This is a genomic window from Pseudoalteromonas sp. OANN1 (assembly GCF_024124685.1).
Taxonomy (GTDB): Bacteria; Pseudomonadota; Gammaproteobacteria; order Enterobacterales; family Alteromonadaceae; genus Pseudoalteromonas; species Pseudoalteromonas piscicida.
In genome coordinates, this window is the sequence record NZ_JAMXSE010000021.1 from 1 (window position 1) to 57671 (window position 57671).

Below are 57671 nucleotides of genomic sequence, written 5' to 3' on the forward strand. Positions count from 1 at the left end.
GCCCCTCGATTTCCATGATACCGATTATCGACCAAGTCATGGATTTACGAGATATCACCGCCAATGTCATGTTACTAACCGACGATGATGAAGCCAACGACACCGACGCTTGGCTTGCCTTTACCCTAACAGGTATTGGTTTAGTGCCAGTTGTGGGCTCAGCAGTCAAAGGCGTGGGTAAGGTTATCTTGAAAAATACTGGAGAGTCTCTCTGTGCTGCGCTTGCCGTACTGCGGCTTTTTACCCAAAGAAAAGTCAGTAAAGGCGACCCAGTTAAATACCTAAGAGACATCAACTGGCAAGACCTAGGAAAACAATCCGCCACGGAAGTTAAAAACATCGTCAAAGGCCTGCGCGATTCACTCGACGACATGTCTACCAGTTGGCACTACGACCTACTACTTCCAGACGCCGCCATCGAAGGCATGCAAGCCACGGTAAAACGCCTAGACGACGTCACCCCCAAAATCGACCAGCATATGCAACAAGCCGCCCAAGAAATCGGACAGCGAGTTAATAAAGCACTGGATGAATATCAAGGCCAATCACCAATTCGAGGCGTCACCGACAAGCCCACCAAAGCCAAAGCCGATGAATTGGAGCCGCCAAAAGGGAATGAGTTGCTGGGGGCTGGAAACAAGCCCAAAACACTAGTATCTCGTCTACCAAGAAAAAATGGTAAGTGGGCTACAGGTGTGCCCGGTGATGGTACGTGGCAATCAACACTCAAAGAAGTAAATGAAATTACTGGTGGTCAGCCAATCACATTTAAAAATGGTAGGCCTGACTTTACACCATGGTCTAAGGGCCAAATTGCGTTCGCACCAAATGAATTAAATGGTACACGGCAAGACTTTGGTCAAGTATACAAATATATAGCTGATCAAAAAGGCCTGAAAAGTAAAAATGCCGCTAGGCAATTGCTGAGTAAGCTAGATTTAACTCCACACCACGCTAGTGCTACAATAATCCAGCTTATACCTACGAAATTGCATGGTAATATACCTCATATAGGATCAGCTTCTGATTTAAGAAAAGGAAAGTAAGTTATGATTAAGAATGTTCTTGACTCTCTTGGAGCCATGCCTTTGCATGAATGCAGCGATGAAGTTATTGATATCAATGAGCTTGAAAATAGATTTAAGTTCGAAATACCAGATGAACTAAAGGAACTTTATTCACTATTTAATTCATCAGTTATTTTTGATTCAGGTGCAAAAATTAAGCCTAATCAAGCTACCCCACTGACTGATCATGATGGCTATCAGTCGGTGGAAATTCTTTATGGTATTGATAATCAAGATAACAATATACTCCAGAAAAATGCCATGTACGAAGAACTTGAGCAAAAAGGCTATTTTATTTTTGGCTCCTCTTGTGGTGGCGATCAACTTTGTTTGGGAAAAAGAGATCTCAAAGTCTACTGCTGGGATCATGAAAGTGGTGAAAGCGAACAGGAATTTTATGAGGTTTCTACGAACCTATCTTCATTTTTTCAAGCGCTACAGCCGGATGAAGATGAAGCAACTGATCATGCCTCGAAAATAGACGAAGATAAGTCTTTCCTTTCCTTTTAAATGACTAAGAATAGAATATTGTAGTCAGATCAGTCCTTTTTAAACTGGCTACATTTGGAGTAAATGATCGGGCAAATAATCGATTATCAATAATGACGATGTACTAGCACCATAATTCACTTAAAAGCTGGAGATTGCCGATGACGTCGTAGTCATTGCTGCGTTATCCAAAGTGATATAAAACTAAAAGCGACACTATCATAAACAAAATCCTTCAGATGGTTTGACATAGCATCATCAGACACTGGCAGAATGCAGCTTATTGACAGAACTACACATGATACCTTTAGACATACAGGTGGTATGTCTATTTGGGGAGGAGGATATTAATTATGTTTAAATGTGAACCATATTTGTGGAAAGAAAATAAGCCGACTTATAATCCAAGCTACCTAAAGGAGTTTGAGTTAGAACTTCAGATTAAATTTCCGATAGAGTTTTTGAACTTCATGGAATTATACTTTGGAGATAAGCCTGTTTATTCATCTTTTGAAGTAGGAAAAGGACTTTGTTCAATCGCACATTTCCTTCACTGCCAAAATTTAGTAAATGATGATTTCGAAATTTATAGTATTTCAGATCAAAGAGAAGAAATAGGTGAGTTTCTATCGGATAAAATAGTACCTTTTGCTATAACTTTTGACTCAAATCTAATCGCTTTTGACTTTCGCCATAAAATAACTGAGCCTGAAGTTATATTTATTATCTCTTCGCAACTTGAAGATGGAGATAAAGCAATAAGGCATATTAGCTCAAATTTCCATGAGTTCTTAGCTATCCTAGAAGAAAATGAAGACGAACTTTGACCTAGCAAAGTAAAAGCCACGGGACGCGGCTTTCTTAACAGACTTTGGAGAGAAGCGTGTTATGGTTGATATCGTTACGCTATTTAACCAATTACCCCATAACCAATAGCACCTTTTTAAGTCTTTTAAATTGAACACAGGTTTGATTGTTAAGGCTTAATCAAATCTGACAGTTCGCAACTGATTAATGGCCTACAAGAGCGAATAGCGGACAAACTCGTATTTGGACAGAAATGAGTTTGAGCCGAAAGGACGGCTCAGTGCCAGAAGCAGATCTTTAATGCTACTTTTTAAACTACGTTGGTCGGGTAAGTAGCGGAAACACGCCTCCCGACAATGATGATAAGAAAGCCCAACTTACCGCGTTAATGTGTGACCCCATGATTACCTATTGGTTTTTTAGGGACTAAAAACTGCTTGTTTTAGTCAACACACCAACTATATAATTCAATGACTTAAATAAACCTAACTACCGTATATTGAGGCAGCGTATTTTGCGCGTTTAACGCTTTTTCCAATGTATCAGTAGTCGGACAAGGATGCTCGTTTTGCGCTATCTAATTTTATTTTTGACGTTCTCTATCGGATTGCTTAGCCCTTCAACATGTTTTGCTTCTGATGCAGCTAATCAAGCCGCTGTAAAATCTCAAGCAGTAGTAGATCAAACTTGGCTGATTGGTCAGCTTATTGAGCTGCAAGCGAAAAGCGCAAAACTTGAAGCGACGTTACAGTTACAGAATGTAAGCAGGAGCGATTTAAAAAATGTCGAGGCAGAGCTAAATAGGCTGCAAGTTCAGCTTGTTGAAATGAAAGAAAAGCTAACCGCACAGACTGAAAACCAAGCTAAAGAACTGGCATCTTATGACCGTAGGATTGGCGACGTTAGTTGGAATACCAATATGTGGGGTCTCATTCTGACTGTTTTTGGCGCTATCATTACAGTTGCGGCTATCTTGTTAGGCTTTACGGCTAAAAAACGTGCGGTTGCAGAAGCACAAAAAGAAGCGCAGAAATACATCAAATCAGAAAGTCAGTGTCTTCTTGAAGCACAAGAACAAAATTTCAAAGACGAGCTAAAAAAGTATTCGACTAAGTTTGACGAGCTCCACGGGCAACAAGAAATCCAAGGAAAGCTTATTCATGTGCAAACTATTTTTGATAAAGCACGAGAAGATTTTAATGACAAAAACTACGGATCTGCACTTTTAGCTTTTGAAAAGGTGGTGGGTTATATCGGATCTAATACTGATCCAAGCTTGAAAGATTTCGCCAGCAGAGCGTTATTTGCTAAAGGCCTAGCCCAAGGCAAGCAAAATCAGTCTGAGCAAGCCATCCAAACCTACGATGACTTAATCGCTTACGTTGGTGACGACCAAACGCCGGCTTTGCAAGAGTCGGTTGTGAAGGCCATGCTCAACAAAGGCGTTACGCAAGGCCAGCTAAATCAGTCTGAGCAAGCAATCCAAACCTATAATGACTTAATTGCTTACGTTGGTGACGACCAAACGCCGGCTTTGCGAGAGCAGGTTGTGAAGGCTATGGTCAACAAAGGTGTTACGCAAGACCAGCTAAATCAGTCCGAACAAGCAATCCAAACCTACAATGACTTAATCGCTTACGTTGGTGACGACCAAACGCCGGCTTTGCGAGAGCAGGTTGCGATGGCTCTTAATCAAGTTGGGTTTACCTTGCTATGCCAGAGTAAGCCACTGATTCAGAAAAGTGAGTTTGACGGTGCTAACATACTCCTCAATCAAGCCTTAGAAAAATTTGAATTGGCGATTCGCGAACATGCCTCTGGTATCTGTATTGGCAACAAGGCATACGCCTTAGCGTTATTAGGTCAACTTGAAGGATCCGAGCAGGTGTTAGCGAAGGCTTTACGCGCAGAAGTGGATGGTGGTGAAACCTTGTACCAAGGAACGCTTGAGGATTTAGATATCCATCCTATAGAACAAGACAAAGTCTTCCGTGAAATCATTGAACAGCAGTGGGTCTTTTATCAGCAAGCGCTTAAAGTTAGCGGCGAATAGATTACCTGAAAGTGAAAGTGGGGTCGTCTCTTGCAGCTTATCGGAAAAATGGAGTCGTCTCTTGCAACATTGAAAAAAACCTAACAGGCGACACCCTTTCACCCTTTTATCACGCCTGAAAATAAACATAATTTTAGGGGCGCTGGGAGAGTCCAGAGAAGGGTAAGCGGCAGCCCCTCTTTGGTTGCCGTCGCCAATGCGACAAAAAGCTGAGCAATGGAATCATAGTAAATGTTCAATTGCAGTGCTTCTCAATATAAAGACCAGAGATCTTCTATTCGCTCATTTGCGACACTCGACTAGACTCATTTTGGGGCAGAAACGAGTTGACTGAACGCCCACTTTGTAGGATGAAGGTAACATTGACGACCGTCTTTTGTTCGCTCAAGGCCACATAGCCATAATGATATGCAAGCTCCAGCAGTAGCAGAAGAAATACTTAATTCACTGTCTGGAATTAGTTGACCACTACAACATACAACAACAGCAAAAAATTGGATACTTTCCAATTACCGGGAGCTCGTCACCACCAGTTTTCAAATTTAAAAATGAGAATGAATGGGCAAAATATATCAATCAATTAAAAAGGATAAACGTCTATAATGGTAAGTAGTAAAGCAGAGCACCTAATTAAATTATGTGATACCTATTGCTCATATTTAGAATCAAACGGCCTAAAAATGAAAAGGGAATTATGTGACGCACTTAATGCATACGGAATGGTTCATCACCAAAAGGCACTTAAAGCCTACTTCGAAGCAGGAACAAATATTTCTCTTGAAGTAGATCTGCTTGGAGGAGGGGTTTGCTATGTAAGCGAGATACCACCTAGTAGTGCAGAAGCTGGAGAGTTATGGTTTGATCCTTATGAGTTAGTCTTTATGGTCAAAACTACTAACCCGTTAGGTTTTGGAAAAGGAGTTATAGGTTGGCTGTCAATACACCCAGTATTCTACTGGCAATACCATGTGTTCCAGCGTTTAGTAAAGTACACAGTTAGAGATGACTCGTTTTTACAAGTTGATGATATACTTACATCTCGCCCTTTTGGTATAGATAAGTCTGATTATGCAACGGATATCTATAGTGAAGAGGCAAAAGCCTATGCTAAATGGCATGGTAAATGGCTCGCCTCAAACATTCGCATTGAGGCACTGCTACAATCTTGGAATTATCAAAGTAACCCTGAAATTTTTGATACTGGTATTTATTACTGGGATAACTCGTTTGGTGGAGATGAATCAGAAAGGTTAGTCTTTGGCTTCAGTGATAAAAATTCTTTGAACCAAGGTCAAGTTGCTGAATGGTTTAGAGGAGATAATATTGGTATTGTCACCGCTATCGTAGACCAAGTCGGGTTGACAAATATTGAGCATCTTCCAAAAGATTCTGGTGAGTGTTTAACTCTTATTAATTGCGCTAAAAAGGTTAACCTTTAAATGCATATTAGTTCCGCGGGTACTTGCTTAGTCAACCAAACTTCATTTTCAGAGAGATAAAATTTAAAACCTGATTCGTACATAGCTCGGGCTTTTATTTTGAGAATTATAGGTTTTCCGTATCGTTGTCCTGCTGCTTTTGCGGTATCAATATTCGACGAAAGGTGAACATACAGGCGTTCTTGGGGGATCAAGCCCTGAGCCAATATGTTATCCAAAAAACGTGTAGCTGAGCCGTGGTACAAAAATTCAGGAGGTTCCATCTGCCTTAGCTGCAAATCAACATCAACAGAGTGACCTTGATTTGCTCGTATGCGTAAATAATCGTCAGAAATTATGAATCGTTTTTTTCGTTAGTTTCTACAACTTGTTGGATTAGATCAAATGATAAATTACTTAAACCATTTGAGGTATACGCCTTACTTATTAACTCATTAATGTTAGCCCAACCATATTGATCTAATTCCAATCCAATGGCATCGGGCTTGTGACGAAGTACAAAACTTAGAAATTTACTTACTTTATTTAGCTGATTAGATGTCATTAAGGTACTCTTTTAGCCGTTGCTGGTTCAGCTCAATAGTGTTTGACTTCAGTATTATGTTATAAACATTAACTTTACCCCAGTGGTCTCTATGTTTCTAGAGTTTTGGCTGGAGTTGAATACATAAGTTTATGTAATCTATTTTTTCAATTCGCATTTGTATTTAGCGAGCGCATTTTTGCAAAAAATGAACTCGATACGCATAAATGCGTTTTCAGATATATTGTGATAGGGGTCTAGTCGGGGTTTTATATAACCTGCGCTCATTCTCGGGGCTATTGCCATGCGCCATGTTGAATTTGGCGAGGTGTGTTACGCCATCCCTCAAATTGTGATTCGACATTTTCATTAAAATTACGAAAGAGCTGCTCGATGTTTTGTGCAGGTACAATATTGCACGGGTTGCTGCTTTCTTGTCGTAAATACTCGAAAAAAGCGTTGCTGTTGTGCTCGACCATAAATCCGGTAAACAGATAACTATTGGCATATAAGGTGGCACTTTGCATGGTTTGCCACTGATTTTCGCTATTGAATAGGGTGTTAATATCAAGCTTAGTAAAGCGCGATTTTAAAATCCCTTCTTTCGTTAACCAATCTTCGTCAGAGAGGTAAACTGAAAATTGAGCTGTTTCGGTAATTCTTAGGTGCTCAAAATACTCGGCTAAGCCTTCCGTTACCCATCGAGGGGTTACGCCGAAATAGTAAAAAACGAGGGCGTGCACGGACTCGTGAATGAGCGTTCTTAGCGTTTCTTCTTCCGTGCGACCGCCATTGATAAAGCCTTGGTTTTGAAACAAAAAGTACATGCCCAAGGTGCCAGCGGGCTCTGCATCGCGAGAGAGGATTAACTCATTGTAGTCAGTGTCATTGGCGGCAATATGCATGTTCAATTGGATGGGGGATAAGGCTTCTTTGTGTGCTAACTGGTTAAAAAAGTGCTTAAACATCATATACACCACGTTGAGGGTTTGCTGCGCCTGATACTCAACATAAGGGCTCACGGGTTCACCCGTTAGATTAAGTTGAAAATTTTCAATGTCGCTGAATTGTGTTTGCAAGGAAGATACTTCGCGCTTTAGTGCTCCGCAGGTAGGTGTTGAGATGCCGCTGAACATATTAACAATATCACTGTGCCCGTTTAGGTTATAAAAGGCTTTTTCTGGTACTTCAGGTAGCTGTTGTTTTGTTACTTTTGGTGGTGCAACCGTTAGGTGAGGAGTGGTGTCTGGCTGACTTAAACGTTTTTCTGTATGGGTGTCTAGCTGTATGCCTAATTCAGTCAATAAAGGTTTGATAGACCTCATCGAGTTTGCTGCTGCACTTGGATAGATAAAATAAAGCGCAAACAATATCATTGTGATGATAAGTAGTAGGACAAAGACCCGCCAAACCAAAGTAATATCCTTGTGTAATACATGCCCAGAGACTCTGGTTATACTCGATTATCGGTAAACTTGGCAATGGGTAATTTGATTATCGGCCTACTCCCATGGCATCAAATAACATCTACTTTAGTGTGTCATAGCGCATCGTTTGCATTATTTGCCATTCTTTTTTCTACAACAATGTACCCATAATCTAATTCGTTGCCTATACTTTTTGAAAAAATAACAGAGCATACAGATGAAAGTAGTTTGGCCGTTGATTTTACTGTGTTGTGTGGGTGGGAGTGCGAGCGCGCTTGATACTCAGGTGAATATTACGACGGGGCAATGGCCGCCGTACTTAGATCAAGCGAAACAAGATCAAGGCTGTGTGGCTGCTGTGATCCGAGATGTCTTTGCGCTCTCTGATATAAAAGTCCGATTTTTATTTATGCCTTGGGAGCGCGCCTATCAAGAGGGAATGAAGGCGGCTTATATTGGTAGTGCTTATTGGTATTACAGTGAGCAAAGGAGCAAAGACTATATTTACACTCAATACCCACTCACTGAAGAAACGGCACGCTTTTATCACCATCGAGATTTAGCGTTTACCTATACGAGTTACGCAGATCTTAAGCCATTTAGATTGTTGCTCAATCAAGGGTTAACTTATCCGACTTCTCTGCTAGAAGCGGTAGAGACGCTTGGAATCAAAACCTCATATGCCACGTATACCAGTAAAAATGTGGCACTGATCCTACGAAACCGTGCGGATATTATGATTATGGACGAAAAATCGGCGAAGTCCTATCAGCAGGAACTGCCAGCTGAAGAGGCGGAGTTATTAGTGGCGCAAGCGATCCCAGCTTTTATTCAAAAAGGCTATTTGCTAATCAATAAACATCATAGTGAATATGTCGAGTTGTATAACGAAGGGCTTAAAAAACTATGGGCGGATGAAGACTATGTTGCTCAGTATCGTGCTCGCTGCTCTCGTGTGTTTACCGATTGATTGCTTTTTGGTTTTGCTAAAACCAAATAATGTCCTGATCCGTTGCGAAATCATTCATAAGTTAGAATCTAAATTTGTTTTTAATGTTTTGCATAGCCTGTTGGCTATTTTGACGGTTATAAAGCATAAAGAATGTTATTACACGTAAAGCCTAATAGTGTATTCAGTGGGATTTTAGAGCATGCTTTACAGCCAACAATCGTAAAGACTATCTTGAATCGTCATTGGCTGCTTTAGATTAAGACTTGCCTTATCCAAACCGCCTTTCCGGCAGCTTGATTTAGCGTTTAATGGTATATGTCTACCTGGTCTGACCATTTAAATCGCCTTTTAAATTTGCCCGATTCTTGGTTAAAGTTTATGCACGCCAACTGTTGTTTTTACACTCAGCTAATTATTGAATTGGGCTGAATTTTGACAGTTGTCATGGATTTTGATAACGTATTGTGCAAATTTGGTATGACCAATTTACCTATGAAGTTAATTCTTACCAAATTGATTAAAATAAGTCAGCGGTCTGGCTAGGTCACATCATAAAAAATTGGCGTTATTTCAATGTCTTTAAAGATTAAAGCAGCAAAATTATCCGACGTAATACTAGAACAGCTTGAGAATATGATCCTCGAGGGCTCGTTATTACCCGGTGCAAAGTTGCCGCCTGAGCGTGAACTAGCTAAGCAGTTTGAAGTGTCGCGTCCATCACTTCGTGAGGCTATCCAGAAATTGGAAGCTAAGGGGCTTGTTACCCGTCGGCAAGGTGGTGGCACGTATGTTAAGAATCAGCTAGAAGAAGGGCTGACTGATCCGTTATTCGACTTGATCAGTAAGCATCCAGAATCTCAGTTCGATTTACTTGAGTTTCGTCATGCATTAGAAGGCATCGCCGCCTACTATGCGGCACTCAGGGGCACAGAGAATGACTTTGCAAAGGTACAACAAAGCTTTGACAATATTGCAGAGATAGGTGATGACCTGATGCAAAAGGCAAGGGCAATTAATGCTTTTCACTTTGCCGTTGCAGAAGCGTCACATAACGTCGTCCTGCTTCATCTTGTAAAAGGGATGCAGTCACTGCTTGAGCAAAACGTGTTGCAAAACTTAACGGTCTTGGTGCAAAAATCAGATGTGAGTGAGCAGCTCGGTGAGCACAGAAAGTTGTTATTAGATGCGGTGATCAATGGTAACCCTGAACAAGCAAGACTTGCTAGTAACGCCCACTTAGCCTTTATCGAAGAAGCGTTATTAGAAGCCGGTAAAGAGCGTTCGCGAATAGAACGTTCACTGCGTAGAACAAAACAGCAGTAATCGGACTTGATTCAGTAAGAATTGGCACAAATAGAATAAATTCGTATTTTAAACATAAGGAACACTCCATATGTCTGAAGTCAATAAAATTGACGTAGACGCGCTAGAAACCCAAGAATGGTTACAGGCGCTTGAGTCGGTAGTAAAAGAAGAAGGCGTAGAGCGCGCTCAGTTCTTGTTAGAGCAAGTATTAGAGCAAGCGCGTCTTGATGGCGTAGATATGCCAACAGGCACTACGACTAACTATGTCAACACAATCCCAGCAGATCAAGAACCTGCGTATCCAGGGGATGTGAACCTTGAGCGTCGTATTCGCTCTATCATCCGTTGGAATGCGATCATGATCGTACTTCGTGCTTCGAAGAAAGATCTTGAGCTGGGCGGGCATATGGCCTCTTACCAGTCGTCAGCTGCATTCTATGAAATGTGTTTCAACCACTTCTTCCGTGCACCAAACGAGAAAGACGGTGGTGACTTAGTGTATTACCAAGGTCACATCTCTCCGGGCATTTATGCTCGTGCATTTGTTGAAGGCCGCCTAAGCGCTGAGCAGCTAGATAACTTCCGTCAGGAAGTAGACGGTAACGGTATTTCTTCATACCCACACCCTAAGTTAATGCCTGAATTCTGGCAGTTCCCAACGGTTTCTATGGGTCTAGGTCCAATTGCGTCTATCTACCAAGCGCGTTTCCTTAAGTACCTAGATGGCCGTGGTCTAAAAGATACGTCTGAGCAACGCGTTTACGCCTTCCTTGGTGATGGTGAAATGGATGAGCCAGAATCACGTGGTGCGATTTCATTTGCTGCCCGTGAAAAGCTAGACAACCTATGCTACCTAATCAACTGTAACCTACAGCGTCTTGACGGCCCAGTAATGGGTAACGGTAAGATCATCCAAGAACTAGAAGGCCTATTTAAAGGTGCTGGTTGGAACGTGATCAAAGTCGTTTGGGGTTCTGGTTGGGATAAGCTACTTGCCAAAGATACTACGGGTAAATTGCTGCAACTGATGAATGAAACAGTTGACGGTGATTACCAAACTTACAAAGCAAAAGATGGTGCCTTCGTACGTGAGCACTTCTTCGGTCGTTACCCAGAAACAGCAGCGCTTGTTGCTGATATGACTGACGACGAAATCTTCGCGTTGAAGCGCGGTGGTCATGAGCCATCTAAGCTATTTGCTGCATTTAAAGCGGCACAAGACACCAAAGGTCGTCCAACTGTGATCTTAGCTAAAACCGTTAAAGGTTACGGCATGGGCGCTGCGGCTGAAGGCAAAAACATTGCTCACCAAGTTAAGAAAATGGACATGACACACGTAGCACACCTACGTTCACGTCTAGGCCTAGATGACTTGGTATCTGATGAGCAATTACAAGAGCTACCTTACTTGACGCTAGAAGAAGGGTCAAAAGAGCACGAATATCTACATGCTCGCCGTAACGCGCTTCACGGTTATACACCTAAGCGTTTACCTAACTTCACAGAAACGCTTACGCTACCTGAGCTAGATGCATTTAAACCGCTTCTAGAAGAACAAAAGCGTGATATCTCAACCACAATGGCATACGTTCGTGCACTTAATATCTTGTTAAAAGACAAGAATATCGGTAAGAGCGTTGTTCCAATTATTGCTGATGAAGCGCGTACTTTTGGTATGGAAGGTTTATTCCGTCAAATCGGTATTTACAACCCGCACGGCCAAAACTACAGCCCAGAAGACCGCGATATCGTTTCTTACTATAAAGAAGCAACGTCAGGTCAGGTACTACAAGAAGGTATCAATGAGCTAGGTGCGATGTCTTCATGGGTTGCAGCAGCAACGTCATACAGCACCAACGACCTACCAATGATCCCGTTCTATATCTACTACTCAATGTTTGGTTTCCAACGTGTAGGTGATATGGCGTGGATGGCGGGCGACCAACAAGCGCGTGGCTTCCTATTAGGGGCAACTGCCGGTCGTACAACGCTAAATGGTGAAGGTCTACAGCACGAAGACGGTCACTCACACATTCAAGCAGGTACAGTGCCTAACTGTATTTCTTACGACCCAACGTTTGCATTTGAAGTAGCGGTTATTCTGCAAGATGGTATCCGTCGTATGTACGGTCCAGAGCAAGAGAACGTGTTCTACTACCTAACGCTAATGAACGAAAACTACCATATGCCAGCAATGCCTGAAGGCGCTGAAGAAGGTATTCGTAAGGGTATTTACAAGCTTGAAAGCTACACTGGCGACAAAGCACAGGTTCAGCTAATGGGCTCGGGTACTATCCTGAACGAAGTACGTAAAGCGGCGCAAATTCTAAGCGACGATTACGGTATCGGTTCAGACGTATTCTCTGTAACGTCATTTAACGAGCTTGCTCGTGACGGTCAAGATGCAGAGCGTTTCAACATGCTTAACCCAGAAGCAGAGCAAAAAGTAGCTTACATCACCAGCGTGCTTGGTGATGCGCCAGCAATTGCTGCTACGGATTACATGAAAAACTATGCTGATCAAGTACGTGCATTTATGCCAAGTGCATCTTACAAAGTACTTGGCACAGACGGCTACGGTCGTTCAGACAGCCGTGAAAACCTACGTCGTCACTTTGAAGTGAACGCCGGTTACGTGGTAGTTGCTGCACTTGGCGAGCTAGTTAAGCAAGGCAAAGTTGAAAAATCAGTAGTGACTGACGCTATCAAGAAATTTGATATCGACACCACCAAAACTAACCCACTTTACGCATAAGAGGACGAGTGATGGCAATCGAAATTCATGTTCCAGATATTGGTGCCGATGAGGTTGAAGTAACCGAGATCCTAGTAAGCGTAGGTGACACGGTTGCAGAAGAGCAATCGCTTATCACTGTTGAAGGCGACAAAGCATCAATGGAAGTACCTGCCTCAGTGGCGGGTACAGTTAAAGAAATCAAAATAGCGGAAGGCGATAAAGTATCGACTGGCTCTTTGATTATGGTTTTTGAAGCGGCAGGTGAAGAAGCACCGGCAGAGCAACCAGCAGAAGAAGCTAAGCCAGAAGCAAGCGCCTCAGGCAAGACAGAAGTGAAAGAAGTTCACGTACCAGATATTGGTGGCGATGAAGTTGAAGTAACTGAAATCTTAGTAGCTGCGGGCGATGTTGTTGAAGAAGAGCAATCGCTTATCACGGTTGAAGGCGACAAGGCTTCAATGGAAGTACCAGCACCATTTGCAGGTACTATTAAAGAAGTGAAAATCAACGCAGGTGACAAAGTGTCAACCGGTTCATTGATCTTCATCTTCGAAGTGGCAGGTAGCGGTGATGCGCCTGCGACTACTGAAGCTGCAGAAGCGCCAGCTGAAGAGCAAGCACCAGCTGCATCAGCTGAAAAAGAAGTGCATGTACCAGATATCGGTGGCGACGAAGTTGAAGTCACTGAAATCATGGTTGCTGTTGGCGACAGCGTTGAAGACGAACAATCTCTTATCACGGTTGAAGGCGACAAAGCCTCAATGGAAGTACCAGCACCGTTTGCAGGTACGATTAAAGAGATCAAAGTCAATGCGGGCGACAAAGTATCAACGGGCTCTTTAATCTTCGTATTCGAAGTGAAAGGCGCGGCACCTGCACCTCAGGCAGCAGCTAAAACTGAAGCAAAACCAGCTCAATCAGCGGCTCCCGCGGCAAAAGCTGAAGCACCAAAAGCTTCTGCACAAAAAGATGACTTTGTGGCCAATGATCAGTATGCCCACGCATCACCTGTGGTACGTCGTTTAGCGCGTGAGTTTGGAGTTAACCTAGCTCGCGTTAAAGGTACAGGTCGTAAAAATCGTGTACTAAAAGAAGACGTACAAAACTACGTGAAAGAGCTGGTTAAGCAAGTTGAGTCTGGTCAAATCGCAAAAGGTGGCAACACTGGCGGCGGTGAGCTTGGTCTTATTCCTTGGCCAAAAGTAGATTTCAGCAAGTTTGGTGAAATTGAAGAGAAGAAACTTTCTCGCATCAACAAGCTATCGGGTGCAAACCTTCACCGTAACTGGGTACAAATCCCACATGTTACGCAGTTTGACGAAGCAGATATCACAGAGCTTGAAGCGTTCCGTAAAGAACAGAACGTGCTAGCTGAGAAGAAGAAAATGGGTGTGAAGATCACGCCATTAGTATTCGTGATGAAAGCGGCTGCAAAAGCACTTGAAGAGTTCCCAACATTTAACTCTTCACTATCTGAAGATGGTGAGAGCTTAATCTTGAAGAAATATGTTCACATCGGTATCGCGGTTGATACACCAAATGGTCTAGTGGTTCCTGTTGTTCGCGACGTGAACAAGAAAGGCATCATTGAGATATCACGTGAGTTGATGGAAATTTCCAAGAAAGCACGTGATGGTAAACTGACGTCTGCTGATATGCAGGGCGGCTGTTTCACTATTTCAAGCCTAGGCGGTATCGGCGGTACGGCGTTTACGCCAATCGTTAATGCTCCTGAAGTTGCGATTTTGGGTGTTTCTAAGTCAGACTTCAAACCGAAATGGAATGGTAAAGAGTTTGAGCCGCGCCTAATGGTGCCGCTAAGCTGTTCATACGACCATCGTGTCATTGACGGCGCGCTAGCAGCTCGCTTTACTGTGACACTTGCAAACTACCTAAGCGATATTCGCCAGCTAGTAATGTAAGAATAGAAACCGCATGATTTAGGTGATGCGGTTTTCTTGTATTTTATTGTTCCGCTTGATAATTAGGCGGGACAACAGAGAGTGTGAATGATACACTTTCGAGCAATAATAACTCTCTCTGCCCTGTGCCCCGAATCGGGTGTTTGGCAGGCACTTTGGGTCGGCTACTCTCGACGAGTAAACCCGTTCAAATAACAGTTAAGGTAATAACATGAGCAACGAAATCAAAACTCAAGTTGTTGTACTAGGCGGTGGTCCTGGTGGTTACTCTGCAGCATTCCGTGCAGCAGACTTAGGTTTAGACGTTACACTAATCGAATCTCGCGACACGCTAGGTGGTGTGTGCTTGAACGTTGGTTGTATCCCTTCAAAAGCCCTTCTTCACGTTGCAAAGGTAATTGACGATGCAGCTGAAATGGCTTCTCACGGTGTTTCTTTCGGTGCTCCACAAATTGATCTAGACAAAATCCGTTCATGGAAAGAGTCTGTTATCGGTCAACTTACTGGTGGTCTTGGCGGAATGGCTAAGATGCGTAAAGTAACTGTAGTTAATGGCTACGGTAAGTTCACAGGTTCTAACACTATCGCAGTTGAAGGTGCTGATGGTGCGAAAACAGTGACCTTTGAAAACGCAATCATTGCAGCGGGTTCTCAGCCTGTAAGCCTACCTTTCATTCCTGAAGACGAGCGTATCATCGACTCTACAGGTGCACTTGAGCTTAAAGATGTGCCTGAAAAGCTACTTGTACTAGGTGGTGGTATCATCGGTCTCGAGATGGGTACTGTTTACCGTTCACTAGGTTCAGCGATTGACGTAGTTGAGTTTGCTGATCAACTAGTACCAGCGGCAGACAAAGACGTTATCAAGATTTACCAAAAGTACGTTAAAGACAAGTTTAACGTAATGCTTTCTACTAAAGTTGTTGCTGTTGAAGCGAAAGAAGACGGTATCTACGTATCTTTCGAAGGCAAGCAAGCACCAGAAGGCCAAGTTCGTTATGACAAAGTACTAGTTGCTGTTGGTCGTACACCAAATGGTAAGCTAATCGACGCTGACAAAGCGGGCGTAAATGTTGATGAGCGTGGCTTTATCAGCACTGACAAGCAAATGAAAACCAACGTTGATCACATCTTCGCTATCGGTGACATCGTAGGTCAACCTATGCTTGCACACAAAGCGGTTCATGAAGGTCACGTTGCTGCTGAAGTTATCTCTGGTAAGAAGCATTACTTCGATCCTAAGTGTATTCCTTCAATTGCATATACAGATCCAGAAATCGCTTGGGTTGGTGTGACTGAGAAAGAAGCAAAAGAGCAAGGTCTAAGCATTGAAACTGCGGTATTCCCGTGGGCTGCTTCTGGTCGTGCAATCGCTTCTGCACGTACTGAAGGTTCTACTAAGCTTATCTTTGATAAAGAGTCAGGCCGTGTGATCGGTGGTGCTATGGTTGGTATCAATGCAGGTGAAATGCTTGGTGAAATCGGTCTAGCAGTAGAGATGGGTGCTGACGGTGAAGACCTAGCGCTTACTATCCACGCTCACCCAACGCTGAACGAGTCAATCGGTCTAGCTGCTGAAATCTTCGAAGGTTCAATCACTGACCTTCCAAATAAAAAAGCAGTGAAGAAAAAGTAAGTTTTTCTGAGCTTTTAAAAACCCAGCCTTGTGCTGGGTTTTTTGTTTTTGGCTAAGTGGGAGAGCTTATTTTTCTAAGTATCCTAAGCCATCAGCCTGAGAAAATTAATAATTACAAGTAGTAAGGCGGAAGTGGCAATAAATAGCCAGCGCATTTGGTTGAGTAGTCCGAGTAAATGCTGAATATGTTCAGATGAGGGTTGCGTTTTTGCACCTACCCGCATCACGTCAAAACGTTCACCAAAATAAAAACGCGGCCCTGCGAGTTGTGTATGTAAATTTGCTGCAAAAAAGCTCAGTGCCCATCCAGTATTCGTTTGGCTAAAGTGACGGCCGTAGTATTTAATGTAGTGCCAAGTTTGCTTTGGTCTAAGTAGCAACGAAAAGCAGGTAATTAATAATCGAATAGGCACAAACTCAACGAGCCAAATCATGCGGGAAAGACTTGCCATAAAACGGCTTGAGGGGAGCATTACTTGCCGCCAAGCGTGGTCACACAGTAGTAATAGTTTATAAAATAGCGCGAGATAGGGACCTGCTGCTAGATACAGTAAAGCAATGACAAAAAAATGGCGCAAGGTATTTAATGCGGTGCTATCTATGGCGGCTTTACAAATACCAAGCTCTGTTAGCTTCTCTACATCTCTTGCTACCATTCCTTGCAACACGGCTCTTGCGGTTACTTTTTGCTTTGATTTTATCAATGCGGAAATACGCTTAGCACGGCTTTCATGGCTAATATCTAAGCATAAAAACAACACCAGCCCACCGAGCCAATTAGGATAAAAAGCAAAGCTAATAATCGCATGAGTTAATACAGTGATAGTTAATATTGGTAGGAGGAAGCCGAGTGTGCCGGATAAAAGTTGATAACTAGAAGCCGCTTTGGGGCGATAAACTCTTTCGGCAATGGCTTTAAAAACAAGGCTAAGAATAAGATTAGGGTGATAAAGTGTTGATAACCTTACCCCTAGGCTGGCAAAAATCGCCAGTAAGAAAATGATCAGGCCCTCATGGGCCTGAAGCAAGCTGTCGAGCACTAAAGCGTAACCTTATCCAGCTTATTAAGTAGTGCCATCACCATCTTAGAAGAGTTTACAGAAGCGACTTCTAGATACTCTTCGAATGATTGCGGTGATTCTTTGCCGGCGATATCAGATAGCGAGCGGATCACAACAAATGGCGTGTTTAAAGAATGACAAGCCTGCGCAATTGCCGCACCTTCCATTTCGACTGCTAACATCGTAGGGAAGTCTGCACGCGCCTTGTCGATGCGTACTGGGTCGCACATAAATGAGTCACCCGTACAGATCAAACCAACCATAGTTTGAATGCCTTCAAGTTCATGTACGCTTTGCTCTGCAGCTTCAACTAATTTTGCATGCGAAGTGAACGCAGCAGGCATTTGTGGAACTTGACCAATTTCATAGCCAAATGCAGTAACATCAACATCGTGATGACGTACTTCATTTGAAATAACCACATCGCCGACGTTTAGTGATGGTTCAAAACCACCTGCAGAACCCGTGTTGATCACGCAATCTGGCGTAAAGTTGTCGATCAGCAAAGTTGTCGCAACTGTTGCTGCCACTTTACCAATGCCAGACTGTACAAGCGTTACATCAAGACCAGCCAGTTTGCCGGTATAAAAAGTAAAGCCACCTTTGGTCAATGTTTGCGGGTTTTCCATGGTGTTACGCAAAATGGTAACTTCTTGCTCCATTGCGCCGATAATGCCTACTTTCATCAAAAGATTCCTAATTTGTGGTGGGGAAAGCCCCAGTGTCAAAATTGCTTTTATTATACGAAAGGGGTTTTGATAGGTAAAACAAAAAACGGGCTGACGCCCGTTTTGCTAGATTTCTGCCAACTGAGTTGACTGTGCTTTTGCCTGTGAAGGTGACAGTACTGCAGGTTTGTAGGTGCGGTTTCTGGTTTTCTTTGGCATCTCCACTTTTTGGCCGAGCTTGAATAAGATTGCCGCACGAACTTCAGCACTTTGGTAGCCACTTTTGATTTTCATGCGAATGTGTGGAATACCCGCAGATTCCAGAGCGCCACTGACAAACCAATCTTTTTGTGCTTTATGGCCGTTTTTATTGGAATTATTGACTAAGTCTACAGCGGCAACAATTTTCAGTGTCTCTTTGTCTACCAAAACATAATCCAACTGTTTATTCTTAGCTTTAGTTACCGCGGCACGACGTGCTTTTGGAGAGATCCCCGGTTTGCACTCAATTACATCAATGAGCTTAATACGGCTTACGATTTTATATCTATCGCCAACGGCACGTTCTAATAAATGTAGAAACGATGCTTCAACGGTGGTAAAAACAGATTCTTTACGATTAAACGGATAAGGATTGCCACCTACATCGGTGTACTTAGAAGCGACAATGGAAGCAACGACCACTAGAGCCAAAATAGCAAGCAACGCAAATTCCATACAAAACTCCAAATCAAAAAAATGACATCTGTGGTTTTATAAGCAATAGCTGTGCCAAAAGAACGCTTAAATTAGTGGGGGGTTAACATTAAATCGGTGAATCAGTATTTGGGATATGGAAAGAAAAATAAAGTGCTTGAAGTTGATTATACTAGGCTGCGATATCTTACAACATGGCTGCCTAGTACTGGATAATGATACTATACCAATTAACCTTAATACTTGCTCAATTTGAAGGAGTAAACCTGACGCTAACAGCGTTAAAACTTTTTTATTTAGAACAACTAAATAGCAAAATTTTTGCCTTGTTATCGACAAGATTTTCTCGCCTCAAAATAGACCACTTAATTAAGATAACTGGTATTAGCTCGCGTTATTTGTCCTCTTTAAGCACATAGATCTCACCATCGAAACTACCTTGAATGGTCAATCCTTGCCCTGCCAGCTCCTTGAGATATTCAATATGCTCTTGGGTAATATGTTGACCTGGCACCAAAAGCGGAATACCCGGAGGATATGGGGTGACTAAACCTGCACAAATACGGTTGTTGCTCTTGCTAATAGGTACAGATTCACGCTCGCCGTAGAAGGCATCGCTAGGGATACAAGCAAGGTCAATAGCGGGCAAATTCTCAGGTAAGCGTGAGCGTCGCGTTGACTTCGATAGTTTTACCTTGCCGCCATCAAGTTTCTTTAAGGCATTGTATAAACGAATGATCTTTGAGCGTGTACCACCCAAGGTTAGTAAGACTAAGATGGTACTGTGTGTATATTTCTCAATCTCCAGCCCAATTTCGTCCAGCAGAAACTTATGAATATCCTTTAATGAGTATGGCAGCTCACTAATATCGATGAGGATTTTAAGTGGATCATGCCCCATATTATCGCCACTAAAATGTGGGAATATATTCATAAAGTCTTGCTTATCAAGCACTTTAATATGCTTGAGCGAGGCCATCTGCTGTTTGAATTCTGCAACATGGTTCAGCAGTGCATTGAGTAACTTATAGCCTTCCATCTCTAGCTGCTTTTGGCACACATCCAAAGACGCAATAAGCTGGTATTTGGGCGAGGTGCTGGCGTAGATACTGTAAATCTCACGGAAGAAATCAGCATCAAAATCGGGGTCATTAATATGGATATAAGACGCCTGCGAAAATGCCGATACGACTTTATGCGCCGAATGGGTGACATAATCGGCACCTGCATGAATGGCGGAGTAATGGCGCAAGCTAGGGTGAAATAGCGAGTAAGCAAACCAAGCTTCATCAATAAAGACTTTGATGCCATGCTGATGAGCAAATTCTACGACTTGTTTCAGGTCGCTCAGCAAACCATCATAGGTACAGCCTGTGAGCACCAGTAGTTTTGCATCGGTATTTTGTTCAATCGCTTGCTTAATATCGGCCAGTGAAGGCGGTGCAAATATGCCATATTTTGGATTTAAGATACTCGACAAATAGATTGGGAAACTGGCCGATTGCAAAATGCCATAGTGCACAGACTTATGACAGTTGCGGTCGATGATCACCTTATCGCCCTTGCGAAGGAGGGTTTGCAAAATAATTTTATTCGAGGTGGACGAACCGTTGGTCACGAAGTAGGTGCGTTTAACCTCAAACGTTGCCGCTGCGGACTCCTGAGCGCGGCCAATGGTATTGGTGCTGTCTGACAGTGAACCTAACGAATCAACCGATACAGACAAGTCTCCGACAAATACATTACGGCCATAGAATTGATAAAAATCTTTGATATAAGGAGAGTTTCTAAAGCTCGAACCGCCGCTGTGACCCGGAGTATGCCAAGAGTCGTTCGCTTCGCCGACATAGCTGCGATACGCCGTCCAGAATGGCGTCTCGGCTCTGTCATCAAAGTCGTTGATCATATATCCTAAAATGGCTTCAGGATCTGAGATAACTTCATCTTTAAAGAAGAAAGACTCGATTTCCTCGGATTCGTTGACTATCTCAAGCCCTTTAGTGTCATCACCAATAACGTAAACCGGTAATTCTAGACGAATACTTTTTAATTGCTCGATAAAGCGACTATAGGTTTGTTCGCCACTTTTGTTGTGCACATCCCAACTCAGCACGACAGCTTGAATATCACCATCTTCAGTGACATGTTCCAAGGCTTTTGAAAGTTCGAGGCATTCAATAATATCGATTTGAACATCCTCTCGCTCAAAGTTAGGGATCGTTTTTGACAGATTGCTTGAGAGCGCTTGCAATACAGCTGGCTCTTGTTCTATTAACAAGATACGAAGGACAGGTAGCATAATGATATTCGCATTAAAATTTAAAGACTTTCATTAGCATAAAGAAAGCGCAGTGATTTGTGAAATCAATACTTTGAAAATGTTCCAGAAATTGTAAAACGGATGTAGGCGAGGAAGTTGTTGCGAGTGATGGAAAGTGTGCGATTCAACATAGGAAACAGGAAGGTTTCGAGTATCAGGCGTGTCTGAGTTAAATTTGGGATAGGGTGTTTTTGAAGGCTGTATTACGATTGCTTTTCAATGATAAATACAGTCGGTAGTTATAAAAACAATAGTACTAGCTAACAGATCAAAAGGAGTCAAAATGAGATTGGTTAATTATGTTGTGTATGTGTTCTTATTTGGGTGTTTAATCAGCTTCCCTTCATGGGCTGATACAAATAACTTGTCGGGAACATTGGTTGTTGTAAATAAAAAGGGGGACTCGGTTGATTTCATCGATCTTAGCAGCCGAAAAATTAAGCTGACGCTCGCAACCGGCAGAGGACCACATGAATTAGCAATGAGTACCGACGGGCATACGGCTGTTGTCACTAATTATGCACGTGGCAATAGTCTAAGTGTTTTTGACGTTCGGCAAGCAAAAAAAGTAAAAACCATTGATTTGTCTCGTTATCCAAGGCCACATGGCGTGTTGTTTTTAAAAGACCAAAAACGCGTTGCAGTATCGTCTGAAGGTTCAGACAGTGTGGTAATCGTTGATATAGAGTCGGGGAAAATTGATAAAGTAATATCAACAGAGCAAAAAGGCTCTCATATGGTGGCGCTGCCGGCGTCTAGCGAGCGTGTTTACACCACAAATATGCGCGCAGATTCAGTGTCTGAATTAGATGTAAAGTCAGGTGCCTTACTTCGCAAAATTTCAATGCCAAAAGTACCAGAGGCTATCACTATAAATAAAAGTGGCTCAGAGCTCTGGGTTGGTAGCAACGATGATGGCTTAGTTACCGTGTTTGATGTAGCAAATGAGCGTATAATTAAGCAATGGAAAGGCTATAGCTTTCCATACCGTGTGTTACTTACCCGCGATGAGCAGCTTGCTGTGATCCCAGACTATAGGAATCACACCCTTGATGTGATCGATGCAATGCACAAAGAAAAGCTGCGTCAAATAAAGTTTGAGCTGGGAACAGGACCAAAAGGCGTGATCCTCCATCCAGACGATCGCACTTTATTTTTATCCGCTTACCAAAAAAATAAGGTCCTTGTTATAGATATTGTATCTGGCAAAACCTTATTTGAACTCCCTACTGGTAACGGACCAGATGGAATAGGGTATTCAGCAGTGGTATTGCCTTAGGCTAGCCATCTCGTCGATACGAATGTGGCGTAAAGTAGGAGCTGCTTTACGCAGCGATCTGTGTTTCCAGAACACTTGGATAATTTTACGAAACAACAAATTCACGGTAACCACCATAAATAAAAGTTGTGCTTATGCTAAAACAAAGATTAACTATCAGTCTTCTCTTTAAACTCACATAAGTCTTCAATAATACAGCTGCCACATTTAGGTTTACGCGCGGTGCACACATAGCGGCCATGGAGAATAAGCCAGTGGTGGACATCCACTTTAAACTCTTTTGGTACAACCTTTTCCAGCTTTTGCTCGACGGCCACCACATCTTTACCCATAGCAAACTTGGTGCGGTTGGAAACGCGGAATATATGGGTGTCTACAGCAATAGTCGGCCAGCCAAAAGATAAGCAAGGTAGTTGTCTGGTTGAAAGTATAATAGCACTTGAATTTTTTTGCTTTTCAGTGGCATAGTTCCTAATGCAATAAAATAATATGGATTTTTCATGGCAGAACTTTCAATTCCCCAATCTTTAAAAGCACACTTAGCTAGCAATGACGTTATTCCTTTAATTGGTGCTGGTGTTTCTATGTCTGTCGAAAAGAAAGATGGGAGTAGAGCTTTTCCATCTTGGCCTGAACTACTTAACTTTGCAGCAGAAAGATTGGAAGATGAAGAGTTATTAGATGATAGTCAGCTAGTAAAATTGCTTGTGAAGAAAGGAAAGCTCCAACAGGCTGCACAAGAAGCTCAAGAGCAATTGTCAGGCAGGCGCTGGTATGATTTTATGCAATCCCAATTTGCAATAGATTTCACTCAATTGGACGATAGTTGTAAGGCGTTACCACAGGCAATATGGCAATTAAGTAACAGGCTTGTTACCTTAAATTATGACAAGGTATTAGAATGGGCACATACAGAATCAGTTAATGTTTGTGCTTTTGATAATGACAACACAAACAAACTTGCCGAATTTACTCGAAACGGCTCCCATGAAATGCTTTGGCATTTACATGGTAAAATAGATGTTCCCCAAAACATGGTGCTGACACCACAATCATATTATCGCCTATATCAAGAAAATGCCAAAGAACACTATCAAACAGCACTTACAAAGTTTAGAGAATTACTTAGCAATAAGATTCTTCTATTTATAGGCTGTTCACTTAATGATGCTGAGTTATTGGCTGAAATTGTAAAGCAAAACCAACTGTTTGACGGCAATACAGGCCCTCACTATGCACTTGTAAGAGAAAAAGACAAAGAAATAATAGAGCAAAAATTAATCGGTATTAATGTAGAATTACTTACTTTTAGTGACTTTGGTCAACCGTTGATAGCTTCTGTTCAGCAACTAGCTGAATGCAAAAATAAACTAGAGCAGCAACAAATAATTCAGCAACTAGAAGAATCAGTTCAACCACTTAACGAAGAACCAAATAAGTACGATAAAATTGGTCTATTTACAGCCTCACCTTTAGATAAACCAATAGATGATTCGGATATCATCGCAAAACTTAAAAAGTTTAAACATCCTATTTCGCAACAAGCTTTTACAGAAAGTAACTTAATGGAGGCTGATGATTATTCCATTTTATTTTTATTAGCCAAAACAACGAGTAGTGGATTGTTGATTGAAGACGACAACGCTTGTAGTGATTACCTAGCAATTGATGAACTAGAAAGTAGCTTACCATTTAATGCTAAAATAACAGTGTTGATCACAGATAAACCATTGAATGAGCAAGAACTAGGGCGAGTTAAGTTTCCATTACTGGTTTTTCCTCTGTTAAATCAACAAGGCAAAGAGCTTAAACCTCTTGATAAATTAGCGCATCAGCTATTTAAAAGGCCGGATGTTAAACACTTCATTGATAAAAGTAATGTTCAATCGGTGCATATTAGCGGTGAGTTATTAGAATCTCTGAAACCAGAAAATCGCAAGCATTGGCAGAAGTATCAACCATTACTACCTAAAGGTATTAATGCAAGTGAATTGCAAGGTTTTACTGGGCGCTTATCTGATTTAGCGGATATCAGCCAAAAGCTTGCTAAAGCAGCCAACAAACAAAGGTTATTAACAATTAAAGGCAGTGGTGGCTTAGGTAAAACAACAATAGCAAAAAAAGTGGCATTAGAATTAGCGAATCGCGGGCATTTTGATGCAGGTGTGAATTTTATTGATTGTGAACATATCTCAAGTAGCAATCAGCTTGAAATGCACATCGGCAGTGCCTTTAACTTACGTGCCGCTGATGATTTATTTGATCACTTAGCAAAACATCATGATCAGCGAGAGCGCTTACTGATTTTTGATAACTTAGAAAGTTTATTGTATTTAAAACAAGCGGATAAAAGCCAAAATAAGCAAGAAGTAGAACAAGTTAGGTTATTGTTATCGCAAACACTAATGTACGCAAATGTGTTGGTTACTTCCAGAGAAAGTATTAATGCTGAATGGGAAGATGTGTTGCCATTTCGGCAAATGGAATCTGAAGAAGCATTAGCATTATTTAATCGCCTAACTAAAAATGGTTACCACAGTGATAAAGATCAAGAGTTTGCGCGCAGAAAAATTCTAGAACCACTACTAAATAATAACCCGTTAGCCATTAAGTTAATTTGTGATGGTATGCCTGCAGGTAAAAGCTTAAAAGAGTTAAAGCAAGAGTTAGAAGACGACTTTTTTGATAAGGTTAAAGAAGAAGACTTAATTTTAATGTTTGACGATGAAGTTGATTTGAATATTAATCGTCAAGAGTCTCTTTATGTTTCTATTCTTTATTCTTACCGTTCATTGGAGGAACATCAGAAACGTACATTGGAGTCCTTCTCGTTATTTCCTGACGGAATAGACCTCGATACATTTAAACATTTAATAACAGAGAGTAAGAGGAAGGATAGAAACGAAGAGGCAAGTAAATTGAAAAAGCCGATTAGTGATAAAGATATTGCTGTTCTTACAAATAAATCATTAGTCGAAGCTTATGGTGAGTTTTATTCATTACAATCGGTTATCCAACGTTTTGCCCGTTTTCGATTTGAACAACATACGGCAGAAAAAGACAAGCTAGAATTGTTCAGGCAAGCCTTTAAATACAACCTGCAGCTCATGGAGTTTGTTTATAAACTCAGGAAAACAAATAAAAAAGCAATGCATATCTTCTTATCTTTATTTAACAATTTGTTAAGTGCGATCGATTACGGTGCAAAAGAAAATGTAGTGAGAAGTGAAACTGAACTTGAAGATTACTTTGAGATGATCGATAACATCTCTCAATTTTCAAGTGATTTAAATCTAGGCTCTGAATTTTTAGCTGCCCACGAAGCAATTAATATTGAAGGGCTTATAACAAAAAGTAATGAATTTCGGGTAAAGCAGGTATGGAAGCTCATTGAGCTAAGCGTGCGCTATTATAATGGCGAGTTTGATGCTGCTTATGAGAAATTAAAATCTTTAATGACAATTGAGTCTTTATCGGCTCTTTCAGGAAATTATGAAAGAGGTCGAGTGCTTGAAAGAAATGTTTACTATATCGCAGCAAGCCTATATCAGATGGAAGGTTATGCACTTGATAGAGTTGCCCATGACATAAAGTTTAATTCATATCGTTACGTTACTTTGAGGTTATGGAATGTTCAAGTTGCAATGAATGTTGAATCTTTAATGAATCTTGTTAACACTGACTTGAGTTACTTCGAGGCACAAGGTTATTTATATGGTGCAATCAATCTAAATCAACTAAATCATTCAATTGATGATCTATATGAAAATCAGCATATGGAAAGGGTGCAGTTAACTTATCTTAAATCTCGTGAAACCTATGTGAGCTTCGAAGCTATAGATAAGTTGGTGAGCGTTAACCCTTATACTCGAGGTTTAAAAAAGTTGATGTATGCTTTTTCATGCGAGCATGAACAGTCATCTGAGCTAGAACATAATGAGCTGAATGAGAATATAATTCGGTATTACCAATCAGCATTACCAGACTTAAGCCATATTAAGTTTTATTATGTGCAAGCTCTTTATTTTTATGCTCGATTTTTACAAAAAGCTGATAGTTTAGATTTCGAAACTATTTATGAACAAGGGTTAGGGTTAACTAAAAGGCATTATTATCGATATTGGCAACACAGATTTTTATTATTAAAACAACCCAGTTTAGGACGTTATAAACCAGAAGATTACCCACTACCTGGAAACCCTGATATTTCGTCATTAGTTGAAAAGCAAGCTAAGTGGATAAAACGAACTTATGGTACAAGCTTAAATCCATTCAATCAGGGCAACACTGAGTTAAAAGCGCTTCCAAGTTAAATTTTTCAATATTATTTTTTAGATGGGAGAGTTTTATAACTCTCCCTGATAAGTTTTAATTAAGCAGTGAAGTAAGCCCAAATTCAGATAATAATTAGTGTGACTTAAATTTCAGTCTTCTCTTTAAACTCACATAAGTCTTCAATAATACATGAGCCGCACTTGGGTTTGCGGGCAACACAGACATAACGGCCATGCAAAATCAGCCAGTGGTGGACATCCACTTTAAACTCTTTCGGTACGACTTTTTCAAGTTTTTCTTCGACTGCTACTACGTCTTTACCCATAGCAAATTTGGTGCGGTTGGAGACGCGGAAGATATGGGTGTCTACAGCAATGGTTGGCCAGCCAAAGGCGCAGTTTAGTACCACGTTGGCGGTTTTGCGACCCACGCCTGGCAGCGCTTCTAGTGCTTCACGGTTTTCAGGAACTTCGGAGCCGTGTTTGTCGACGAGGATCTGACACATTTTATAGACATTATTGGCTTTTGAATTAAACAAACCAATGGTTTTGATATAGTCTCTTAAGCCCTCAAGGCCAAGCTCAAGGATCTTTTCTGGTGTGTTGGCAACAGGGAAGAGTTTGCGTGTCGCTTTGTTTACCCCAACATCAGTGGCTTGTGCTGAGAGGGTAACGGCAACTAAAAGCTCGAATGGTGATGAGTATTCTAGCTCAGTTTCAGGGTGCGGATTTTCGTCCCTGAGTCGCGTGAGTATTTCTATACGTTTTTGTTTATTCATAAGATTTACTTGCTAAATTCAATGACGGTAGCATGCAGTTATTTTCATTAAGCAGCGATAGTGACGGTATCGCTGCAAATTGGCATTATTATTACCGCATTAGTTTAAGTTAGTGACCCGTGCTCTTGGGCCTTTTACTTCTTCGGCTGTTGGCGCTGCTTTGGCTTTGAGTTGGGCGTCGATAATGTTTTTAGCAGCAATCAAAAAGCCAAGCCCTAAAAAGGCGCCAGGTGGCAGGATTGCAACTAAAAATTGATGATCGAATGAGAAGATCTCAATACGCAATACACTTGCCCAGTTGCCAAGGAGTAGCTCGGCACCATCAAATAGTGTTCCTTGACCAATCAGTTCGCGCATTGCACCCAGTACAAATAGCACCAGTGCAAAACCCAGTCCCATCATTAAACCATCCCAAACCGATAACAGCGGACTATTCTTCGAAGCGAATGCCTCGGCACGACCAATAATGGCGCAGTTGGTCACGATCAACGGTATAAATATGCCAAGGGATTGATACAGACCAAAGGTATAAGCGTTCATGAGTAGTTGAATAACCGTAACAAAGGCGGCGATGATCATGACAAACACGGGAATACGAATGTCTTTTGGCACCCAATTTCTCACCACGGATACGGTAAAGTTAGAACCAACCAGTACCAGTAATGTGGCAATACCAAGCCCTAAGGCATTGGTTACCGTTGAAGTCACCGCAAGGAGTGGACACAGCCCTAAAAGCTGTACCAGTGCAGGGTTATTTTGCCATGTACCTTCTTGAAAGAGCGATTTTAACTGACTCATTGCGACACCTCGCAAGTATTAGGCGCGTTAAATAGCGCATCAAAATGCGTTTTGGCAAACCATGCTGCCTGATTTACCGAAGTTACCACGGCGCGTGGGGTAATGGTTGCGCCGGTAAATGAATCAAATTGACCGCCGTCTTTTTTCACATTCATTTTAGGGTCTGCTTCACCTTCAACTTGAACGCCGTTGAAAGTCGTTATCCAAGCCGATTTTGCCAGCTCGACCTTATCACCAAGGCCAGGGGTTTCTTCATGGCGTGTTACACGCACTCCTGAGATCAGGCCTTGTCTATCGACAGCGGTTAAGACATCAATATTGCCACTGTAGCCTTTGGGGGTGATATGTCTCACTAAAAGGGCAGAGGGTTCGCCACTGAGTCTGGCTCTGTAAATCGTGTGCGGACCGCCTGGGCCGAGTTCTAAGGCGTTGCTGGTGGTGCAATCCAAATACAGAGTATTGTCGTACTTACCTGCTGCAATCACCTGAGAAAGTAGTTGCATCAGGTGCTGCTGCTCTTGGCTGGCAATTTTATCTTTAGTGAGGTCATTAATCAGTGCGACCGCTCCTGTTGTTGCCAGTGCAAATGCCGCGAGGATGAGGCCATTTTTCTGCATCGATTGAATTATCATGATTTTGCTCCATGACCATAAGTACGAGGCTGAGTGTAATGATCGATAAGTGGTACAGCCATATTCATGATCACAACGGCAAATGCAACGGCGTCAGGGTAGCCACCAAATTGACGAATAACATAGACGGTAAAGCCGATTGCCGCGCCGTAAATCAGGCGACCTAAGTTAGTGGTGGAGGCCGACACCGGATCGGTGGCAATAAAGAAGGCACCAAGCATAGCGCCGCCACTTAACAAGTGGAATAGGGTGCCTGGCTCTGATTCTGGGGCAATGATATAGCCAATTGCGCTAGCAAGGCCAAGACTGGCAATAAAGGCCACAGGAATATGCCAGTTGATCACTTTGGCTTTTAGCAGATAAAGACCACCTAGCAAAAAGGCCAAGTTAACATATTGCCAACCAAGTCCTGCAAGCGCCCCAAAACCCTGCTTACTCATCGCCTCATTCACGGTTAAGCCTTGTGAGACAGCGGTTTTTACCGAGTCTAATGGCGTTGCACCAGTCGCGCCGTCAATCACGCCTGCACGCCAAACGTCAAGTGTAACCCCTTGACTGGTGGACTCGGTAAAGATCATCGCGAGTTGGTCGACAAAGCTTAGCGACTCTAACGTGAGCGCTTGAATGGGTGACCACGAGGTCATTTGTACAGGGAAGGAGATCAGCAATAATACATAGGCCGCCATGGCTGGGTTGAAAAGATTAAAGCCTAGGCCTCCGTATAGCTGTTTTACAATAGCGATGGCAAAAAATGCACCAATGACGGTTATCCACCAAGGGGCTAGCGGCGGAATACTGATGGCCAGCAGCACAGCGGTGAGCCAAGCACTGCCGTCGCTGAGGCTGGACCATATCGCTCGACGTCTTAGCTTTAGCACTAGCGCTTCAGCAAGGCTTGCGGTAATAAGCGCCAAAGCCAACTGGATCAATACACCAAAACCAAAATAGTAGGTTTGGACTAAGATCCCGGGAATACAGGCTGCCATGACGGTCATCATGATTTTGTTGACCGACTTATGGCTATGATTGTGCGGGGATGAGGCCATGGTTAGTTTCATGACGGTTCATTTCCTTCTTGTTCTTTCGCTTGCTTCTTCGCTTTTGCTCTTGCAATTGCGGCTTTAACGGCGGCTTTTTTACGTGCTTCAGGGCTAAGTGCTTGTTGCTGCTCAGATGTGCCCTCAGCATCTTGCTCTGTACGGCTGGAGTCTGTTTCTGATCCCGCCGTTGGCTCATTTACTTCTTTGCTTTGCTCACTCAGGCTTTGGGTTTGAGTAGCTTCGGCTTGCTCGCTTTCACCTGCTTCTTCCGCCTGTTTAGCGGCTTTCTTGGCCTTAGCTCTAGCGATTGCTGCGGCAACAGCGGCTTTACGTGGATCTTCCTCGGTGCTTTCTGTTTGAGTAGTTTCAGCTTGCTCGCTCTCGCTTTCACCTGCTTCTTCCGCCTCTTTAGCAGCTTTCTTGGCTTTAGCTCTGGCGATTGCAGCGGCAACGGCGGCTTTACGTGGATCTTCCTCAGCGTTATCGGTTTGAGCGCTTTGAACAGCCTCTGCTTGCTCGTCTGTGCTCTCGCCAGCTTCTTCCGCCTCTTTGGCAGCTTTCTTGGCCTTAGCTCTAGCGATTGCTGCAGCAACGGCGGCTTTACGTGGATCTTCCTCAGCGTTATCGGTTTGAGCGCTTTGAACAGCCTCTGCTTGCTCGCCTGTGCTCTCGCCAGCTTCTTTTGCAGCTTTCTTGGCTTTAGCCCTGGCAATTGCGGCTGCAACCGCTGCCTTTTTATCGCTTGGCGCTGCATTGGCTTCAGGTTCTGCTGTTTCTTCTGCGGCTGCTTTTTTGGCTTTGGCCCGGGCGATTGCAGCAGCTACGGCTGCCTTTTTATCATCTGCTGCGGCTGGTTCAGATTCAGGCGCAGTTTGGGCCGCGGCTTTTTTCGCCTTAGCGCGAGCAATGGCGGCGGCTACTGCATCTTTTTTATCTATGCTTTCGGGCTGGTCAGTTTTTTCTTCTTTATATTTACGCGCCTGCGCTTTGCGTTTTGCACGCTCTTCAGCAATGGCGCTGTTATCCGGCTCTAATTCGCCGTTCTCACCTCGTTTGGCTTTGGCACGTGCAATTGCAGCTTGGACTGTGGATTTATCTGACTGCTTATCTTTAACGCGTGAGAGTGCTTCTTGCACTTTTTCTTTATCTGCGGCTTTTGGTGCGGCGCCCGCCGAACGGCGTTTATGTTTATTTTGGCGTTCTTCCTGTTCGCGCTCTAAGCGCTCTTTTCTTGCCTCAAAACGCTCTTTAGCACGCTCTGCTTTGACTTGTTCAAGCTTTTGTTCGCGAATGTCGGCTTTGGCTACACGATAGTATTGCACCAAGGGGATTTCGCTTGGGCAAACATAAGAGCACGCACCACATTCGATACAGTCAAAGAGGTTGTATTCCTCTAATTTTTGGTACTCTTTGCCTTTAGCAAACCATTGTAACTGCTGCGGTAATAAGCTTTGAGGGCAGGCATCTGCACAGGCACTACAGCGAATACATGCCTTTTCATCACCCGGGATCGCAAGTTCTTGGTTGTCTGGCGCGAGTATACAGTTGGTGGTTTTGACCACAGGGATCCTAACCGATGGCAAGGTAAAGCCCATCATTGGACCACCCATGACGACGCGCTGTGCCTCTACTGGCGAAAAGCCTTGTGAGTCTAGCAAGTGCTTTATTTCAGTGCCGAGTAAAGCCCACACGTTGCTTGGTTGAGTAATGGTATTACCGGTCACGGTAACTACACGCTCAATAAGGGGTTTACCCTCAAAAATGGCTTGCCAAATTGCGAACAGTGTTCCAACGTTCTGCACCAGAACGCCGATATCCGCTGGTATTCCAGCACTTGGTACTTCTTTAGAGGTTAATAGCTTGACCAGTTGCTTTTCACCACCAGAGGGGTATTTGGTTGGCACATTACGGACTAAGATATCCTGATTATGCTGGGCCGCAGCGGTGATAGCTGCAATGGCTTCAGGTTTATTATCTTCAATGCCAAATAATACTTTTTGTGGCTTCAATATACCTTGTAACACTTCGACGCCTGCGATGATTTCTTTGGCGTGCTCACGCATCAAACGATCATCGGCTGTAATATATGGTTCGCACTCAATACCATTGACGACTAAAAACTCAATGGGCTTTGGGCTGTCTGCTTTGACATAGGTTGGGAATCCCGCACCGCCCATACCGGCAATACCAGCTTGGTGGATAATATCGATAAGCTGTTTGTTATCAAGCGTGCTAATGTCGCTAATTGGGTTCATTGGTGTCCACTTATCTTCACCGTCTGGGCACAAAATAATACTGAGCTCAGGTAGCGCGGATGGATGCGCCGACGGCATCGGCTTTATCGCTTCAATGGTGCCAGATGTGGGGGCGTGAATGGGCAGCGACCAGTTCGTGCCGGGAGCCGTCAATGCTTGCCCTTTAAGGACGTGATCGCCAGAGTTAACTAACAGGCTACCATTGGCACCAATGTGCTGCTTTAGGGGCAGGATTAGTTTGTCAGGCAAAGGTAAACGAGCAATCGGTTGTTGGTTAGATAATGTCTTTTGTTCTGGTGGATGGATGCCACCTGGGAACTGCCACAGTTTTCCGTTTTCTATTTGTTCAAGTAATGTTTCCACTTAAACCTCTTAATCAATCTGTGTCACAGGAATGGCGTCTAGCTGCCACTTCCACGTTTGCTTGGTCTGTGCAACCGGGATCATATCAATACAATCGACCGGGCAGGGCTCGACACACAGATCGCAGCCTGTGCACTCGTCGATGAGCACGGTGTGCATTTGTCTGGTTGCACCAACGATGGCATCAACGGGACAAGCTTGAATGCATTTGGTACAGCCAATACATTCGTCTTCACGAATGTAAGCCACCTTCTTGACCGGCTCTGCGTCTTCTCCGCCAGCCAGTGGCTTTGCTTCTACGCCCATTAAGTCCGCCAGTTTTTTCACTGTTGCTTCACCGCCTGGAGGGCATTTATTTACGTCATCGCCATTTGCAATCGCTTCAGCGTACGGTCGACAGCCGGGATAGCCACACTGGCCGCATTGAGTTTGTGGCAGAATGGCGTCTATCTGTTCAACAATTGGGTTGCTTTCAACTCGGTATTTCACTGCTGCATAGCCAAGCACAATACCAAAAATAAGCGCCAGCGCACCCAGCGCAAGTAATGCGTAAAGTAATGTCATATCTAAAACTTAACCAATCCAGAAAAGCCCATAAACGCAAGCGACATAAGTCCTGCGGTGATCATTGCTATCGATGCACCTTTAAACGGTGTCGGCACGTCAGCGACAGCTAAACGCTCACGCAAAGCGGCAAATAGCACCAAAACCATAGAAAAGCCAACCGCAGCGCCAAAGCCATAGACAGCAGACTCTAAAAAGGTGTGGTCTTTTTTGATATTAAGTAGTGCGACGCCTAGTACAGCGCAGTTGGTGGTGATCAAAGGTAAGAAAATCCCCAGTAACCGATACAAGGTTGGACTGGTTTTACGCACCACCATTTCCGTAAATTGTACAACTACCGCGATAACCAAAATAAAGCTCATTGTTCTTAAAAAAGTGAGGTCGAGCGGCAATAAAATATACTGATTGACCAAATAGCTGGTAACTGAGGCTAGCGTGAGAACAAAGGTGGTCGCTAACGACATTCCCACTGCGGTATCCAATTTTCCAGATACCCCCATAAATGGACATAAGCCCAAAAATTGGACTAAAACGAAGTTATTCACCAGCACTGTGCCAATGAGCAACAAAATGTATTCGGTCATTCCTGCCTCTATAACTTATTCACTTTATGCGGGTTTTTCCCGTCAAATCGAGGTGATAGTTAACTGTATTAAAGAACTTACTAGGTGCAAGTTTTGAATGGATTTAATTTTGCTAAAAATACTTTTTAGTAGAATTAAACCGATAGCACCGTTCCGCTTTGAATTTTTTAAGTGAAAACATGTGCCTGCTATCATTTTAGCTAGCATCTCAAATAGTGTGAGGCTGTAGCTTGTCATATAATGCTGACAGTTTTCATTCAGTTATTAGCAAGTAATCCTAATTCAGAGTTTGCTTATCAGGCTAAATAAATGAGCTTTTAGCAATAAAATCATGGTGATAGAATGATTTTATTGCTAGATCTTGGATTACCGCTAGTGCCGAAATAATCTTCAAGCTTATCTTTGTGAACTTCTTAATACACATGGATAAATTTGAATGATAATTCCTGCCAATAGTAACACAGATTGTAACTAGTGTGGCAAATGATAGTGTGCGAAAGTCAGCGCGACGGCAGGGGATCAAGGGAAGGGCACACAAGTTGCCCTTGGAACTTTCGTTGAACTTGGATAAGAGGTAAGTTATCCAAGCTCCGGCTTCCTAAATTTCCTTCGGCTTTTCGATGTAATAGCCTTGTACACCGTCCAAACAAAGCGTTTCGACGATGTGTTTCTCTTCTTGGCTCTCGATACCTTCGGCAAATACGTTGACACCGATACGGTGTGCAAGGTCAACCATTAATCGCATAAAGTATTGATTATTCTTGTCTTCTTCAAGACCCCGAGTATAGCTTGCATCCATTTTGATATAGTCAGGTTTTAAGTCTCTGAAGAACTTAAACGACGTTAAACCCACACCAAAACGCTCAACGGTGATACGAGCGCCGGCACGGTGCACCATATCAATAAAGCGCTTACTGGCTTTAATATTTTGCTGTAAGCCAAACTCGCTAACTTCAAATACCAATTTAGAGGCTAGATTGGTTTCTTTTAACAAACGACGCTCTAACCAGATCACAAATTGATCGTTATGAGCGCTCGATGCGGTAACATTGATCCCAAAATACTTTTCATTAAAGTTACGCGTTTTGATAAGTTCTAGCGAGGTGTCGATGATCAGCTGATCAATCTCGATGGCCATTTCTAGCTTTTCTGCCATGGCAAGGAAAGAGGCCGTTGGCAGCATCTGTCCTTCTTCAGTTTTGAAGCGGGATTGGATCTCTGCGTAGGCTTTAGAATTTTTACCAATTGGCATGATATTTTGCATCATCAAGCTAACACGCTTGCTGTTGATCACATCGCGGATCACGCGACGCCAGTTTTGGTTGCCAAATCCAGCACTGACATTATTCACTAAGTCAGACTCACGTTGAATATGCCAAGCATTGGCTTGCTTGCTTTGCGCCATACTCATCGCATTATCGACAACCGACAGTAGTTCTCCAAGTGGTTTACCGTTCTCGTAAGGCACGATCCCAGTGTTTGCAACCGATGATAGTTCTTGGTTTTGCTGGAACTGAGTAAAGCGCGCTTGCAGTGTTTCACCAAACTCTTCCGCTTCTTTACTTGGCACATTGGGTAAGATCACTGCAAAATCCGAGCTATTTAAACGGAATACCTGGCTGCCGGCATAAGTACCTGTAACGTGCTTGATGATATCCGATACTGACTTAATGTATTCATCGCCTTTTTGATAGCCACGGGTTTGGTTAATGACCTGTAATTCAGAGCAACGGATCATCGCCAGTGAGCCAAATGCCTTTTTGGCAGACGACTCGATATATTGCTCGTAGTACTCAACAAACATATTACGGTTGCCAAGATCAGTAACTACATCTTTATACGCTTCTTGCTTGATAGAATGGGCGGCATTTTTAATGTCTTCTTGCTTTGACTTTAAAAAGCTAGCTAAGCGTTTAAAAGAGGGGATTAAATCTTGGCCGAGTTCTGCAACTTTGCCATCGTTAAAGTCAAATTCAATATTGTCGGTAACTTGATTTTGCGTGATATATGAATCTACAGCATTGGCAACTGTCATACTAACGTTGCGATTGAGCTTTTTATAGACGCCTTGCATAAAGAAAACAGGAATAAAAGCCACTAACGCTGAAATAATGATAAGTAGCAGTAGGGCTTGTTGTAGTAATTGCGCCTGACTTTGTGCATTGATCAAGAATTCGATTTTGATGTCTTTGGTATCGTTAACAGCAAATTGGGGGCGAATAGCATTGATATTTGATTCTATGAGTTCGGCGATAAAGGGGAGGTTGCTCGGTGTATTGACTTGCAAAACGGTTTGACCGTCAAAGTCTCGAACAATAAAAGTTGAGAAAACATCTCCGCTATTTAAGGCTTGGCGGATATGTTCAGGAGTAACTTCAGTGAGTTTCTTATCCTTTATATACTCTGTCACCATGGTATGGGCACTTTGCTGTGCTTTGTTGATTGCAGAGTCAAAACTTGTTGCGAAAAAAAAGCTACCAATCAAGGAGAATAATAGCCAAGAGGTGACTTGGAGTACGATAAGTTTTTTAAAACCAGCCATAGTACGCTTCTTAAAGAGGGTTATTCCATAGTATCGGGTGCATTGCCAATTTCTTTATCAAATTCATCGGTTTGATTTTGTCTGGTCGATAAATTACAGAGATGGTTGTTATTTGAGCAAATGCAGTGAGAATATTGCTTGTAGAGTAGTGTAAATGCTGGAAAAAGTCTAATGCTTTCGTGGAATTGGCTCCCCCTCCCCGACTCGAACGGGGGACCTGCGGATTAACAGTCCGTCGCTCTAACCAACTGAGCTAAGGGGGAACAATTTGGAACTTTGGGAATGCTCTTTTGAGCAATATCTTATTGATTGGCTCCCCCTCCCCGACTCGAACGGGGGACCTGCGGATTAACAGTCCGTCGCTCTAACCAACTGAGCTAAGGGGGAACTACAATAAGATGCTGACTTTCCGATAAAGGAGTGGCTCCCCCTCCCCGACTCGAACGGGGGACCTGCGGATTAACAGTCCGTCGCTCTAACCAACTGAGCTAAGGGGGAATAGTCAAGTGTGAGAATTTGGCTCCCCCTCCCCGACTCGAACGGGGGACCTGCGGATTAACAGTCCGTCGCTCTAACCAACTGAGCTAAGGGGGAAGCGTATCTCTCAACGGGGCGAAATATTAATGACGACATTGCAAGGTGTCAACCACTAAAATCACAGAAACGTAAAAAACTCTACTAAGCGATGAATTAATGCGCTATTTGTTGGCTTTTTAGCTAGTTTTGAATTCTTAATATAGGGCCTGTTGACCTTTGCTGTTTGATTTTGGTTCCCCTGAGTGGGTTTTGATCGCTGCGCTCGACTTGCCGCCTAGTAATCTAAGCAAAAGTTGAGCAATACGTAATTTATCCATCGTTCATATAATGACTCTTAGTGAGTTTTGATTTCAATATGCCTACATGATGAAGATCTGCAAAATATGAAAGATAGGGCTGTTGTATAAAATACCTAAATCATCGTGTAGGGATGTCGAATAAAATTAACATATACAGTATTTACTGTTTATCTATACAGTGCTATATTCTGCTTAATGTATTTTTTGAACGTTTTGTTTGAATTATATCCCTAACTGCTCATTTTATGATGTTTTCTTGAGATCTTTAAATCATTGCAATTATCACGTGAATGAGATCAATGAGCATAAATAGTGTGGTATTGATAATCTCTATTTAAACGCGGCGTGACAAACAGTAAGTAGTTACTATCATTAAAGCGATAATCAATGATTTAATAAAAAGTTGAATTAAAACAGTTGGGTATGTGTTCCTTGTTATTTTTAGTCGTTAGATGCTTTTTACTTCCAGAAGCAAGGTTAGTCTAGAGATCTAAATTGATCCAGTTGTTGTTTTAAGAATGATCACACTAAACACGCTATTGATCAAAATTACTCCAAGCTGAAAACCTTTATTCTATTGGCTTGGAGCGACTTATCCACGGAATCTGTGGATAACATTGTTTATTATTATTTGAGAAGTATTGCAAGACTATGAAATTAGGGCGCTGCAGCCGTTTCAAGTAAAATTCGATAAATATTTAATCTCAATAATATCAATGGTTTATATTTGGTTGGTTATTTTTGTTTATTTGTTGTTCAGTGTGAAGCTTTTATGAACTTTTTACCATTTAGGCTGTGCAAAAAACATGCTACTTTGCAAGCTGGATTGTAACTTTTTTGTCAAAACATACTGAATCGTTATTTTCAACACTAAACCTTAATCCTGTAGCGTAATACAAGCTTTTTATAGGTAACTGTTGCTAATTTAGACTTTATAACGACTCTTAACGTTTACCGCATAGCGTCAACATCTTGAATAGCATACAATGAGCCGCTTAAAGTATCAGAAATAGGTTGTTATGACTCAAGCTAAGTCAAATTCCAATGGCAACGATATCCTTTTTGGTGATATTGGGGCGACTTTAAAGCGAATGACGATCCCCATGATATTCGGGATGATCACGCTGATGATGTTTAATCTCGTTGATACTTTCTTTATTAGTATGCTTGGCACCGAGCCGCTCGCAGCAATCAGCTTCACCTTTCCTGTTACCTTTACTGTAATTAGCTTAGCCATCGGGTTAGGTATTGGCACATCCGCCGTTATCGCGAAGGCCTTGGGTAGCAATTTGCTCGATGAAGCCAAATTTGATGCCGCAGTAGCTATTATTATCTCTGCGATATTCGTTTCATTACTGTCTATTCTTGGTTTCATTTTTGTCGATGAGATCTTTATTCTCCTCGGTGCTGGTGAAGCGGTTATGCCATTTATCCACGACTATATGTCGGTGTGGTTCATTGGCTCGATTTTATTGATAACGCCGATGATTGGTAATTCAGTGCTGCGCGCCAGTGGTGATACCAAAACGCCAAGTTTAGTCATGGGACTCGGGGGATTAGTAAATGCGGTGCTGGACCCGATATTAATCTTCGGATTTGGGCCAATTGATGCAATGGGTGTAAAAGGGGCTGCAGTGGCCAGTGTGTTGTCTTGGAGCCTTGGGGTAACTATTATTTTATATTTGCTGATAGTTAAAAAACGTCTTATCTCACTGTCTGCAAAATACACCAGCTTCACAAATGCGGCAAAAAAAATTCTCACCATAGGCCTGCCTGCAGCTGGCGCAAATATGCTGACGCCGTTGGCAATGGCGGTAATGACCGCACTTATTGCCAGTTATGGACCAGAAGCTGTGGCCGCATTTGGCGTTGGGAGTCGTATCGAGTCTATCGCAAGTCTCGTGGTTTTGGCGCTTTCTATGACTTTGCCTCCTTTTGTAAGTCAGAACTTTGGTGCAAAACAATACCAGCGTGTGTCTGATGCCTATACCCAAACACTTAAATTTGTGCTTGGTTTTCAATTTGCGGTCTATCTATTACTGGTATTGAGCGCTTACTACATCAGTCATACTTTTGGTAATGAACCTGCTGTCGTTGAAACCATACAGTTATTTATTTATATCATGCCGCTAGGATACGGCCTTCAAGGCGTGATCATATTAACCAATTCGTCATTTAATGCGTTGCATAAACCGATGAATGCGCTCATTCTAAGTGTGATCCGGTTGTTTATATTTTATGTACCTATTGCTTATATAGGCTCACAGTTGGCAGGATTACCAGGGCTATTTGCAGGCGCTGCTTTGGGGAATTTATTCACCGCAGCCATTGCTTACAATTGGTTTAAGAAAGTCATTAATGAAATTGCAGCAAGCGAGGTTCAAAAGGAGGCGTAATGGAAGATAAGTTTCAGCTAGTTTCTGAGTTTCAGCCAAACGGTGATCAACCAACAGCGATTGCTCAGCTGTGCGATGGTTTAGAATCAGGCCTTGCACATCAAACCTTGCTGGGGGCTACAGGGACGGGTAAAACCTTTACCATGGCCAACATCATTAATAACCTTAACCGCCCAACGATTATTATGGCGCATAACAAAACGCTGGCGGCGCAATTGTATGGCGAAATGAAAGAGTTCTTTCCTCATAATGCGGTTGAGTATTTCGTCTCTTATTATGACTATTATCAACCCGAAGCCTATGTCGTTGCCAGCGACACTTTTATTGAGAAAGACGCGTCTATCAACGATCACATAGAACAAATGCGTTTATCTGCGACCAAAGCCTTGCTTGAGCGCAGAGACACTATCATCGTCGCCTCTGTTTCAGCGATTTATGGCCTTGGTGATCCCGACTCTTACATGAAAATGATGCTGTTATTGAAAGTCGGTGAAACCATTGATCAGCGCGACATGTTAAGGCGCTTGGCAGAACTACAATACACGCGTAATGATATGGACTTTAGTCGTGGTACCTACCGAGTTCGCGGTGAAGTTATTGATATTTTTCCTGCGGAATCGGAAACCATTGCGGTACGGGTTGAGATGTTTGACGATGAAATAGAGCGGATCAGTTTATTTGATCCCTTGACTGGCGCCGTTGAAAAACACCTGGTTCGCGCGACTATTTATCCAAAAACTCACTATGTAACGCCAAGAGAAAAGATCCTTGATGCCATTGAGCGCATTAAGGTGGAACTCAAAGAGCGTCGTAATCAATTATTGGATAAAAATCGCTTAGTCGAAGAGCAGCGCATCGCTCAACGTACACAGTACGACATTGAAATGATGACCGAGCTTGGCTATTGCTCTGGTATTGAAAATTACAGTCGATATTTATCGGGACGCGCACCAGGCGAGCCACCACCAACTTTGTTAGATTACTTGCCGGATGATGCGCTTATGATCATCGACGAGTCTCACGTTACCGTTTCGCAGGTGGGGGCAATGTACAAAGGCGATCGCAGTCGTAAAGAAAACTTAGTTGAATATGGTTTCAGATTACCGTCTGCGCTAGATAATAGACCACTAAAGTTTGAAGAGTTCGAAGCGATTTCGCCGCAGACCATTTATGTTTCGGCGACACCCGGTGATTATGAATTGAATAAATCAGCGGGTGATGTTGCTGAGCAAGTGATCCGCCCAACAGGGCTGTTAGATCCAGAAGTAGAAGTGCGTCCAGTTGCAACTCAAGTTGACGATTTGCTCTCTGAGATCTACAAACGGGTGGAAGTGAATGAGCGTGTACTAGTTACTACGCTAACAAAACGCATGTCAGAAGATCTGACCGATTATCTTAACGACCATAATGTTAAGGTGCGTTACTTACACTCTGATATCGATACTGTTGAGCGTATGGAAATCATTCGAGACCTACGCAAAGGTGTTTTTGATGTACTAGTCGGCATCAACTTGTTACGAGAGGGCTTGGATATGCCTGAGGTTTCATTGGTTGCCATACTTGATGCAGATAAAGAAGGCTTTTTACGCTCGACGCGCTCTCTTATTCAGACAATTGGCCGCGCGGCACGTCACTTACATGGTAAAGCTATTTTATATGGTGATAGGGTGACGAATTCAATGCGTCAAGCAATAGATGAAACGCAAAGACGTAGAGAAAAGCAAGAGGCGTATAATGAGGCTAATGGCATTACACCAACGGCGCTCAATAAGAAGATCACGGATGTAATGGATCTCGGTGAGGAAGTGGCTGATGACAAAGTGGTGGATATCGATGCCAAGTTTAAACCAGGTATGCCTGCAATGGATGCGAAAGAGATCGCCAAAGAAATAGACCGACTTGAAGCACAAATGATGAAGTTTGCTAAAGAGCTTGAGTTTGAAAAAGCAGCTCAAGCGCGCGATCAAGTTCAGATCTTACAAAAGCGTTTGATTAAAGCCTAGGGCTAAAACGTCGGCTTTAAAGAATAAAAAAGCATGTATAGACCACATGCTTTTTTATTGGTTGGGTAGGTTGCTTTAGAAACGGTAGCTGACACCTAGAGATAGGCTCGATGTATCCAAGTCACCCATATCAAGGTACTTGTAGCCAAGGTTAACTGCCATACCGTTATCCCAGTCATATTGCCAACCGGCTTCAGCAACAAAGCCGATACCATCGTCGGTAATTAATTTAGTGCGGCCACGAGTGATTTCGTAATCGTAATAGTTTGCACCTAATTTGCCGTAAAAGTAGCTGTTGTCGGAAATTTGATAGTAGCCTTTTGCCGCAACAACAAAGTTATCAAATTCTAAGTTATTAGCACCAAGACCAAACAAAGTTTTGTTATTTTGTGTGCAGGTAAACTTGCGATCATTTTCGTCTTCACACTTCCAATCATCTAAGTCTTCACCGCTGTTATAACCTAATTCCAGCGCCAAAATTGGCGTAAAGTGATAGTTGTAATACAGGTAGGCTTGGCCTACACCATCACCATCTTTACTTGAGCTTTTATAAGAAGCGCCACCGCCAGAAATGTCTAAACCAACGCGATGTGTCTCGTTATTTTGTTCTGCAAAAGACGATAAACTTGTTGTGAGTAATGCAAGAGATAAAAGCGCTTTAATTTTCATAATCAATGTCCGTTGTGGTTAACTTGAGGACAGTATAAATAGAGGGAGTGTCAAGGTCTGTTGGGGGGCTGTCATAAAGTGTAAGAAGGCGTCGAATTCAGTTTGCTTTATTTTACAAATATAAATAGTTGTATTTGCTAAGTGCTCTTAGCTGTCTTAGGTTTTGCAATGAACGTTTGGTATTTTAGTATGGTCGTCAATGTCAAAATTGCAGCAATAAGCCCACTCCATATGTGATGCATGATCAAATGGCTTGCAATGAACATAGGCACATCTTGCCAGCCATCAATTAACAAAAGTTTACTCACTAACAGCAAATATCCGAGTAGGTGTGCAAATAGCACAAGTTTAAATGATTTAACGAACTGGTTTTTTGCGTTGACTGAGAGAGCGGGTATGTTGAGGTGTAGCGCGAGAATAAAGACAGTTGATAGCACAATACTGACTACTCCTAACCCGAGTAATGAGGTTTTTATCAACACCATGGAGTAGATAAAAGCAAGTAACATGAGCCAGCCTAACAATTACGGAAAACGCAGTTTATATACGCTTAGGTTTTGAGTCTATTCGAATTATTCTAAGGATTAGGTAGTGATTTTCTGAGTGATCGCTCTATACTAAAAGCCGATTTTATCAATAGTTTGTAAACCGATGTAACATTGCCCTATATTTTCGCGGCATGTTTCGCTATAAATGCAATGTTATGTCGTAGTAAATTCGAATAAAACAATAATTATTATAGTAATTAAGACCAAGTTGGGAACTAGGGAAATGAAATTTGCTTTTAAGGATTTTTTGTTTGATAGCAAAGAGCTAAAGCTTTATAAAGACGACAGAAAGCTAAATTTAAAACAAAAACCTGCTCAGATATTGGAGTTATTTTTATCCGCTCCTCAAACTATCCACAGTAAAGAAGACATCTTAGAGAAAGTATGGCCAGATAGGAAAGTCACAGATCAGGTCGTATTTCAAAATATTGGCCATTTACGAGCTTTGTTCGGTGATGATGCTATCAAAACCTTTTCACGAAAAGGGTATCAATGGCAGATCCCTTGTACGGCTTTTGAAGGGACTGCGGAAGCTCAGGCTTCATCGCAGGCTTCACCTCAAACAGCGACCAATGAGTCGACTAAAGTGGATGTACAACCGGTGGAAGAAGAAACGGTAGTGACTGAATCACCTTCTGAAGTGCTCGAAAGGCCTGGATCTAGTGGTAGCAAGCTGCCTATGTTTGGGCTTGCGGGTGCACTTGTGTTGCTAGCCTTGGGTATCTACTTTACGTTATCGTGAGTCAAATTTACTTGAGTTGAGGTTGTGTCATGTTGCAAACGTTGTATATCACAGGTGCAGGGGTGAGTGCCGAAAGTGGTATCCCAACCTTTCGAGGAGAGGATGGCTTTTGGACGATAGGTTCGGCTAATTACACTCCTCAAGAAATGGCTACGCGCGCAATGTATAAATCGCAACCGGCAGAATTCTTAAAATGGTATTACCATCGCTTTGTGACTTACCGTAATCACGGTCCCAATCAAGTTCATCAATGGCTTAGTAATAAAAATGTGATCACGCAAAATATTGACGGTTTAGATGGTAAAGCGGGTAATAACCACTTTATTGCGATCCATGGACGTGTTGATCAGGTGACACCCTTTCATACCCAAGGTGAGCCCACGGAGTGCTTTACTGCCCCTTGGGATGAGGTAGACGAAAGTCGATTGGCCGAGTCGTTGTTAGCACTTTTCAAGATTGCTCAACGAGGGCCTGAAAAAGGCGTGTCACTTAAGCCATATGTATTGTTATTCGACGAATACTACACCGATCTGTATCGTATTAGCGAAGCACAGTCACGAATGTATGCCGCGGATCGAATGATTTTTATGGGCACTTCCTTTAGTGTCAATATCACTCAAATGGCCTTGGAAATAGCAAGGCACAAAGCAATTCCGATAGAAGTGGTTGACCCAAATCCTGCGCACTTACTTTACGAGCAAGTCACCTATCACCGCATGACGGCAAGTGAATACATCGCCAGTTTGCCAACCTCTTAATTTAAAGCCTGAGGAAAGTTAGCCTGCATTGCTTTGATAGTAAGTGGCTAGCAGAAATTGTTTATATTCACTGAGCCGGTGTTGTTGTAGGAGGTGTGATTCAATCACTTTGGCGTTGTGGTTTTCCACTGCGCTTGTATGTCGCCTTTCGATTTCCATCAAGCCAAGTAAAGCGCTTAATTCTTGAATACTCAGTGGCGCAGTATGGCTATTAAAAGCTAAGTAGCATTCTAGAGGTGTTAGCTTTTTTGCGTTTCTTTGACTCAGTGCATTTTGAAGTAGCTCTTTGCTTTCAAAGTGCAATAGGGTTCTAAGGTAATTTAGACCGTTATCTTTCGCGGGCATTTGCGATAAAAGAATATGTAGGATGTTATTTCCTTGCGGGTTAAGGTTATTGATTTGCTCAGCTAGGATCAAAGGTGTTGAGAAAAAGGCAAACTTTTCCAAGGAGTTAATCGCAGCTATCATCGCTTCTGGAAAGCATGCTGCTTGTAAGCAAATACTCGCTATATCTTGATAGTGGCCATAGAGTGCAGTGTTACCCTGCGCACTTTGAAAAAGAAACTTGAGGACTTCAATCTGCTCGTCTTTGGGAGCGTGTGCGTACACGGTTTTTATTTTTTCTATATCCGCGCTTTTTAACGCTAGCAAAAACTGAGTTAGACTATTATTCGACATACATAGAACCACAATTTATTATTTAATGCTCACGCAATATGATAGCCTACTTGCCTGCTGTTTTGCTCAATTTATAACGATAATAACAAAGAGACGATTACGTGTTGCACTTTAAGATAATACTGCTTACTTGTTGCCTACTATTAAGCCCGCTAGTTCATGCCAATGAGCGTTTATACGATGCTTTTATTAAAGAAATTCAGCAACAAGAAACACGTGATAGCGCACTTCAAAAAGTCGACCAAGTATTAGAGTCGGGCTTAACACCGGAAGAAATTGCAGACGTTCACCATAAGACCACGGTTGCATTAAAAAACGGTTTCCAGCTCGAAGAGGCATATAAATGGGCGGAGCGCTTTAAACAGGTATTACTCTCGCATCATTTACCCGAATATGAAGCTAAATACTCTTTAACGTATGGTGACCTCATGCTCAAAGAGGGGAGGTTTAGCGACGCGATTAGTTATTTAAACCTAGCCGTATCTCAGCTATCTGCGCTTGATATGCATCGATTGTTAAGCCACGCTTATCGCTTTCGGGCTGCTGCTTACAAAAGCAATGGTAGTTATAAAGACTCGATAGAGAGTTACGAACTCTCAATTGAAGTGGCAAAAAAGTATGAGCTCCCAGACTTGCAGGTATCTGCTATCACTCAGTTAGCAGATGTTTACTCGGATCTTTCATTACCGGACAAGGCACTTGAATTACTGCAGCAATCGATAGCTGTACTAAAAAGCCAAAAACAGGAAAATACGGTTTTACTTGGACAAGTTTACTATAACCTAGGTGGTGCACATCAAGTGATTGGCGACCATGAAAAGTCGCTTGAAGCCTATCAAACTGCTTATAACTATGACATTAAAGCGGGCAATGTCGTTTATTCAGCTTACACGTTGATCCGAATTGGTCGTGAACAAATGAAACTAAACCAATATGACAATGCACAAGCGTCATTTGAAAAAGCATTTACGATTTTCGAAGAAAATGACCACACCAGAAATCAGGGCTGGGCGCTGAGTAATTTGGCTGAAGTTAAATTAAAAGCAGATGAAAAAGCTAAGGCCAAAGAATATGTTGAACAAGCGTTAGAGTTAATCGATCCGGTACAAAGCAAAGTGCTTTATCAAGAGACGATGACTACCTATGCGCAAATTGTTTTACCTGAACGAGCTGATTTTTTTATTCAAAGTATGGAGCAAATTATTGCTCAAGATGAGGTTTATCTTGGCCTCAAGGAAACCGCATTACGAGTGTTAAAGGACGCCTACAGCGCGAAAGGTGACTTTGAGTCTGCGCTTAATTATCACTTGCAATATGCGGAATCTAAGGTTTCTCAACTTGAAAAAGAAGCCAGTCAAAAAGCCTTGGCCTATCAGATGGATACCGAGTACCAGAAGAATCAATATGAGCTACAAAGTCTAAAAACACAGCGTGATGTGGAGCTTGCCGAACAGCGCGTAGAACAAATAGTAACGGCAGCAGTGGTGGGAGTGTTGGTCGTTTTACTGAGCGCGTTCTTATTACTTGCGAGAAACAAACGTCGCGCACTGGAACTTGAGAAGCAGCTTCTCAACAAAACCTTGGATTTAAAGCAGCAACTACTTGCAGATATTTCTCATGAATTGAGAACACCGCTTACCGTACTTAAGCTGCATATTGAATCTCTGGAACATAATTTGGTGGAAAATCCAAAGCAGAGTTACAAAGTGCTTAACCGCCGTCTCGATACTCTTAACACATTAATTAAAGATATCTATGAACTCGCGCAGGCAGATACTGGCAGCCTTAACTTGGCGTTAGAGCGCGTCAATGCCAAACAAGCGTTTATTGGTCTTGTTGAAGATATTGATGACTTTGTGACGGATGAAGGGCTTGAGTTTAATGCCAATATAGAACTACCAGATGAACTGGAAATCGACATTGACGTAACTAGGCTAGCTCAGGTATTCAATAACTTGGCTCGTAATAGTGTAAATTATACCGACAAGCCGGGAGAAGTCTGTGTGGATATTAGCTATCAAAGCCAGCAGATCCAATGTGTTATTGAAGATTCAAGTCCTGGTGTGGGCGATGAAGCTCTAGGGAGATTGTTTGAACGTTTGTTCCGCTGTGATAAGTCTCGTAGCCGAGATCTTGGTGGCTCCGGCTTAGGTTTATCTATTTGTCAAAAACTGGTTGAATTGCACGGTGGCAGCATTGCCGTTGCGCATAGCGAATTAGGTGGGTTGAAAGTGAGTGTTATTATACCTTGTGAGTAATAACACAAACCTGCTTTTACCTAAGGTTAAATACTCAGTGCGATTTTACGTTGTGATATGGTAAAAGCTCGCCGCGTAAAGCGGCTCCCACCAGAGGTTATATATTACGTGTAGGAGCGATTTCACATCGCGATAGGTACAACACCGCAACTACAAAAAGTTGCGTTCAAATCGCTTAAGCACTATGGGCTTTACCTTTGCAGCGGTGAGTATCAGCATAATAAAAGCGACAATAAACCAGATGGGGCGATTACCATGCTCTGCATACCAGCTCACTCCACTAATGAGTTTTACATCACTTTTCAATATATTGGCTTCGAATTGTGGAATGGCATACTGAACTTTGCTAAGCGGATCGTAAACACCAGTGATACCATTATTCGTTACTCGAATTAATGGGCGCTGTAATTCTAAGGCACGCATGCGAGCGATCTGCATATGCTGATGCGGGCCGTGGGAATCTCCAAACCAAGCGTCGTTGCTCACAGTAAAAAGAATATCTGACTCAGAGGTAAAGTTACCTCTCACAAGCTCGCTAAATGCAATTTCGTAACAAATAGCGGGTAACACATGCAAACCGTTCGCAAGTAGGTTTGGTTGTACCGCATCACCTCGAGTAAATGACGACATCGCTAAGTTAAAAAGAGGGGCTATAGGACGCAATAGGTCTTCGAACGGTACAAACTCACCAATAGGCAACAATTGGTGCTTCTGGTAGCGGTTTTTGTGCAGATAGTGATATTGCCCTTCGCTGTCTTCTTTTTCCTTTTTACCAAGCGTGATCAGCGTATTGTATGCGGTTCTGGTATCAAACTGATAATCGGGAATGCCCGTTATCAGCGCCGTGCCATTAAACGCGGCGGCTTTGTCCAGCCCTTCTAAAAATGGGTAGGCGATATCTTCAAATTCAGGAATAGCGGCTTCCGGCCACACCACTAAATCAACGCCTTGCCAGTTAGGTCTGGTCATATCTCGATATTTAGACATGGTAGGCCAAAATTGCTCAGGCTCCCAGCGCAGGCTCTGCTTGATATTACCTTGTACAAGTAAGGTGGTGATTTCATCTCCCGAGTATTTTAGTGGGCCTTGAATGATTGGCACACTGTATAGACCGGCAATGCTAGCAAAGCTGGCTATGGTGAGATAAATCGCACGTTGTTTAAGTAGATAGTAAAGGCTTGTTGTCGCTAGAATAACTAGCAATGTTAAGCCAAATTCACCGATCCAAGGGGCTAAACTGCTCAGAGGCGAGTCAGTTAATGTATAACCAAAGCTAAGCCAAGGGAAGCCCGTGAGCATATGGCCTCGTAGCCACTCGGTAATGGCAAACCCCGCAACAAGTGCCAGCACCCGTTGCCATGGTGTGCGAGAAAAGTAGCTGGCAAAAGCAAATGCCAATGCCGGGTAGATGGCAAGATAAGCACATAGTAATGCCATCAATAGCACCGAGACAGGTAAGGGCAAACCACCAAATTCAGCGATAGAGACATGCACCCAGCTTATGCCAAGGGCAAACCAGCCAAAGCCAAATAAAAAGCCATATTTAGCCGCGAGCTTTAGACTGGGTTTATCGGTAAGCCAAGTCGCTATAATCAAGCTGACAAACGCGATAGGCCAAAAACCAAAAGGGGAATAAGCAAAAGTAAGCGCACAGCCAGAAATGAGTGCCAGCCATGCAAACTTATCTTTTGCGAGGTTACTCAGGTTAGATACTAGAGTCTTCAACATGTTCAGATTTAGGTACACTTACTTGAATTTGTAAGATCCTCCGGTTATCGGAGTTAGTTACCTTAAACTGAAGGGGATCTATGTCTATAGTTTCACCACGGCTTGGCATATGGCCAAATGCATGAAGAATAATACCGCCAATGGTATCGGCTTCTTGGGTGTCGTAGTTGGTTTTGAAAAATTCGTTGAATTCATCCAAGGGGGTGAGTGCTTGTACGGTATAAACATGCTTAGACAGCTGACGAATATCTTGTTGTTCTTCGTCGTCGTCATGTTCATCTTCGATTTCACCAACAATGGTTTCGAGAATATCTTCGATAGTAACCAGTCCAGATACACCGCCGTATTCATCAATCACGATAGCCATATGGTAACGTTTTTGACGGAATTCGTTGAGCAGGGTATCGACACGCTTACTTTCAGGCACGACCACAGCGGGACGAAGATATTCGCGGATACTTGGCAAATCGCTCTCTTCGCGCAAAATCAAAGGTAAGAGATCTTTGGCAAGTAAGATGCCTTCTACGTGGTCTTTGTCTTCACAAATCACAGGAAAACGCGAGTGTGAAGATTCTACCATCATAGGGAGTTGAGCACTGAGCGGCTCATCTACATCAAGTGTAATCATTTGCGAACGTGGGATCATGATGTCACGTACTTTCAGCTCTGAAACGCTGAGTACACCTTCCATCATGTCTTTGGTTTCTGGGTCAATCAGCTGGCGCTCTTGCGCATCAGCGATGACTTCAGCCAGTTCTTCTTTATTTTGGGGTTCCCCTTGCAGCATCTGTGTGATGCGTCCCAGCCAGGTCTTGCTAGAAGAACCCTGACTACTTTGCGAGTTATCGTCGCTCATTAGTTGTGTCTGCTCCGTTAATTTAACAATCGTCTCTGTAAGGATCCGCGATACTCAAAGAAGCGAGAATTAGCTTCTCTATCGTTTCCATTTCTACCGCGTCTTGTTCATTTATATGGTCAAATCCAAGTAAATGCAAGCAACCATGGATAACCATATGGGCGAAGTGGTCATGAAAGGTCTTTTCTTGCTCTATGGATTCTTGGTATACCACTTGGGGACAGATAATCAAATCACCAATAAGTGGCAACTCAATTCCCGGTGGCGCATCAAATGGGAAAGACAACACGTTGGTTGGCTTGTCTTTGCCCCTGTACTGGCTATTGAGCTCTTGGCTTTCGTGCTCGTCAGCGATGCGAATCGTTAATTCTGCTTCTTCGCGAAATTGCGTTAATGCATGCTCTGCCCATAATTGAAATTGCGCTTCGGATGGCAAGTTGTCAAACTCACAAGCCAATTGCAAATCTAGCATTAAGTCCATGGTTTATTCCTCAGAAGGTTGCTGTTTCGCCTGATGCTTTTCAGCTTTAGCGAGACGCTCTTGTTCTTCTTTCTTCTCGTATGCTTCGACGATACGAGCAACCACAGGGTGTCTAACTACATCGTGAGATTTAAAGAAGTTAAATGAAATCTCTTCTACATCATTGAGCACTTCTATCGCATGACGAAGTCCAGAGCGCGCACCACGAGGTAAATCGATTTGGGTGATATCACCGGTGATCACCGCTTTTGAATTAAAGCCAATCCGCGTTAGGAACATCTTCATTTGTTCAGTCGTGGTATTTTGGCTCTCGTCCAAGATAATAAACGCGTCATTGAGTGTTCGACCACGCATATATGCCAAAGGTGCAACCTCGATGACATTTTTTTCGATTAAGCGCTCAACTTTTTCAAAACCAAGCATCTCGAATAGGGCATCATATAGAGGACGAAGGTAAGGGTCGATTTTTTGTGTTAAATCACCCGGTAAGAAACCCAGTTTTTCACCAGCTTCAACCGCTGGGCGAGTGAGTAGGATGCGACGTATTTCTTGACGTTCTAGCGCATCAACCGCTGCTGCAACAGCAAGGTAAGTTTTACCAGTACCCGCAGGACCAACACCAAAGGTAATATCGTGAGTTAAGATATTAGCAACATATTGGCTCTGATTTGGGTTGCGAGGCTTAACCACACCGCGACGAGTCTTAATATAGACTTCTTTGTCCCACACGGTTGGGGCGTCTTGTTCAAGTACGTTCGCTTCTGTGATAGCCAGATGAACCTGATCCGGTTCGATTTCTGTCATTTTTCCTTTCACAGGCTGAGTATCAACATATAGAGATTTTAGAATATCCACAGCTGCTTTTGCCGTTACCGCTTGCCCGGTCACTTTAAACCAATTGTCACGGTGCGCGATTTCAACTCCAAGGCGGCGTTCTATTTGTTTTAGATTTTCGTCGAACGGACCACATAGTGAAGAAAGGCGGTGATTATCTGCGGGTTCTAAGTAAATTTCTATATTCTTTATCTGATTACTCAAAATGTCTTCCTATAAAAACGACGCTAGCCGAAGCTAGCGCACAATTTAAAAATGCTAGGGGGTAAAAGTACCAACACCTAATTCATTAATTTCAGGTTCTTGTGGTGCTTTATTTAAGATATCCGACGGTTTTACGTCACGACGTAAATCCATTTCTGCTTCAGTACGGATAAGCTCACCACGTAACGAGTTTGGTAACGCCTCAGTAATACGTACGTCGACGAATTGGCCGATCACTGAGTGTGGACCTTCAAAGTTTACAACGCGGTTATTTTCGGTTCTACCACGCAGTTCCATTGGGTTTTTCTTCGATGGGCCCTCAACCAAAATACGCTGCTCGGTATCGTGCATCTTGCGACTGATATCCTGCGCCATTTGGTTGATACGGTTCTGTAGAAGATACAGGCGTTCTTTCTTTTCTGATTCTGCAACATCATCAGGTAAGTCGGCTGCTGGCGTACCAGGTCGCGCTGAGTAGATGAAACTAAAGCTCATATCAAAGCCGATATCATTAATCAGGTTCATCGTCGCTTCAAAGTCTGCGTTCGATTCGCCTGGAAAACCAATGATGAAATCTGAAGACATGCTTAGGTTCGGACGGATCTTACGTAGCTTGCGGATCGTTGACTTGTACTCAAGCGCAGTATGACCGCGTTTCATAAGGTTTAGAATACGGTCTGAACCACTTTGTACCGGTAGGTGTAAATGGTCAACAAGCTCTGGCACATCCGCATAGGCTTCAATGATATCTGGTGTAAATTCAACCGGGTGAGATGTTGTATAACGAATACGGTCAATACCGTCAATTGCTGCAACGTAGCGAATTAAGTCAGAGAAGTAACAAATTTCACCATCGTGCATTTCACCACGGTAAGCATTTACGTTCTGACCGAGTAAGTTCACTTCACGTACACCTTGCTCCGCAAGCTGAGCAACTTCAAGGAGCACATCATCTAAAGGACGGCTTACTTCTTCGCCACGCGTGTACGGTACAACACAGAAAGTACAGTACTTAGAGCAACCTTCCATAATTGAAACAAATGCACTCGGGCCTTCAGCCTTTGGTTCAGGGAGACGGTCAAATTTTTCAATTTCAGGGAATGAAATATCAACGACAGCACCTTCTTTACTTTGCACCTGCTTGATCATCTCTGGTAGGCGGTGCAATGTTTGTGGGCCAAACACGATATCAACAAATGGAGCGCGCTGACGAATGGTGTCGCCTTCTTGTGATGCTACGCAGCCACCAACACCGATAACAAGATCAGGGTTTGTGTCTTTTAGTAGTTTCCAACGACCAAGTTGGTGGAATACTTTTTCCTGTGCCTTCTCACGAATCGAGCAAGTATTGAGTAGGATCACATCAGCTTGCTCAGCTTCTTCTGTAAGCTGATAGCCATTTGTTGAATCCAAAAGATCCGCCATTTTCTGGGAGTCATACTCGTTCATCTGACAACCCCAGGTTTTAATATGCAGTTTTTTACTCATTTAAATATTGCCTCGTTTACAACTCGGTGTTTAGCACTACGCGTTTCTCGTGCAGGCGATGCTGAATTGATATCATTATGCCTAAAGGACGCGTATTTTATATGACCTATCTTGTCTAGCCAAGTATAGATTTTAACTTTCAAAATGTGGATCAATACAGGGTGTTTTAAGCAAACATCTGTTTTTATATGCGTTACAATGCGCAAAGACTCAATTAAGTGGAATATGGCATGAAAAACAAGGCTCTGATAGTCGGTGGTGGCATGGTTGGTGCAGCGTGTGCTGTGAAGCTAGCGAAGCAAGGTGTTGACGTAACCATTATTGAACATTCTCCCATCTCACCTGATGCAATACTCGCAAGTGATAAGGTAGATATTCGCGTTTCTGCTATCAATCGCTTTTCCGAGCAGTTATTGGATGAACTCGGTGCTATGCCTGTGTTAAGAAGCACCAGAGCCGCGGTTTACAAGCAGCTAGAAGCCTATGAGGGTAAGCCAGGACAATTGATATTTGATTGTGAAGCGCTAAACGCCTCCCACTTAGGCCACTTAATTGAGAATAACCTCATCCAAGCTGCATTGTGGCAACAGTTTGAGGAATTTGATATCAAAGTGGTTTCACCAGAGGGGATCCCAAAGCGCATTGTTCATAATGAGGATTCCGTGACGATTGAGTATCAAGCAGCATCCTTTACCGCCGATTTGTTAATTGCAGCTGACGGTGGCCGTTCTATCGTCAGACAAATGAGTGGCATAGGCGTGACGGGGTGGCAATATGAGCAACATTGTATGGGGCTGCTGATTAAACTCGACGCGCCGCAGCAAGAAAAAACATGGCAGCAATTTAAGCCATCAGGTCCCATTGCCTTTTTACCTATGCAGTATCCGTATGCCAATCTGATTTGGTATGACAACGGCAATAAACTCAATTTACTTAAGCAACTAGATAAGCAGGCGCTAAAACAAGAAGTAAAAGCTGCATTTTTTGAGCTACCCGGTGACTTTGAGATTGAAGAAGTGGCGGTTTTTCCTTTAGCAAGGCAACATGCTAACCAGTACGTGAGCGAACGAGTGGTATTAGTAGGAGATGCAGCTCATACCATTAACCCGTTAGCAGGGCAGGGAGTAAACCTTGGCTTTAAAGACGTAGCGGCGCTTGCTAAAGCGATTGAGTCAAAAGAAGATATTGGTGACCGCAGCGCACTACATCATTACGAGTCAAAGCGTAGGAAAGACAACCTCTTGATGATGAGTATGATGGATGCGTGTTATTTTGGCTTTTCGAATCAAGTAACACCGTTAAAGCATTTGAGAAATCTGGCGCTGAATGTGGCGAATAAAGCTGGGCCGTTAAAAAAAGAAGTGCTTAAGCACGCCATGGGAGGAGTTGGTTTTTAATCTTTGTTCTCTACACTGAGCGTGTTACACCAATTTACTTAATTAAGTGATCTTTTTGATGGAGCAAGTATTAGGATAAATTGGTATTACTGCACGCTTCATTATTTAGTGCCGAGATTATCTCATCAGTGTTAGCTTATCGACCACATACATCAATGTATTAATATCAAATTTTCCATCTAGCCTTAATAACCAATCACTGTTGGGCTGCAAAATGTAAGCAGTTTGAACTCCTGAAGGTCTGATAGAAGAAAAAATATGTTTTGCTCCGTGAGTAGCGGTAAACACATTTGCTTCGTCTATAACGCCAAGTTCAGCACTGACTTTCTGCATGTCTTCACTCTGTATATCAAACGTGCCATTGAAAGCTCGTGTCATAAACTCAAGAGGTGTTAAATCATACTTGTTAGGTAGACCAGCAAGTGCGGTAGCGCCAGTTATCCAGCTTAACGATAGTTCAGAAGAGTTGTCGTTAATCACAACTGAGTAGGTATCGTTAGTAAAAGTTTGGAATGAAACTTTATTTGCCTGCTCTGAGGACTGACAGTAGCTAAAATGCTGAAGTGCTATTTCTATGTGTGATGGAGAGCAAATTGAACTAGCCTTTGCTTCTACAAAGCTAGGTATACTTAAAATGATTAATGAGAATAAAAGAAATAAAAACTTTAGCACTTTCTTTCCTAATGTGAAGAAAGTTTGAAAGTAGCATTAGTAAAATGAGCTAGGAATGAATAAAGAGGAAAGAAATTGTTACTAAATGGTGCGGAAAGAGAGACTTGAACTCTCACATCCGAAGATACTGGAACCTAAATCCAGCGCGTCTACCAATTCCGCCACTTCCGCACAGTAGAAATTTTGTTTTTAGCTAACATCTCAAAAAGAGATGGCTGGAGTACCAGGATTTGAACCTGGGAATGGCGGGATCAAAACCCGCTGCCTTACCGCTTGGCGATACTCCAGCAATAGAGGTAAGTTCAAACCTTATTTAGCCCAGATTTGAGTTAGGCTACCTTACCGCTTCCACTTCGTGTCGAGACGATACCCAGCAATAGAGGTAAGTTCAAATCTTATTTAAGCCCAGATTTGAGTTAGGCTACCTTACCGCTTCCACTTCGTGTCGAGACGATACCCAGCAATAGAGGTAAGTTCAAGAGTTTGAGTTCTACTTGAAAGAACATGGTGCGGAAAGAGAGACTTGAACTCTCACATCCGAAGATACTGGAACCTAAATCCAGCGCGTCTACCAATTCCGCCACTTCCGCACAGTAGAAATTTTATTTGTAGCTAGCATCTCAAAAAGAGATGGCTGGAGTACCAGGATTTGAACCTGGGAATGGCGGGATCAAAACCCGCTGCCTTACCGCTTGGCGATACTCCAACGAAAATTTGATTGTTTTAGTTCCAATCGAGAACATGGTGCGGAAAGAGAGACTTGAACTCTCACATCCGAAGATACTGGAACCTAAATCCAGCGCGTCTACCAATTCCGCCACTTCCGCATATCATTTGGCATTAGTTATTGGAACCTAAATCCAGCGTCTATATCAAGACATCGAGCAATTCCAAAACTTCCGCATTTGTAAATGGTGGCTATGCCCTGATTTGAACAGGGGACCCCATCATTATGAGTGATGTGCTCTAACCAGCTGAGCTACATAGCCATTGGCTGGAGTACCAGGATTTGAACCTGGGAATGGCGGGATCAAAACCCGCTGCCTTACCGCTTGGCGATACTCCAACGAAATAAAATCTTTTTGAGTTCTGATTTAAAAGAACATGGTGCGGAAAGAGAGACTTGAACTCTCACATCCGAAGATACTGGAACCTAAATCCAGCGCGTCTACCAATTCCGCCACTTCCGCACATCTTTTAGCATTAGTTATTGGAACCTAAATCCAGCGTCTATATCAAGACAACAGCCAATTCCGTCACTTCCGCATATATTATCTGGAGTATTTGGAATCTAAATTCAGCGTCTATTTCAAGACATCTGCTAATTCCTCAACTTCAGAAAGTTGGCTGGAGTACCAGGATTTGAACCTGGGAATGGCGGGATCAAAACCCGCTGCCTTACCGCTTGGCGATACTCCAACGAAACTCAAATCTAACTTAAACTGTTGAACCCAGGATTTGAATCTGGGGGTGGATGAGTGAGGGATCAAAACCTCTCTCTTCTCTGCCTTACCGCTTGGCGATACTCCAACGAAGTAAAATCTTTTTGAGTTCTGATTTAAAAGAACATGGTGCGGAAAGAGAGACTTGAACTCTCACATCCGAAGATACTGGAACCTAAATCCAGCGCGTCTACCAATTCCGCCACTTCCGCACATCTTTTTGCATTAGTTATTGGAACCTAAATCCAGCGTCTTTATCAAGACAACTGCCAATTCCGTCACTTCCGCATATTTTTTGCAACAACTAATCGATGAGTTTTGGTAGTAGTTAAAGCATGGTGGCTATGCCCTGATTTGAACAGGGGACCCCATCATTATGAGTGATGTGCTCTAACCAGCTGAGCTACATAGCCATCTCTTTAACTTCTCATCATCGCTGATGCGGGGCGTATTATGCGTATATGCCCCCAAGCCGTCAACACCTTTTTTGCAAAAAATCTGCTAACACAGTTTGTTTGCAGATAAATTAAGCGAAACGGCCTGTTTTTATATCAAATCATGCGGGGCAATTGCAAATTTTTAACAAAACCTGTGAACTTTTATTCCTTTGGAGTCTATAACTTACTCTTAAGAACAAGGTACTTATTTGATTAAAAAGCAGAGTTGATAAAACTAAAAAGGAGCCGAAGCTCCTTTTATTTAATTAGCGTGTAGTAACTATGGTTACACATTAAATAAGAAGTTCATTACATCGCCGTCTTTTACGATGTATTCTTTACCTTCTTGACGCATTTTACCTGCGTCTTTTGCACCAGATTCACCACGGAACTCGATATAATCATCAAAGCCGATAGTCTGTGCACGAATAAAACCACGCTCAAAATCTGTGTGGATTTTACCTGCAGCTTGTGGTGCTGTTGCGCCAACAGGGATAGTCCATGCACGTACTTCTTTTACGCCAGCTGTAAAGTAAGTTTGCAGTTTCAACAACTCATAACCACCACGGATCACGCGGTTCAGGCCCGGTTCTTCTAAGCCTAAGTCATCCATAAACTCTTTCTTATCTTCTTCTTCAAGTTCAGAAAGTTCAGCCTCAATTGCTGCACATACAGGGATCACAACCGCGTCTTCTGCAGCTGCAATTTCACGTACTTTGTCTAGGAATGGGTTGTTTTCAAAGCCATCTTCATTAACATTGGCGATGTACATGGTTGGCTTAATCGTTAAGAAGTTTAGGTAGCTTATTGCTGCCGCTTCTTCTTTATTTAGCTCAAGTGAGCGAAGCGTTAAGCCTTCGTCCAAGTGCGCTTTCACTTTTTCAAGTACAACGAGTTCAAATTTCGCGTCTTTATCGCCGCCTTTCGCTTTCTTCGCGTTACGTAAAACTGCGCGATCAGCAGTATCCATGTCTGCAAGTACTAGTTCAGTGTTGATAACATCAATGTCTTCAGCAGGATCGATTTGACCAG

General features: G+C 42.7%; 40 protein-coding genes, 15 tRNA genes and 3 pseudogenes (1 of these 58 running past the window's edge). 19 read left to right on the plus strand and 39 right to left on the minus strand.

Annotated features, from left to right (window positions below):
• Positions 1-371: 371 nt before the first annotated feature.
• The 6 genes and pseudogenes from NH462_RS23045 to NH462_RS16475 all read left to right on the plus strand — a co-directional run.
• Positions 372-623: pseudogene (locus tag NH462_RS23045) on the plus strand (HNH endonuclease); the annotation flags it as partial.
• Between the two features lie 426 nt (positions 624-1049).
• Positions 1050-1577: an SMI1/KNR4 family protein gene (locus tag NH462_RS16460; protein ID WP_069023626.1), complete on the plus strand. Its 528-nt coding sequence runs from the start codon at positions 1050-1052 to the stop codon at positions 1575-1577.
• A gap of 228 nt (positions 1578-1805) precedes the next feature.
• Positions 1806-1907 (plus strand): HNH endonuclease, encoded by a 102-nt coding sequence (locus NH462_RS23050; RefSeq protein WP_366033993.1) that lies wholly within the window; start codon positions 1806-1808, stop codon positions 1905-1907.
• A 2-nt stretch (positions 1908-1909) separates the two neighbouring features.
• Positions 1910-2383, plus strand: a complete 474-nt coding sequence (locus NH462_RS16465) for an SMI1/KNR4 family protein (RefSeq protein ID WP_253106693.1) — start codon at positions 1910-1912, stop codon at positions 2381-2383.
• 548 nt (positions 2384-2931) lie between these two features.
• Positions 2932-4416 carry a tetratricopeptide repeat protein gene (locus tag NH462_RS16470; protein WP_253106694.1) on the plus strand — a complete coding sequence of 495 codons (1485 nt, stop codon included), beginning with the start codon at positions 2932-2934 and terminating at the stop codon, positions 4414-4416.
• Between the two features lie 602 nt (positions 4417-5018).
• The gene (locus NH462_RS16475; protein ID WP_253106696.1) at positions 5019-5855 is read left to right on the plus strand and encodes a formylglycine-generating enzyme family protein; all 837 of its coding nucleotides are present in this window, start codon (positions 5019-5021) and stop codon (positions 5853-5855) included.
• Here NH462_RS16475 and NH462_RS23055 read toward each other — a convergent pair.
• Positions 5852-6399 (minus strand): annotated as a pseudogene (locus tag NH462_RS23055) (RNA 2'-phosphotransferase). The gene NH462_RS16475 and the pseudogene NH462_RS23055 sit on opposite strands and share 4 nt — an antisense overlap.
• Before the next feature lie 275 nt (positions 6400-6674).
• Positions 6675-7703, minus strand: a complete 1029-nt coding sequence (locus NH462_RS16485; RefSeq protein ID WP_253106700.1) for a DUF1570 domain-containing protein — start codon at positions 7701-7703, stop codon at positions 6675-6677.
• 319 nt (positions 7704-8022) lie between these two features.
• On the opposite strand from NH462_RS16485, the gene NH462_RS16490 reads away from it, so the two are divergent.
• The 5 genes from NH462_RS16490 to lpdA all read left to right on the plus strand — a co-directional run bounded on the left by NH462_RS16490 (position 8023) and on the right by lpdA (position 16357).
• A complete protein-coding gene (locus NH462_RS16490) occupies positions 8023-8775 on the plus strand; it encodes a transporter substrate-binding domain-containing protein (RefSeq protein ID WP_253106702.1) in 753 nt (250 codons plus the stop codon).
• Between the two features lie 555 nt (positions 8776-9330).
• The gene (gene pdhR / locus NH462_RS16495) at positions 9331-10080 is read left to right on the plus strand and encodes a pyruvate dehydrogenase complex transcriptional repressor PdhR (protein WP_010370324.1); all 750 of its coding nucleotides are present in this window, start codon (positions 9331-9333) and stop codon (positions 10078-10080) included.
• A gap of 70 nt (positions 10081-10150) precedes the next feature.
• A complete protein-coding gene (gene aceE, locus NH462_RS16500) occupies positions 10151-12817 on the plus strand; it encodes a pyruvate dehydrogenase (acetyl-transferring), homodimeric type (protein WP_010370326.1) in 2667 nt (888 codons plus the stop codon).
• An 11-nt stretch (positions 12818-12828) separates the two neighbouring features.
• Positions 12829-14721, plus strand: coding sequence for a pyruvate dehydrogenase complex dihydrolipoyllysine-residue acetyltransferase (gene aceF / locus NH462_RS16505; RefSeq protein ID WP_253106704.1), 1893 nt, complete (start codon positions 12829-12831; stop codon positions 14719-14721).
• A gap of 211 nt (positions 14722-14932) precedes the next feature.
• On the plus strand, positions 14933-16357 hold the full coding sequence (lpdA, locus tag NH462_RS16510; protein ID WP_010370334.1) for a dihydrolipoyl dehydrogenase: 1425 nt from the start codon (positions 14933-14935) through the stop codon (positions 16355-16357).
• Positions 16358-16440: 83 nt separating this feature from the next.
• Here lpdA and NH462_RS16515 read toward each other — a convergent pair whose 3' ends face one another.
• From NH462_RS16515 to NH462_RS16530, 4 genes are all read right to left on the minus strand, one after another.
• On the minus strand, positions 16441-17397 hold the full coding sequence (locus NH462_RS16515; RefSeq protein WP_253106706.1) for a cobalamin biosynthesis protein: 957 nt from the start codon (positions 17395-17397) through the stop codon (positions 16441-16443).
• Positions 17397-18104, minus strand: coding sequence for a 5'-methylthioadenosine/S-adenosylhomocysteine nucleosidase (gene mtnN / locus NH462_RS16520; protein ID WP_253106708.1), 708 nt, complete (start codon positions 18102-18104; stop codon positions 17397-17399). The genes NH462_RS16515 and mtnN overlap by 1 nt, the downstream gene beginning before the upstream one ends.
• A gap of 108 nt (positions 18105-18212) precedes the next feature.
• Positions 18213-18803 carry a DUF2726 domain-containing protein gene (locus NH462_RS16525; RefSeq protein ID WP_017217968.1) on the minus strand — a complete coding sequence of 197 codons (591 nt, stop codon included), beginning with the start codon at positions 18801-18803 and terminating at the stop codon, positions 18213-18215.
• Positions 18804-19176: 373 nt separating this feature from the next.
• Positions 19177-21081: an aminotransferase class V-fold PLP-dependent enzyme gene (locus NH462_RS16530; protein WP_017217967.1), complete on the minus strand. Its 1905-nt coding sequence runs from the start codon at positions 21079-21081 to the stop codon at positions 19177-19179.
• Between the two features lie 304 nt (positions 21082-21385).
• On the opposite strand from NH462_RS16530, the gene NH462_RS16535 reads away from it, so the two are divergent.
• A complete protein-coding gene (locus NH462_RS16535) occupies positions 21386-22381 on the plus strand; it encodes a YncE family protein (RefSeq protein WP_253106710.1) in 996 nt (331 codons plus the stop codon).
• Positions 22382-22530: 149 nt separating this feature from the next.
• Here the strand turns inward: NH462_RS16535 and NH462_RS16540 are convergent.
• Positions 22531-22830 (minus strand): annotated as a pseudogene (locus NH462_RS16540) (endonuclease III); the annotation flags it as partial.
• 51 nt (positions 22831-22881) lie between these two features.
• Here NH462_RS16540 and NH462_RS16545 point away from each other — a divergent pair.
• On the plus strand, positions 22882-26694 hold the full coding sequence (locus tag NH462_RS16545) for an SIR2 family protein (protein ID WP_253106712.1): 3813 nt from the start codon (positions 22882-22884) through the stop codon (positions 26692-26694).
• Positions 26695-26798: 104 nt separating this feature from the next.
• On the opposite strand, the gene nth is transcribed toward NH462_RS16545, so the two are convergent.
• From nth to NH462_RS16605, 12 genes are all read right to left on the minus strand, one after another.
• Positions 26799-27434 carry an endonuclease III gene (nth, locus tag NH462_RS16550; RefSeq protein ID WP_253106715.1) on the minus strand — a complete coding sequence of 212 codons (636 nt, stop codon included), beginning with the start codon at positions 27432-27434 and terminating at the stop codon, positions 26799-26801.
• A gap of 99 nt (positions 27435-27533) precedes the next feature.
• Positions 27534-28232, minus strand: coding sequence for an electron transport complex subunit E (locus tag NH462_RS16555; protein WP_010370368.1), 699 nt, complete (start codon positions 28230-28232; stop codon positions 27534-27536).
• On the minus strand, positions 28229-28864 hold the full coding sequence (rsxG, locus tag NH462_RS16560) for an electron transport complex subunit RsxG (protein WP_253106717.1): 636 nt from the start codon (positions 28862-28864) through the stop codon (positions 28229-28231). The genes NH462_RS16555 and rsxG overlap by 4 nt, the downstream gene beginning before the upstream one ends.
• Positions 28861-29922, minus strand: a complete 1062-nt coding sequence (rsxD, locus tag NH462_RS16565; protein WP_253106719.1) for an electron transport complex subunit RsxD — start codon at positions 29920-29922, stop codon at positions 28861-28863. The genes rsxG and rsxD overlap by 4 nt, the downstream gene beginning before the upstream one ends.
• On the minus strand, positions 29919-32522 hold the full coding sequence (gene rsxC, locus NH462_RS16570; protein WP_253106720.1) for an electron transport complex subunit RsxC: 2604 nt from the start codon (positions 32520-32522) through the stop codon (positions 29919-29921). The genes rsxD and rsxC overlap by 4 nt, the downstream gene beginning before the upstream one ends.
• A 9-nt stretch (positions 32523-32531) precedes the next feature.
• Positions 32532-33086, minus strand: a complete 555-nt coding sequence (rsxB, locus tag NH462_RS16575) for an electron transport complex subunit RsxB (RefSeq protein WP_010370380.1) — start codon at positions 33084-33086, stop codon at positions 32532-32534.
• A gap of 2 nt (positions 33087-33088) precedes the next feature.
• Complete coding sequence (rsxA, locus tag NH462_RS16580; protein ID WP_010370383.1) at positions 33089-33670, minus strand: electron transport complex subunit RsxA; 582 nt, start codon at positions 33668-33670, stop codon at positions 33089-33091.
• Between the two features lie 598 nt (positions 33671-34268).
• Complete coding sequence (locus NH462_RS16585; RefSeq protein ID WP_253106722.1) at positions 34269-36212, minus strand: GGDEF domain-containing protein; 1944 nt, start codon at positions 36210-36212, stop codon at positions 34269-34271.
• A 186-nt stretch (positions 36213-36398) separates the two neighbouring features.
• A tRNA-Asn gene (locus NH462_RS16590) sits at positions 36399-36475 on the minus strand.
• 47 nt (positions 36476-36522) lie between these two features.
• Positions 36523-36599 (minus strand) — tRNA-Asn (locus NH462_RS16595).
• Positions 36600-36633: 34 nt separating this feature from the next.
• A tRNA-Asn gene (locus NH462_RS16600) sits at positions 36634-36710 on the minus strand.
• Between the two features lie 19 nt (positions 36711-36729).
• A tRNA-Asn gene (locus tag NH462_RS16605) sits at positions 36730-36806 on the minus strand.
• Between the two features lie 1261 nt (positions 36807-38067).
• Between NH462_RS16605 and NH462_RS16610 the strand changes: the two genes are divergently transcribed.
• Both NH462_RS16610 and uvrB read left to right on the plus strand, forming a co-directional pair.
• On the plus strand, positions 38068-39444 hold the full coding sequence (locus NH462_RS16610; RefSeq protein WP_045965927.1) for an MATE family efflux transporter: 1377 nt from the start codon (positions 38068-38070) through the stop codon (positions 39442-39444).
• A complete protein-coding gene (uvrB, locus tag NH462_RS16615; protein WP_039491921.1) occupies positions 39444-41447 on the plus strand; it encodes an excinuclease ABC subunit UvrB in 2004 nt (667 codons plus the stop codon). Before NH462_RS16610 ends, uvrB begins: the two co-directional genes overlap by 1 nt.
• Before the next feature lie 75 nt (positions 41448-41522).
• Here the strand turns inward: uvrB and NH462_RS16620 are convergent, their stop codons facing one another.
• Complete coding sequence (locus NH462_RS16620; protein WP_010370395.1) at positions 41523-42116, minus strand: porin family protein; 594 nt, start codon at positions 42114-42116, stop codon at positions 41523-41525.
• Between the two features lie 771 nt (positions 42117-42887).
• Here NH462_RS16620 and NH462_RS16625 point away from each other — a divergent pair.
• Together NH462_RS16625 and NH462_RS16630 are read left to right on the plus strand one after the other, a co-directional pair.
• Positions 42888-43406 carry a winged helix-turn-helix domain-containing protein gene (locus tag NH462_RS16625; protein ID WP_253106724.1) on the plus strand — a complete coding sequence of 173 codons (519 nt, stop codon included), beginning with the start codon at positions 42888-42890 and terminating at the stop codon, positions 43404-43406.
• 29 nt (positions 43407-43435) lie between these two features.
• Positions 43436-44164, plus strand: a complete 729-nt coding sequence (locus NH462_RS16630; protein WP_253106726.1) for a Sir2 family NAD-dependent protein deacetylase — start codon at positions 43436-43438, stop codon at positions 44162-44164.
• Between the two features lie 18 nt (positions 44165-44182).
• Here the strand turns inward: NH462_RS16630 and NH462_RS16635 are convergent, their stop codons facing one another.
• Positions 44183-44842, minus strand: a complete 660-nt coding sequence (locus NH462_RS16635) for a hypothetical protein (RefSeq protein ID WP_010370408.1) — start codon at positions 44840-44842, stop codon at positions 44183-44185.
• Positions 44843-44943: 101 nt separating this feature from the next.
• Between NH462_RS16635 and NH462_RS16640 the strand changes: the two genes are divergently transcribed.
• Positions 44944-47100: a tetratricopeptide repeat protein gene (locus NH462_RS16640; RefSeq protein WP_253106727.1), complete on the plus strand. Its 2157-nt coding sequence runs from the start codon at positions 44944-44946 to the stop codon at positions 47098-47100.
• A 150-nt stretch (positions 47101-47250) separates the two neighbouring features.
• Here NH462_RS16640 and lnt read toward each other — a convergent pair whose 3' ends face one another.
• Genes lnt through miaB form a run of 5 tightly spaced genes read right to left on the minus strand, consistent with a single transcriptional unit; the run spans position 47251 to position 52691 of the window.
• Complete coding sequence (gene lnt, locus NH462_RS16645; protein WP_253106728.1) at positions 47251-48828, minus strand: apolipoprotein N-acyltransferase; 1578 nt, start codon at positions 48826-48828, stop codon at positions 47251-47253.
• A complete protein-coding gene (corC, locus tag NH462_RS16650; RefSeq protein ID WP_010370418.1) occupies positions 48806-49684 on the minus strand; it encodes a CNNM family magnesium/cobalt transport protein CorC in 879 nt (292 codons plus the stop codon). Before corC ends, lnt begins: the two co-directional genes overlap by 23 nt.
• Before the next feature lie 22 nt (positions 49685-49706).
• Entirely contained in the window at positions 49707-50165 is a 459-nt protein-coding gene (gene ybeY / locus NH462_RS16655) for an rRNA maturation RNase YbeY (protein WP_253106732.1), read from the minus strand.
• A gap of 3 nt (positions 50166-50168) precedes the next feature.
• A complete protein-coding gene (locus NH462_RS16660) occupies positions 50169-51203 on the minus strand; it encodes a PhoH family protein (protein WP_010370423.1) in 1035 nt (344 codons plus the stop codon).
• A gap of 54 nt (positions 51204-51257) precedes the next feature.
• Positions 51258-52691 (minus strand): tRNA (N6-isopentenyl adenosine(37)-C2)-methylthiotransferase MiaB, encoded by a 1434-nt coding sequence (miaB, locus tag NH462_RS16665; protein ID WP_222242577.1) that lies wholly within the window; start codon positions 52689-52691, stop codon positions 51258-51260.
• A gap of 230 nt (positions 52692-52921) precedes the next feature.
• Between miaB and NH462_RS16670 the strand changes: the two genes are divergently transcribed.
• Entirely contained in the window at positions 52922-54088 is a 1167-nt protein-coding gene (locus NH462_RS16670) for an FAD-dependent oxidoreductase (RefSeq protein WP_253106733.1), read from the plus strand.
• Between the two features lie 117 nt (positions 54089-54205).
• On the opposite strand, the gene NH462_RS16675 is transcribed toward NH462_RS16670, so the two are convergent.
• The 13 genes from NH462_RS16675 to ychF form a co-directional block, all read right to left on the minus strand.
• Positions 54206-54760, minus strand: a complete 555-nt coding sequence (locus NH462_RS16675) for a hypothetical protein (RefSeq protein ID WP_253106734.1) — start codon at positions 54758-54760, stop codon at positions 54206-54208.
• 86 nt (positions 54761-54846) lie between these two features.
• Positions 54847-54931 (minus strand) — tRNA-Leu (locus NH462_RS16680).
• A 41-nt stretch (positions 54932-54972) separates the two neighbouring features.
• Positions 54973-55047 (minus strand) — tRNA-Gln (locus NH462_RS16685).
• A 218-nt stretch (positions 55048-55265) separates the two neighbouring features.
• Positions 55266-55350: transfer RNA gene (locus tag NH462_RS16690), tRNA-Leu, on the minus strand.
• Positions 55351-55391: 41 nt separating this feature from the next.
• Positions 55392-55466: transfer RNA gene (locus tag NH462_RS16695), tRNA-Gln, on the minus strand.
• Between the two features lie 36 nt (positions 55467-55502).
• A tRNA-Leu gene (locus NH462_RS16700) sits at positions 55503-55587 on the minus strand.
• Positions 55588-55672: 85 nt separating this feature from the next.
• Positions 55673-55749, minus strand: a tRNA-Met gene (locus NH462_RS16705).
• Positions 55750-55751: 2 nt separating this feature from the next.
• Positions 55752-55826: transfer RNA gene (locus tag NH462_RS16710), tRNA-Gln, on the minus strand.
• A 39-nt stretch (positions 55827-55865) separates the two neighbouring features.
• Positions 55866-55950: transfer RNA gene (locus tag NH462_RS16715), tRNA-Leu, on the minus strand.
• Between the two features lie 154 nt (positions 55951-56104).
• Positions 56105-56179, minus strand: a tRNA-Gln gene (locus NH462_RS16720).
• Between the two features lie 150 nt (positions 56180-56329).
• Positions 56330-56414: transfer RNA gene (locus NH462_RS16725), tRNA-Leu, on the minus strand.
• A gap of 124 nt (positions 56415-56538) precedes the next feature.
• Positions 56539-56615, minus strand: a tRNA-Met gene (locus NH462_RS16730).
• A gap of 310 nt (positions 56616-56925) precedes the next feature.
• Positions 56926-57671: the 3' portion of a redox-regulated ATPase YchF gene (ychF, locus tag NH462_RS16735; protein WP_010370435.1), read on the minus strand. Its footprint extends 346 nt past the window's final position; the window shows 746 of its 1092 coding nt (coding positions 347-1092); the start codon falls outside the window, past its right edge; it ends in the stop codon at positions 56926-56928.

Coding starts and splice junctions, on each gene's coding strand:
- NH462_RS16485 (WP_253106700.1), bottom strand. CDS start 7,703: ATGAGGTCTATCAAACCTTTATTGACTGAATTAGGCATACAGCTAGAC.
- NH462_RS16535 (WP_253106710.1), top strand. CDS start 21,386: ATGAGATTGGTTAATTATGTTGTGTATGTGTTCTTATTTGGGTGTTTA.
- aceF (WP_253106704.1), top strand. CDS start 12,829: ATGGCAATCGAAATTCATGTTCCAGATATTGGTGCCGATGAGGTTGAA.
- lnt (WP_253106728.1), bottom strand. CDS start 48,828: ATGTTGAAGACTCTAGTATCTAACCTGAGTAACCTCGCAAAAGATAAG.
- NH462_RS16625 (WP_253106724.1), top strand. CDS start 42,888: ATGAAATTTGCTTTTAAGGATTTTTTGTTTGATAGCAAAGAGCTAAAG.
- NH462_RS16530 (WP_017217967.1), bottom strand. CDS start 21,081: ATGCTACCTGTCCTTCGTATCTTGTTAATAGAACAAGAGCCAGCTGTA.
- rsxB (WP_010370380.1), bottom strand. CDS start 33,086: ATGACATTACTTTACGCATTACTTGCGCTGGGTGCGCTGGCGCTTATT.
- ybeY (WP_253106732.1), bottom strand. CDS start 50,165: ATGGACTTAATGCTAGATTTGCAATTGGCTTGTGAGTTTGACAACTTG.
- corC (WP_010370418.1), bottom strand. CDS start 49,684: ATGAGCGACGATAACTCGCAAAGTAGTCAGGGTTCTTCTAGCAAGACC.
- NH462_RS16465 (WP_253106693.1), top strand. CDS start 1,910: ATGTTTAAATGTGAACCATATTTGTGGAAAGAAAATAAGCCGACTTAT.
- NH462_RS16460 (WP_069023626.1), top strand. CDS start 1,050: ATGATTAAGAATGTTCTTGACTCTCTTGGAGCCATGCCTTTGCATGAA.
- aceE (WP_010370326.1), top strand. CDS start 10,151: ATGTCTGAAGTCAATAAAATTGACGTAGACGCGCTAGAAACCCAAGAA.
- miaB (WP_222242577.1), bottom strand. CDS start 52,691: ATGAGTAAAAAACTGCATATTAAAACCTGGGGTTGTCAGATGAACGAG.
- nth (WP_253106715.1), bottom strand. CDS start 27,434: ATGAATAAACAAAAACGTATAGAAATACTCACGCGACTCAGGGACGAA.
- NH462_RS16545 (WP_253106712.1), top strand. CDS start 22,882: ATGGCAGAACTTTCAATTCCCCAATCTTTAAAAGCACACTTAGCTAGC.
- pdhR (WP_010370324.1), top strand. CDS start 9,331: ATGTCTTTAAAGATTAAAGCAGCAAAATTATCCGACGTAATACTAGAA.
- mtnN (WP_253106708.1), bottom strand. CDS start 18,104: ATGAAAGTAGGCATTATCGGCGCAATGGAGCAAGAAGTTACCATTTTG.
- NH462_RS16490 (WP_253106702.1), top strand. CDS start 8,023: ATGAAAGTAGTTTGGCCGTTGATTTTACTGTGTTGTGTGGGTGGGAGT.
- NH462_RS16475 (WP_253106696.1), top strand. CDS start 5,019: ATGGTAAGTAGTAAAGCAGAGCACCTAATTAAATTATGTGATACCTAT.
- NH462_RS16635 (WP_010370408.1), bottom strand. CDS start 44,842: ATGTCGAATAATAGTCTAACTCAGTTTTTGCTAGCGTTAAAAAGCGCG.
- NH462_RS16585 (WP_253106722.1), bottom strand. CDS start 36,212: ATGGCTGGTTTTAAAAAACTTATCGTACTCCAAGTCACCTCTTGGCTA.
- NH462_RS16670 (WP_253106733.1), top strand. CDS start 52,922: ATGAAAAACAAGGCTCTGATAGTCGGTGGTGGCATGGTTGGTGCAGCG.
- NH462_RS16610 (WP_045965927.1), top strand. CDS start 38,068: ATGACTCAAGCTAAGTCAAATTCCAATGGCAACGATATCCTTTTTGGT.
- rsxA (WP_010370383.1), bottom strand. CDS start 33,670: ATGACCGAATACATTTTGTTGCTCATTGGCACAGTGCTGGTGAATAAC.
- rsxD (WP_253106719.1), bottom strand. CDS start 29,922: ATGAAACTAACCATGGCCTCATCCCCGCACAATCATAGCCATAAGTCG.
- rsxG (WP_253106717.1), bottom strand. CDS start 28,864: ATGATAATTCAATCGATGCAGAAAAATGGCCTCATCCTCGCGGCATTT.
- NH462_RS16525 (WP_017217968.1), bottom strand. CDS start 18,803: ATGGAATTTGCGTTGCTTGCTATTTTGGCTCTAGTGGTCGTTGCTTCC.
- uvrB (WP_039491921.1), top strand. CDS start 39,444: ATGGAAGATAAGTTTCAGCTAGTTTCTGAGTTTCAGCCAAACGGTGAT.
- NH462_RS16630 (WP_253106726.1), top strand. CDS start 43,436: ATGTTGCAAACGTTGTATATCACAGGTGCAGGGGTGAGTGCCGAAAGT.
- lpdA (WP_010370334.1), top strand. CDS start 14,933: ATGAGCAACGAAATCAAAACTCAAGTTGTTGTACTAGGCGGTGGTCCT.
- NH462_RS16555 (WP_010370368.1), bottom strand. CDS start 28,232: ATGAGTCAGTTAAAATCGCTCTTTCAAGAAGGTACATGGCAAAATAAC.
- NH462_RS16620 (WP_010370395.1), bottom strand. CDS start 42,116: ATGAAAATTAAAGCGCTTTTATCTCTTGCATTACTCACAACAAGTTTA.